Raw genomic sequence first — 57,671 nt, 5'->3', positions numbered from 1 at the left:
TTTCTCAGAAGTCTATGTATGACAAATTCATCTAGCCGACATCAGGGCCGAGGAGATACCATCACCGGCTGAGTAATCGAGCAAAAAGGAATTTTCGTTGGGAGCGTGCAGTATATCCGCGCTTAGCGGCACGTTCGCGCGAATTAGATAGAGAAATTCGACTGGCGGTCTATTCGCCAGTGTAGCTCTTATGTGGTTTCATAGATAGAACCGTCCACCTGACTTCAGACCTATCAGCAAACAGGTGGTTTGTAGAAATCCAAACGCCGAACCTCTGGCAGCTGCGGCGAGCCTGCTGTCACGAACGACAGAATCTATGCACGAGAATCAGGATGAAGATGAGTCGGGCGGCTAACCGGTCGGGGATGAGCACAGTCTCGAGTGGTCACAAACGATACAAAACGGGTCGGGGCTGCGGAACGCAGCCACGACCCACGACCTGACGATCGACTGAAAAGCACCGATTCTCTTTCTGGCGGACGGTTGCTGTTGACGAAACAGGCCGAAGAAATCCTCGATGAGACGACTGATGCGGTCGAGGTGGTCAGCCACCTCGACCTCGCCTCGTATGCTCACAACGATCCATTCCCGGACTGGCATGACTCGAAGCCGTTCAAGCCGATGTTTCGGGCGCTTCTATTGGCCGAACTCGATGACGCGTCCGATGCCGCCCTGCATCGGACGCTCGATGAGGAACCCGACGTGGCTGCCGACCTTGGATTCGATCCCGACGACGTTCCGAATCAGAGTACACTCTCGCGTGCGCGTCGCAACCGATTCGAAGCGTTTCAGACGAGAATCGAGGAAAGCGGACGGCAGATTCGGCTGCTTGCCGCCAGACGTGGAAGTCCAATCGGGACACCCTACACAGACAGCGCTTCAGAGGAGCCGACAGGCTCCTCGAAGCGCACCGTCAATCGACTCATTCGCGGGAAAACCCGCGAAATGGTCGACGAACTCACCTCTGTCGTATTTCCAGCAGTCGATTTTGATCGGCCTGATGGAGCGATCTACGACGATGAGGAGTTACTGCTGCTGGAGACGTTGCTTGGGGTCACAGGCACCGCCGCCAACGGCGGTGCCGAGACCTACGGCGATTACGTCAACCCTGATCCGGATCTCGATGATCCATTCTACGAGGACGGTCCGTCCGGAGAAACACTGTTAACGGCGATCAAAGACCTCGAACCCGATGAAATCACGGATATGGTCAACCGTGGCGCGGCCCGCGTCCTGACGCGGGCCAAGCCTCATGTGGAGTTCGAGCGGCCGGTCATGATCGCAATCGACATGACCTACATCGCTTACTACGGTGAACGTGACGAGGTAGTTCGCGTTCAGGGAGCTCCCGACGACAAATCCTACGACTGGTGCTACAAGTTCGCAACCGCGAGCGTTGTCGGTGATAACATCCAGTTTACCGCAGCAATGCTCCCGATCGGTGACGCCGATGACCACGATCCGGACGAGTACTCCGGTGAGGACAAATCCTATCGAGCCGGCGGCGTGGTCCGCCGGCTCGTGGAAACCGTCGAGGAGCGTATCAGGCTGAGTGTCCGCCGCGTCTACGCTGACAGAGAGTTCCATGCTGCAGACGTGATTGACGTACTCGAACAGCGTGATCTGTTCTACGTGATCCCGGCTAAGCGCGATGACCGCGTAAAGCGGTTCATCGCGCGTATGGACGATCAAGTCACGGTCAAAGACACGTATCCGATGTACGGTCCGGTGAAAGGCAATCCAGGATTGACCAGGGTTGAGACGACGTTGGTTGGGCTTCCTCCCGACGAAGATCGCGACAGGATCCAGACGTTCCTGACCAATCTCGCCGTCAACGACGAGATTGGTCTGGATCGGCGGCAGACACGTCGCAGAATCAACCGATACTCTCGACGAGGAGGTATCGAAACCGCCTACGGTGGGATCAAGGAATTCGCTCCGTGGACGACGTCGAAAGACTACGCCGTGCGGTTGTTTCACTTCGGATTCGCGATGTTGTTATACGATATGTGGCTGCTGGTTGACCTCCTGGTGCAACTCTCGCTTGGGGTCGTAGAATTCCGCACGAAACCGCGGGTCATCGCCCCGCGGTTTCGTGGCTTCCTCCAGAGGAGGTTGGTCACACTCCTGTAGAACCCGCTCCGGGTTTGCCCCTCAGTAGAGGCATCACTGTCTCTTCACCGTGATTTCTCCAGAAAAATTGAACAACTGCCACTCGCTACGCTGAGTGGCAGTTGCGAGTGCTCGATTCGAACCTGAAAATAGCGGTAGTTCCTGATTCAGCGGTCTTCTCGTGCATAGATTTCGGGGAATTCGCAGCAGCCAGAGGTTGAGAGTTTGGAGTGCGACAAACCACTAGCTAGGCCACATATTCTCGATCGACACCCGAACGTGACGCCCACGCCGATCGTCGGGGGCTATACTGTGAGCGCGGGGCCCGGGATCCAGGTGTTGTCGTCGAGGGCGACGAGGTCGTAGCGGGCAAGGATCTGGAGGGCGTCGACGACCGCCTCGGCGTCGTAGGCGTGCTGCATCTCCGGCGGCAGCTGGTCGACGATGACACTCCGGGTGCCACCGTCCAGCCGATGTACGGTCTCTAACAGGCGCGAGAAATCAGCCAGCACTGGCCCTAGCACTTCTTCCTCGTCCGTCGACATCTGTAACTTATCAACAACAGCGTCATATTCACCCGTAAGCTCCACCGTTATGTCGACATCTTCTTCAAATTCGTCGTTTGTTTCGCCCATATCTAGATAGATGGCATTCGAACGTACAAATATGTTTCTAAAACGCCTCATTTGTGAGTTGAATACGGGTCTTCATGTCTCTTTCGACAGCCGAAGGCAGCGGCAGGAGGGACGTCGTGCTGGACGGCCAGTGTCTGAGAGTGACCAACTCCTCGGAGTGCACGTCTCAGTGTCGTCGAGCACGGTGGCGTCCGTGGGCAGGGGTGCCACGATCTCGGTGTCGTCGGCGTCACTACCGGACGCGACTCCGTCAGTCCTCCAGTCGGCGGCGTGGTCCCGAGGTGGTGCCGTGACCGCGGCTCCCGTCGAGTCGTGTCATACCCTGCGCAACGGGGGGCGTCGAGACCAGCACCGCATCGGTCAGGCCGGCGAGTCTCCGAATCACCCAGATGCCGCGTGGACATGGTGGAGTTGTCGCATCGTAGTTTGTGACGTGAACGTGGTGGTCGCCCGACCCGGTCCTTTCCAACCATACGAGTGGTAAAGGGTTCGTGGCGGTACGTTGACTTGGAGTCGGACTGCGCTGTTTGGCCAGTGGTGCAGGCGTCGGATCTGAGCTCCCGTGCACTCACCGCTGAACGACCACCCTCTCGCTGTCAGCCGTCGGTCCTCGTATCGTGTCTCGACGTGAACGACCCGCGGGAGGTTAGGCGGTCAGTGTGTTGGCTGTGAGCCGCTCGTAGTCGGCGGACAGCGCCTCGGCGTCCTCGGGCAGGAGTGCGACCACGAGATGGGGGACATAGTCGGCGAAGTAGTCCACGAGTGCGGCAATCCGATTCGAGTCGATCGCCTCGAGGGAGTCCAACAGCATGAACGGAACCGCCTCGTAGGCTTCGTGGGCGAGGTAGCCAGCGAGGGCCACCACCAGGCCGACGACCTCGCGCTCGCTCTCGCTCAGATGTGCGACGACATCCTCGTAGACGGTGCCCGTCTCGTCTTCGCGCACCACGTTGAGGTCGAACACCGTCTCCGGCGGCCCTCGACCGCCGTCGTCGGTTTTTCGCTCGATCCAGACGCGGGCTATGTTCTCGAAGTCGAGCACGTCCAGGATCTTGTCCATATGGTCGTTGAACTGCTCGACCGCCTCCGCTTCCAGATCGGCGATACGCGTCCGCTCACGCTCGAGTTCCGTCGATAGTTCGTCGAGTTGGGCCTCGAGGTCGTCCGGAGTTGGGAGGGCTTCGATCGCGGCGATTTCCTCGTCCACCTCGTCGCGTTCTTGTGTGAGTTGGCCGCGCTCGTACTGCAGTTCGCTCAGCTGTTCGTACGTCTCAAGCAGGTCGCTCTCCCGGAGAGCCTCGGTTTCGGCTACCTCGGCTTCCAGTTCACGTATCTCCTCGCGGAGTTCGGCGGCCTCGGATTCGAGGTCGTCGAGCCGCTGCTCGCGCTGGTCGATTTTCTCCTCAGTTCGCTCGATCTTCCGGTCGAGTTCCTCTCGTCGGCGCTGCTGTTGCTCCAGTGTTTGTCGGTTGTCCTCGAGTGCCTCGATGCGCTCGGTGAGGTCGGCTCGCTCGGCTTGTTTGTCCTCGATAACGGCTCGCAAGTCATCGAGTCGGTCCGCGATGGCACCTTGTTCGACGCGGCTGCCGCACGTCCAGCAGACCACGTCCTGGGTCTCGTCCGGGGCAAGCGCCGCCGTCACGGCCTCATCGTCAGGGTCGATCCCCGGGAGGTCGTGGCCGTCCTCCGCGAGGAGGTCGTCGTTGAACTCGACGATGGTCCGGAGACTGCTGATGGTCGTCTCGAGGTGGCGCTTCTGGTCCCGGAGGGCCTCCAGTTCGGTCTCGATATCCGTTCGATCATCGGTGGTGTCGTCAGGAACCGCGTCCCGATCGGCGTGGGCCGTTTCGAGATCGTCTCGTAATGCGTCAAGTTCGGATTCGACCAATTCGATGTCATCTTCGGTGCGCTGCAATTCCTGACGCCGGGCATCGAGGTCGTCGACGAGGGCCTCGGCGTCTTCGGCGGCCTCGGCGTCGGCTTCGAAGGCCGCCACCTCGTCGCGCAGGGTATCGAGTTCCTCGTCGATAGAAGCGATCTCTTCTTGGAGGGTGTGGCGGCGTTCTTCGAGCTGGGGAAGCGTGTCACGACGCTGTTCGACACGGTCTCGTTCAGCTTCGAGCTCCTGTTTTTCCTCGCGCAGGTCGCGGATCCGTCGTTCGATCGCCTCGGTATCGACGGGGCGCATGATGACGTCGTGGAGGTCGTCACCCCGTTCGACCGCGCGCCGCGCCGGGTTATCTTCGAGCAGGGTGGCGACGGAATCGACCAGCGTTTCGGCGTCCGTGTAGGGCGTGCCGTCACGCTCGATCCCTGCCCCTGTCCGCGTAACGGTGCGGGTGAACTCGTCGTCGCCGAGTGTCAGCGTGACGTGCCCCTCGTCAGTGTCGCTTTTCAGGGTGGTGGCCGTGCCACCGAGGGCTCCGTTGAGGGCCCGTAACAGCGAGGTGCGATTGGTCGCGTTGCGACCAGTGAGGAGCGTGACGCCGGGCGAAAACTCGACGGTTGCGGTGTCGATGCCGCCGAGGTTCGTAATGGAGAGCGTGGCGTGACTGGTATCCGTGTCAGTCGTCGGTTCGGACTGTTGAGCCATTATGGAGATAGTTGAGCGCATTACTGATAATCTTCTCGCTTTCCCCTGTAGGTGCTGGACCGTATGCTGTGTGGTACCCCCACCTCGACGGGTGCTTAGTCGGTCGGGCCGTCAGACTGGTCAGCGGCCGTGCACGCACACTCACGGCGGGAGAGCAGTTGATGTGGCCGATAGGTGGTCCCACAATCGGTACAGGTTAGCTGGATCGTCACCGTGACGTCGAGTGGGCCAGTTTCCAGTACGTTCGCGTTTCGGAGTCGGGTGACCGTCTGGTCGACGATGTTTGCACATTGCGTGCGGGCCCACTCGATTGTATCACGTGCGTCGTCGGCGGTAATCGTGGCGGTCCGCTGGGTCTCGATATCCAGACACTCACGCAGATGGGTTCGGACTGTCGGGTGGGTGACCCAGTCGGCTTCGACGGCCTCCATGTCCACGCCACGCTGGGCAAGGCGGGTTTGCACTCGGGCTGTCCGTTCGGGCGGCGTATCATCACTGGCGAGTGCCTCGTAGAGTGTGGTGAGTGCGTCTTCGTCACTGACGGCGCCGTAGAGGGCATCGGTGACGTCTACGTCGGCGGCAGTGAGGGCAGCGGCCAGAACGCGCTGGTTAACGTAGTCTGCGAGGTCGCGGAGGCTCGCCCCCGCTTCCACGCGCCGGTCTCGCAATTCGGTGTTGAGGTCATCGAGATCATACTGTTCGACGTTCCGTCCGACTTTACACAAACAGGTGGGGGTCTCGTCGTGGGTCATACGATTCGGTTCCTCCGTGGGCTGTGGTTCGAATGGCGGCTTCTCATGGTGGTACTCGGGTGGTGGTTTGCGTTCGTTCCAGGCAGGTATACGTCTGTCTTTCCATCCGTACTCTTGGTAAAGGTAATGGATCTAAGTGGCGTCAGTGACGGGCGATCGCGGAGTGAGCAAAACGGGTGACAGGTTCACTACGTGCGCCGACGGCAATCCATGCCGCTAGTGGACCTGCCAGTTAATTCGTACCCACCCCGATGATGTCTTGCTTGCTGGCGTCCTCTACTTGGTCTTGAGCGTGAAACCGTGTCGTCCAAACCCAAATCTCGGCCAACCAGAATTGCTCTTTCCTACCCAGAACGAACCCATCTCGAAGCTGTCGTTCGCAAAGCAACTGCTCCTCAACGCGATGCGTTCCGTGCTCGGATCGTTCTGTTAGCTGCTCGTGGCTACAACAACACCCAAATCGCTCAGGAACTCTGCTGTACTCGCAAGACTGTGCGGAAATGGCGCAATCGCTACGCTGACTCCGGCCGGGCCGGGCTTGCTGACAAGCCTCGGCCCGGCCGCCCTCGCATCTATCCAGACTCCACGCGCGCACTCGTCACCGCAATCGCGTGTGAACTTCCAGCCAACCGCGGACTCCCGCTGTCCCGACTCAGTTCAGCCGACATTCACGACCAGGCCGTTCAAGAACTCGATCTCTGTCCCGCACGCTCAACCATCGCCGCCTGGCTCAAGCAGGCGGCGATTCGGCCATGGACGGTAGCGTCATGGGTAACTCCACGCGATCCTCAGTTCAAGCAGAAAGCCGCTCGTGTCTGTGATCTCTACACCGGAATGTGGGAAGACGAACCACTCACTGACGGCGATGTCATCATCTGTGCCGATGAGAAAACCGGGATACAAGCCCGGTCCCGGCGGAGAACACCGCCGGGACCCGGCAAATCAGTACGAATCGAGCACCAGTATGACCGCAATGGCACCACGATCTACCAAGCTGCGTTTATCGCTGGGACTGGAGGCGTGATCGGCCACTGCGTCGACCGAAACACCCGAGCGAACTTCGAGACGCTCGTCGAAGAAGTAATGGCCGACCCGATCTGCCAGAACGCAGATCGGGTCTTCTGGGTCATGGATAACGGAAGTGCTCACCATCCAGCGACGTTCAGATGGTGGCTGCAAGAGGAGTATCCCACCGCAATCGGGGTACATCTCCCGACTGGAGCGTCGTGGTTGAACCAGATCGAACTGTATTTCTCGGTGCTGACACGGAAATCACTGACTGGCGAAAGCTTTCGCTCGGTCGATGCGGTCGAAGACCGCATCTCCGGATTCGAGACGTTGTGGAACGGAGACCCGGAACCCTTCGAGTGGACCTACACGAGGGAAGATTTGACGAGACTGTTGGAGAGGCTTCCAACGGTAGAGTGAAGCTCTCTGTGTGCGTATTTCTGGAATGGATTCAATCCCCGAGTACGCCCGTCACGCTCTCGAAGACCGCTTAGAGGCCCACGCGCGCACCGCTTGGTATGAGCGGTGCGCGGGAGTCAACGTTCGGTTCCGCGGCAGATACGCTTATGTGGATGTCTTCGACAGTGATCCATCTGTGGCGTTTCGACTATTTAAAACCGGCGTGAGCCGGTAGTGACGGCCTGATGTCTGTGATCTCTAAGTCGGCAGATAGGCCGTCACCGGATGCAACGGACGCCAACAACATCAACTCTGTCGAAACTGTCGCTGATAAGTTGTACTCGCTGCTCGCCGCAGGCGACAGCGAGTCCATTGCTGAGGAGTTCGATATCGGCATCCACAACGAGACACACGACTTCGATAACCACCTCAAAGTCGCTATTCGGGAAGGACTTGATCCATCCAGTTCCCTCTCCGAACTCGCCGATAAGACCGCCGTTGATGACTCTCTTGAGAAAATGCCCGAGTCACGGTTCTCCGAACTCACGAACGACCGCGACTACCGCGCGGTCGTTCGACTCCTCTTCGCGTTACTCCATACACCACAGCTGTATCATCAGCGTGCTGTTCAGCGAAAACGTCTGGAATGGCTTACACGAGGGGTAATTGCTGTCGACGCGACGAATCTCGAACTCACCCGCTCAGTTGTCGTCTCCGACGAATTTGTCGGAGACGACGAGCACGTCTATGAAATCGACGTAGACGACGGTGGACTCGAACTGCATTGCGCCGCGCGTGTAGACGGTGAACACAAGCATCCGCTTGGGACAACCGTCACAGAAGGTGAAACCCACGAAAGTCCGCAGTTCGACCACCTCAAAGACGACGTCGAGGTCTTCGCAGATCTCGACTCGGTCATCTGGGTCTTTGACCGCGGATACACGCGCTATCGCCGGTTTTGTGAAATCAAGCACAGCGACGATGACTTTGTCACATTACTCCAGTCAAACGCCCGTCTCGACGTTCTGGACGCGCTCCAGAACGTCGAGGTCACTAACGAGGACGGAACGAGACAGATTCGTGATGAACGAATCGAACTGGCTGAGACCGGTGAACAGTTTCGTCGTATCGTTTTGGAAACGCCGGATGGAGAAGAGATTCAGTACCTGACGACGCTGGCGTCGTCAGCGTACGATCCCATTGACGTGATCAGTATCTACACCCTCCGGACAATGATCGAGATTCTGTTTCGTGAATTCAAACAATATCTGAACGTTGAGAATTTCCACTCGAAATCGCTTAACGGAGTGTTGTTTGAGTTGTTCTGTGCGTTGATTGGATACGTGCTCGTGGAGTGGCTGCGCCAACGCCACCCGATCAAGGGTGGCGTGGCGCGTGCAATCCAGAAAGTCCGGACGCACTGGAATGAGACGCTGACTTCGTTCGGCTGATCTCATCACACGGTACCAGCGACAGCCGTCGGCGGCCAGCGACGGCTGTCGCCAGAGCCGTAGTTTTCTTCGCTCTTTGGGCCTGAAACGACGTATCTCTCTGTTTTCCATCTATTTGTTCACATTCGGCTGAGCTTGCGCAGTCTACGCACCTGTTCCAGTGCTCCTCACAGCGGCCTCGCTCGCCGTGGCTTTATCAACTTAGAACGCAACAGTGATCCATGGTTCATGCCTGGGTCAACGAACGAGGAAAAAGAGCAGATCCGCCAAACCCCGGTGAAGATGTGCCGGTTAGGGTGGACTGGCGACATGGAATTATGGGACCTCGCGTTTCACAGGTACAGCGACGGCCGGTACGAGCCGTCGCTTCACTTCGACGGCTCGGGGAGGAGTTCACCCGAAGCCTGTTTTGACTGCGCCGCACAGGTTTACCTCCGGTAGCAGTGGTCTCACGGGGAGAGCTACTGGGTACGAATTAACTGACGCCGCTACTAGTGTGCTGTCAGTCGTCAATTGAAGGATATAGCCGCTTCAGTTTGATTCGGGCATCGTCGGTCGTGAACCGCCAGTCAATGTCGGTATCATCGCTGTTTCGTTCCTTCTTCCACGCAGCGACCTCCTGACGGAGCGTCGCCGCGTCGGGGATGCGTCTGTCGAGACACTGCTGCTGGAGCGTATTGAACTCGATTTCCGCCATATTGAGCCAGCTACCGTGTACTGGCGTGAAGTGAAATTCGAGCTTGTCGAGTATCCGCCGTGCTTCAGCTGGATCGAAATACTCGTAGAAGGCTGCCGGCTTGTGCGTGTTGAGGTTGTCCAGCACCACCCGGATGCACTCCGCATCCGGGTAGTGCTGATCAACGAGGTGCTGCATGAAGTGAACCCAGTCTTCAGTGGTTCGGCGATCTTTGACCCTGACCGCTCGCCAGCCGGCGAGCGGTTCGGAGGCCAGAAACAGGTTCTTGGTGCCGTTACGCTCGTACTGGTAGTCTTCGCGGGCAACCGTGCCCGGCTGAGCCGGGCGCGGTTGCTCGACCTGCTTGAGTAGCTGTTTGGGATGCTCGTCGAAACAAACGAGAGGCCGGTCTGGGTCGTATGGTTCGCGGTAGAGTGAGAGAACGTCCTCCATGTGGTAGATGAACTCGGTGTCTTGCTCTGGCGGGATCACCCATTGCTTGGATCGGTGGGGCTGGAGCTCGTTTTTTTGAGGACTTGACGCACGGTTTCGTGGGAGACTGATTCGTGATCGATCTCGTCGAGGACAACAAGTTCGTCGGAGAGAAGACGGAGCGTCCAGCGAGCGCGCCCGTCGGGCGGCTCGCTGGTAGCAAGGGCGATGAGATGAGCTTCGTCCTCACCGTCGAGTTTACGTTCGTAGGTGCGGTCAGGATTTTTGCGTTCGATGGCATCAAGCCGGTCACGTTCGTGGAACTTTTTCCGGGTTCGCCACGCTGTAGCTGGGCTACAGCCGAGTGACTCGGCGATATCCGAGTCACTCTTGCCGTCGTCTGCTTGGAGTAGGATGCGCGCACGAGTAATCTTCTGTGCTCGGTGAACGCCGTGGGATGTGATCGCGTTGAGAGTGTCGCGTTCTTCTTCGGTCAGCTCGATCGGGTACGTTGACTGGCTCATTGCCATACCGTATTGATGCGCAGTAAGATAGCATTTTCAGTTTATAGTTGACGACTCACTAGACTATCGAAGGGTGGTGCCCGAGCTCCCCGTAAACAGACAGTATTCAACGTCCGAATATACCGGATGAGATCTGTCATATGGTACTGTGCACCAAACACGGTACTCCTGCCGTTTCGGCAGACATCGTCCGTTGTACGGTTGTTTTGAGGACCATGTGTGTGCTCTAGCAGGGTTCAGTATTCCGACATACACGGATACACTATGCGGCCTTATTTCGGCAGTCAGTGTTGTATTCAGCGAGATTGCAACGGTATACCTGGGCAATCGGAGTTGTAATATATCGGGGATGCTGGGTGATGAACGCAAGCACGTCCGAATAATCCGGACAATTAAGTAGGCCGAGGTTGAAGTACGCAACCACATGTCAAAGACGATAAAAACGGCGTTCGACATCGTTGAAACGATACTCGAGTTGGAGAAAGCGGGGGTCGCGGAGTTAGCTGACGAGGTTGATAAACCAACGAGTACCGTTCACGACTATCTGCAAGGGCTCGAGGAGATCGGCTGTGTCGTCAACGAAAACGGGAGGTACCGTGTTGGATCGCGATTTCTGTCAATCGGGACACGTATGCGGAGTCAGTTGGAGCTCTATAAGGTGGCCAAACCGGAACTCCAGAACCTGGCAGCCACCACCGGTGAACACGCGAGTTTGATGATCGAAGAAAACAATCACGGTGTGGTTTTATACACAGCCACCGGGGAAGAAGCAGTGCAGGTTGATATCTATGATGGTGACGTCTCACGCCTACACACTACCGCTCCTGGAAAAGCCATACTGGCAAACATTTCTTCAGAGCGCATGGAGGAGATCATTGATCACTACGAATTAACGGCCCGAACGCCGAATACTATTACTGAGCGAAGTGAACTATTTGACGAGCTAGATGAGATCCGGGAACAAGGATATGCATTCGACCGAGAGGAACTGTTTGAAGGGATGCATGGCGTTGGCAGGCCGATCGTGGTCGGAGATGACGTTATTGGCGCAATCAGCGTCTACGGGCCAGTTGGCCGAATGATGGAATCGAAAATCACTGAAAAAATATCAGATATAGTTTTGGAGACGGCGAACGTTATTGAAGTAAGCCTAAAATATTAACTCCCAAGCAAACCGAGTTACAGCTTGATTTCGACGCTTTTCGGCACGGTCTGCTCGCCGAAGCCACCTCAGACCGCTACTAAACTAGAACGAGGGTGTCATAGAACGAGTGGCGCACCAAAGAGCAGGGTGAACGCTGAGGTGGATGAGTTCAGCGACCATCCGTGTTCGGTTAAGACGGTGAATCAAGAGACAGCGCTCGATTGACGCAGCTATCGTTGTAGACCGCGTGGGGAGAGAATGTGTTCAAGCAACTCTTCCCAACTCTCATACGACGGCGGCTCACTTCCCTGTTTCCAGCCGAACTTATCGAAGACATCGCGCGCGAGCGCGATGTCGTCCAACGCAACCGGACGATCGACATCACGATGCTCGTCTGGACGCTGATCATGGGCTTCGCCGTCGACGGCGAAGCCCGTACCATCGCCGGATTCCAGCGTGCGTACTCCGCAGCAACTAACCAAACCGTTGCCCGCTCAAGCTTCTACGATCGGTTCACACCAGCACTCGCAGCACTGTTGAGCGACCTCCTCGAAAGCGTGCTCGAGGAGGTCGCAGTTCCTCACACGGTCACGCCACAGTTCGAGCTGTTCCGAGAGGTGCTGATCGCCGATGCAACCTGAAAACGGTTGCATCGGCTTCTCGATGCGTTTCCTGCGACTCACCCGGATCAATCCGGCGCGAAACTCCACGTCGTGCAGAACGCGACCAAGCAGACGATCGAGCAGTTCCAGCTCACCGACGAACGCACCCACGAGAGCAGCCAACTCCGCACCGGGAGCTGGCTGCGAGACCGGCTGTTACTGTTCGATCTGGGCTTCTACAGCTTCCGTCGGTTCGCGCTGATTGACGAGAACGAGGGCTTCTTCCTGACTCGGCTGAAGTCGAACGCAAATCCGTTGATCGTCGGAGAGCGCCGGAAATGGCGCGGGCGCGCCATTTCCTTACCGGAGCGTCGTCTTCAGGACGTTCTGGGAGATCTTACTCGGGAGATCATCGACGTAACCGTGGAAATCGAGTTCAAGCGGCGGGCATACGCTGGGAAGCAATCGACCGATACGATGGAGTTTCGCGTCGTCGGTGTCCGCAATGAGGACACCGACGACTACCATCTGTACGTCACGAATCTGCCCGATGAGTTCACGCCAAGGCAGGTCGCGGCGTTGTACGGGTTGCGGTGGGAAGTGGAGTTGCTGTTTCGAGAGTTGAAATCGCTGTACGGTCTTGAGAAGTTCCAGACGAGCGATCCAGCAATCGTGGAGCTGCTGGTGGTGGCGGCTCTGCTGACACTGACGGTCAGCAGAGCCTTACTGGACATGTTTCAAGAGGGGTTTCCTGAGACAGTGTTTCCGCGAGAACGCTGGGCGAAGACCTTTCGGTCTGTCGTCCAGCTCATCCTCGAAGATCTGGCCCAGTCGCTCGGGTACCCGCCGCCGAACTTGGCTGAATTGATGTTCCGTGATGCCCGTCAACCAGAGAAATCACGCCTCTTACTGAGCGAACGAGTGGCTGAAGCCTTCATGAGGCCGTCTAATGCTTAACCGAACACCGATGGTTCAGCGACCCTGCAAGATGATCCTTCGGTAGAGTCGTTCTTCAATGTCGCGGAGACCGAGACGCTAGCGTTGTTTGAACACCTCTCCTTCGGGTTTCTCGAAGAGTTCGACGTGTTCGCCCCGGCAGAGACGGGGCGAACACGAGAGCACGAACCACCAGAGTTGATGCGTGGCTTCCTCCATTGCTACTACCACGACATCTACGGGATTCGTCCCGTTGAACGAGAGCTTCGTAACACGGTCGTTTGGCTGAGCTGTGGGTTCGATCGACCGCCGTCGAGAGACGCGGTCGATCGATTTCTTACCGACCTCGAACACGTTGTTGACAAAGTCTTTGGCCGACTCGTCGAGCAGGCCGCCCGGCGCGGCCTGCTCGACTTGACTTACTGTATCGATTCAACTGACGTGAGGGCGATGCCTGCCGATCAAGAACGGTGAAGACGTTCAACTGAAGCAATCGACGCTAGACGAGACGTACAATCGCCGCACAGGAGTTGAACGAACCAACGAATCAGTCAAGGACTGCGGCCTCGGGCGAACGCACGCCCGAGGCCGCGTTCACGCACGAGCGCAGGTGTTCCTCGCGCTGTGCCTTCGCCTCGTCGTCGCAATCACCAACTACGAACGTGGAGACAATCCGGGAAGCACGATCATCACGGTGTGAGAAGAGTTCTATGACACCCTCTAGAACGGATGGTCTCGCCCTATCAATGAAGGAACGCTGTCGCCGTCATTGCATAGAGGACCGATGAGTATTAGTATTGCTACACGGTATCGTATATCGAGACGACTCAATCGATCCCGAGCAACATAATGATTACACAGCGAGAATACCCTGTCCTATGAATGAACTTAGACAACTGACCGACGAACAGCGAATGATCGTGGATACAGTCGATGCAATCACTGACGACTACGGCCACGATTACTGGTATAGATGTATTGAATCGGATGCGTTCGTTACAGAACTTTGGGAGGAACTAGCCGACCTCGAGTTCCTAGGAATCATAATCCCGGAGCAATACGGGGGTGCGGGCCTGGGGATGGCCGAACTCGCGATTCTGCTCGAGCGGTTTGGCGCGCACGGTGTCCCGCTACTGTCGTTTCTCAACACGGTGACAATGGCCCCGATCCCGATGATGCATCACGGAAGCGACGAGCTAAAACAGCGATTCTTACCGGGTATCGCTTCCGGTGACCTTTATTTCGCCTTCGCAATCACCGAACCTGACGCAGGGACGAACTCGTTCCGCATCAAGACGCGGGCGTCCCGAGAGGGCGATGAATATATTGTCAACGGGCAGAAGACGTTCATAACTGGGGCTGATAGAGCTGACTACGTCCAACTTGTAACCCGGACAACGCCGTACGAAGATGTTGCAGACGGGGACAAGCGAAAGGGGGGAACGCTGCTCACGGTAGACATGGAAAGCGACGGTATCGAGTTACAGCCTCTCGACTTGGATCTTCCTGAACCGGCTAACCAGTACACTGTCCACTTTGATGATGTCCGCGTCCCGGTCGAGAATCGCATCGGAACTGAGGGGGAGGGGTTCCTCCATGTGTTCGACGCGCTCAACCCCGAACGGATAGGGACAGCGGCGTTGAGTACCGGTATGGGTGAATTCGTTCTCGAACGGGCAGTCGAGTATGCAAAGGACCGTTCAGTATTCGACGCCCCGATTGGCAGCCATCAGGGCGTCCAACACCCATTGAGTCGTGCGAAGGTCGACCTCGAACTGGCCAAGTTAGCAACAGGAGAAGCGGCCAGGGCGTTCGAGGCATCTGATTCGGCGGCAGGAGCCTATGCGAACATGGCGAAGTTCGCCGCGTCAGAAGCTGGCGATCAGGCGATGGACGCAGCGATGCAGACCTTTGGCGGGAATGCCTTTAGCACCGAGTATGATATTATCACACTCCACAATTGGACACGATTCACCCGAATTGCCCCGGTGAACAACGAGATGGTACTCAATCATATCGGTGAATCGTTACTCGGACTTCCACGGTCGTACTAATCATGGTCTACGAGACAACGTGGGATGTCCGTTTCGGCGATGTGGACTGGGCGCGTGTCCTGTATTATCCCCGATTATTCGAACACGTGAGTCGCATTGTCGAACGTCTCATGGAAGATCGAGCTAAGTCGTTTGATCGATTAATCGAAGACCGGGGCGTCGCAATGCCAGTCGTCCACGCAGAAGCCGATTATCGTTCGCCTGTTACGATCGGAGACCGAGTTCGAATCGAAGTTGAGCCCGTTCTCGGTCAGTCGTCCGTCCAGTTCAACGTAGCTGGATTCGTCGATAATCCCGTCTTCGAAGCTACCACGGTTCATGCGGTTGTTGACGCGGATACGTTCGAATCACGACCGGTTCCTGATGTCATTACGGACGATCTTGCCGATGAGTAAATCGGTGTCATATCGGGTCCGCCGAATGGCTGAACACTTTCTTGGCTCTATCGATTCCTCCCACCCCCTGTGTAGTATGATGAGAGCTCCAAAGCTGGTTTTGAACAAGACTGTTCCGCGACCGTTTCTGTGACCCACTCACAGGCTCACCGATAACTATATATATTATGGGGATGATGTGGTAGAGTGTACCCATGACAGATCCAATCAAGGGGTTAGACAGCACAACTTCCGAGATGCAGTTGAACACGACTCTCATGCTCGAACACGGTGCTAGTCGCCACCGTGATCAAGAGATCGTGACGGGGATGGGGGACGGAAGGACGCACTCGCTCACGTTCGCAGAACTCGAAGAGCGCGTCGAAACGACGGCGAACCTGCTCGAAGACCTAGGCATTGGTCCGGGGGACGTCGTGGGCCTCGCCGGGTACTCCACGTATCGATTCGTCGAACTCCTTTACGCGACCAGCGGCATTGGGGCAACGCCGTTTACCATTAATGTCGACCTCCCTGCAAAGCAGCAGAAATTCTGTCTTGACCACGTGGAGGACAACGCCCAATTCGATACCGTCTTCCTGGATCAAGAGCTCTTCAACGACGAGGGGGCCTACGAACTAGACCGGAGCGTCTTCGATGGGCGTGATTACGAGGCGGTCATCTACGGTGATGACGATACAGCCGTCGAAACTGACATCTTCGACGACGTACTGCGGTACTCCGAACTTCGGGCCGACGCAGATTCGGACTTCGAGTTCCCCCAGATCGACGAGGACACCGCAGCACTACTCATGTTCACGTCCGGTACGACCGGCAATCCAAAAGCGATAACTCACTCTCATCGGTCGATGTATCTCCATAACATCGAGATGATGGCGACGAAGGGGTTCGATCCCCAAGACTCCTTCCTGATGGTTCCACCAGTCTTCCACCTCGGTTGGAACCTGTGGGGCGTTGCCCTGATGTGTGGCGGAAAACTCGTCCTCCCGGGCTATGGATATCCAGAAAACCTCCCCGACCTCATTCTCGATGAGGAAGTAACGTTCAGTGCCGCAGTGCCGACACTCTTTGAACGAATCGCGGACGTGGTCGAGCAACGTCGCGAGGAAGATCCGAGCGTCGACCTCCAGGGGCTGGAGGCTCTTTTCGCTGGTCAGTCTCCGCCGGTCGGCCTGCTCCGCCGGCTGGAGGACCTCGGCGTTACGACGTCACAGGGGTACGGGTTCACGGAGAGTTGCGGACCGACGATGGCGTTCAACCTCCATCACCGTCTCCGAGACAAGGAACAGCAACTCTCTAAGGAGGAGTTGCTCAACTGGAAGAACCGGGTGGCGGGATACTCGGTTCCCGGTACTCGCGCAAAACTCGTCGACCCCGAGGACGGTAGCGAGGTTCCCTGGGACGGCGAGTCGGAGGGTGAGTTCGCGTTCCGCTCCCCGTGGGGGACTGCATCCTACTGGAAGATGCCTGAGAAAACAGAAGAGAAAGTTACGGACGACGGCTATCTCCGGATGGGGGACCTCGTCCGCCTGAACGAGTACGCTGACATCGAATACCGGGATCGGCTGAAGCACACGGTGAAAAGCGGTGGCGAGTGGATTCCATCGCCGCTTGTTGAGGAGCACGTCGCCGAGCACCCGGATGTCGCAGAATGTGTCATTATCGCCGCGGAACACGAGGAATGGATGGAACGGCCGCTCGCTATCGTAACGCTGGTTGAGGGTGCCAACGAACTCGACATCGACGACCTCGAAGCAGAGATGATGCAGTTCGTCGAGGAAGGAGCAATTCAGGAGTGGTGGATCCCCGACGAGGTCATCGTTGTCGATTCGATCCCTCGGACCCCCACAGAAAAGTACGACAAGAGTGCCCTGCATAAGAAGTACGGAGATATTTTCATTAGTGGCGAGACAGAGGCGGAACAAAAGAAATGAGTACGATTCAAACAGACCTTTGTGAGTTACTCGGCATCGAGTACCCGATTATCCAGGCGGCGATGGGGCCGAGCGGGACGGTCGAGCTGGCTGCATCAGTCTCCAACGCCGGCGGGCTCGGTATGGTGAGTATCGGTTCGGAGACTGCCGGAGAACGCGAAGCACGGAAATCGTTCAGTAACGCGTTTGACTTTCTCACGAAGAACACGGATGGGAACTTCGGCGTCAATATTCCGGCTGGCTCGTCGAAAATGCCGAATAACGTGGAGGAGACACTTGACGCTTACTTAGAGGAGACCCTCGTTTCGAAACTGACCGACGACAAGGTGGCCGACCAGCTCAAAGTACTGGAAACGTCGGCTGGAAATCCGGAACGCTGGATGGACAAAATCAACGAGGTGAAAGAGGAGACGGATCTCCTCCACTTCCACAAGGCCGCAAGTGTGAAACACGCGAAAAAGGCCGAAGAACTCGGCGTCGACGGCATCACTGCGTCGGGATACGAGATGGGGGGGCACACCCACAACGAAGACGATGCCGCTCATACGTTCGTACTCCTGCCAGCGGTCACCGAAACAGTTGACGTCCCCGTAGTCGCGTCGGGCGGAGTCCGAGATGGCCGAGGGCTCCTCGCCGCCCTTTCCTTGGGCGCGCAAGGAGTGTACATGGGCACGCGGTTTATCGCTACCCAAGAAGCGGATTTCAACGACGAATACAAGGAGTACCTGATTGAATCGGGTCCCGGGTCCGATATGATCATGGATGGCTTGTTCGGTCCGGCTCGTGTCCTCGAATCTCCAGGCATCGAACAGCTCAACGAGGTCAAAGACGAGATGGATATAGAGTCGTTTACCGACCTAAAGGACAAGAAACTTATTATCGCTCAACAGGGCAATATTGACGAGGGGATCGTCATCGGGGGGCAGGTCGCCGGCTACATCGACGACAAGCCGACGGTAGAGGAGTTGATGAACCGCATCATGGACGAGGCGGTCACGGCGTATGAGCAGATCCAGGTCGTAGACTGACGGTCTCCTGCTCTGGAAGCGGTTCATCCTATGGTCCGTCTTCTTCGTCAGTCGAAATGGGGAGCTACGCCAGGTTGCTCCCGCTAACGACGGGAAGCTATCGGAATTCTTTGGGACTCCCGCTTTGGGACGATCGTAGAAACCATATGAAACGATACGAAGAAGACTGCTTCAGTCGGCTAGGGCCGCCCACTGTTCTTCTCCCCGGAACGGCTCGTAAACCGAGATTCGATCCACGTGATCGTAACGGGATTCAATTTTCTTTCGGAGGTCGCCGTAGGTAGCCGCCTCCACGGAGAAGGCGTCGATCATTTCGTCGGTCACGAGATTTCCCATCTCATCCCACCGATCGTTGACCGACAGTTCGTGGAGGTCATCACATACCTCTTCCCAGCCGTGGACGCCGAAGATAGTCTTGTACGTTCGCGTTGAGCCGTAGAAGGCGATCTGTTTTCGCACTTGCTCTCGCTTCTCTGACCGCTCCTGTTCGGACTCGCCGACGATGGCGAAGACCGAAGCGGCGAGTGTAACGTCGGAGGCAGTCCGATCTCCATACTTTGCCCCCTCCGCTACGTTCGGAACAACGACTTCTTCGATGTATTCGGGCGAGTGGACCGGATGAATATGGAGGCCATCGCAGAGTTCACCGGCTATTTTCAGATTGTACGGGTTCACGCCTGCAACGTAGATGGGGACATCCGGGTCGTCGATGGGATCCGGAGTAAACTCCGGTGGACATAGATCAATGGAGTAGAACTCGCCCTGATAGTCGACGTCCGTGCCGGTCGCCCAAGCGTCCCAGATAGCTCGAAGAGAGCGGACGTAGTCCCTGAGTCTCGGGCCGGGGGAGTCCCATTCGACGCTGAAACGGTGCTCGATGTGCCCTTTCACTTGTGTCCCGAGTCCAAGGAGAACTCGCCCATCGGAGAGCGATTGAACATCCCATGCTGAATAGGCAGTCACCATCGGACTTCTGGGGAACGCGACCGCGATCGCGGTCCCGATGTCGATACTGTTCGTCTCGCTGGCCATCCGCGTCATCAGTGTATAGGGTGAGTGCGTGACCTCGGTAATCCAGGCGCACTCGAACCCATGGTCTTCTGCTACCGCCGCAATGTCTCCGACCTCCGAAAGTGACGGGGACTGTAGGTTCACATCAAACTGCATCGTGACTATCCCTTCCTGCTTCGTTGCAATGAAGATTGCGGCGGATCTCACCGGGGACAGGCCAGTCCAGTACAAGGCCTGCCGCCAGCCACCCGTTATCGTTTAAGGATTCGGCGCAATCAGCAGTGGCAACTCCCGCCCGCGTCCACGCGGAGACATGAACCAATGGCTTTACCTCATCTGTACTTGTTTACCCCCAATCGATTTCGGCACTCTCTCGTAATTGGCACCCGATCGGTTTCGTAGATCGATGCAGCAGGCGTCACAAGACTTTGGGAGGGATGGTCTCCGCGGTGGAGACCATCCCGTGCCGTCTGCTTCCGACGGAGGTTTTGGATAGTGACCTCTTCCAGCGATCCTGTAGAAGAGTTGCTTCAGCGGATCACTGCCCTCGAAAAGCGAGCTGATAAACTTGAACGAGTGAACGAAGCGCTTCGTGAAAACCACGAAGCGCTCCGTGAGGAGAACGAAGCTCTCCACGAAGAGAACGAGGAACTTCGTGAAGCAAACCAAGAGCTGCGCCACGAAAACAAACAGCTCAAAGCGAAACTTCGATGGCACGAAGGTCCGCACACACCGCCCAGCAAGGAGCAATCGAGTTCTGGGGAGTCGTCGTCCTCGGATGACGAGGACGACGACGGGGGCGCTCGTACTGACGGCGGAACACCCGGACGCAAACCTGGACACGATCCAGCCTTCCGAAACGCTCCTGATCCGGACAGGGAAGTTGAGGTCACCTGTGGCTGCTGTCCAGAGTGTGGCGAGGACTTGGACGAGTCCGAGGGCGTCAGCCCTCGACTCGTCGAAGAGATTCCCGATCCACAGCCGCCAGAAGCCACTCAGTACAACCGCCACTACTACGAATGCGACGCTTGTGGCGCTGAGACGGTTGCTTCTCACCCCGACTGTCCCGATGAGGGGCAGTTCGGGGTGAACGTCATCGCTCAAGCAACCCTCTCCAAGTACGAGCATCGGTTACCGCATCGGAAGACCGCGGATCGCTTCGAGCAACTCCACGGGCTGGAGTTCTCAGGCGCATCCGCGTGGCGCGCGACCGAGCGCGCTGCGCGCGCCGGTCGCTGCGAGTACGAGCACATTCGCACCCAGATCCAGCACGCCGACGTGGTCCACGTTGACGAAACCGGCCACAAGCTCGATGGAGAGCAAACCTGGATCTGGACGTTCCGCACCGATCAGCACACGCTGTACGCTGTCCGCGAGAGTCGCGGCAGTGACGTGCCCGAAGAAGTCCTCGGAGAGGACTTCGACGGGACCATCGTCTGTGACGGCTGGACAGCGTATCCAGCCTTCAGCAGGAATCTTCAGCGGTGCTGGGCACACATTCTACGAGAGGCTGAAGACGTGGCGGAAGATCACGACCAAGCAGAACCGATCTACCGGACGCTCAAGCAGATGTACGTCGGTCTCCAGTCGTGGCTGGAGACCGACCCATCCGAGCGTCAGCGAACGCGAATGCACGAATCGGCCCGAAAGGGGCTTGAAGAACTCGTTAACCGCTCAGTGAGCGACGGACCAGTGGCAACACTCCTCGGGAAAATCGAACGGGGACTGGATCACTGGCTACCGTTCGTCGGCGAGCCAGCCGTCTCGCCGACGAACAATGCTGCTGAAAATGCTCTGCGAGAGCCGGTGATCCTACGCAAACTCATCGGGACGCTTCGCAACGAACGTGGGATGTTCGTCCACGAGACGGCTTTGACCCTGCTGGCGACGTGGAGCCAGCAGGGTCGTAATCCCTACGAGGAACTTCAGCGGGTCGTCCGAAACAACGAGATGATCTCACCCGATCAGGCAGTTCCTGAAGTTGCGTCGGGGTAAACACATACCCTCATCTATCAGGAGCTAAACTCTCTGGTGCCTCCCCGGCCGGTGCGCGACCCGGTCTCGCCACCGGCCTCATCGAACGCCACCGCAGTATTGACGCTCCCCCGTTCCTCTGGACGTTCTTGTTCGGTACCACCCAGGATGACGGTTCCGTCAGTGCCGTCCACGACCTTTACAAGGTCTTCGCCGATGACGACGTTGCTTACTCCTCTATCTAGCAGTGAAGCACGCCCGAACTGACCGACTTCCTTATCGATCTTGTCGACTACGTCAGCGTCGAACTCGGGCGAACCGAGCCCTCGCTCGGTGGACGGTACGGTCGCTTCCGGGATGCCCTAATCTCGGATGCGACCATCTGCACGCTCTCACCGGCCTCGGTCGCTCCGGTCCTCGATTCGATCACGAGTGCTCGAACCCAGGAAACGACCTAGCTCGAGATCAGCAACTGGGTCGAAGACTCCTCGCGATGTTCGATCTCGGCTACCTCGACTACGATCGGTTAGGACGCATCGACGCCAAACGGCAGACCATCAACGTCACCGCAACAGTCGGTGCGGATCGTCCCGGTCTGCACCTTCCCTACAATTTGCGGGTCATCGGCGTTCGACACGAGGACGACGAAGACGCCCCCGTCTATCGCGACGATGTCGACGCCGACCACGAGTACCACCTCTACGCGACGAATCTCTCGGCCGAGGCGATCGCGCCGCGAGAACTCGCGGCGCTATACAGCAACCGATGGAGCGTCGAAACCGTCATCCAGGAATGCAAGGAGGTGTTCGGACTGGAGGTGATCCCGGTCCACCAGGAAGCCGCTGTCATGTGTTTTCTCTTGGCGGCACTGCTGATGCTACTGCTGAGCCGGTGTCTGTTGCGGCGGGTCCGAGCCGTGCTCATACCCGCCGCGCCGGACTCCGTCGAAGAGGCGTCGCTCTTCGGAAGCAGGTTGTTGGTCGAGTAGCGCTGTCGCTGTGAAAGCGTAGCGGGCAAGGGTGATGCGGCAGCGTCACCCGAATGCAATGTTCCCATTTGAATTGCTCACCTCAGAGGCGAGCGCCGCGAACCTGCTTCAGCAGATTCGCTGGCGCGACGCGTGGCTCTCGCCGCACCGAGGCGTCTCGAAAGACAAGCTCACGCCGTATCTCAGAGCCTTCCAACTCCGCCGTCAAATCTTACGCAAACCCGGTCAAGAAGCTCTCAAAGAGATCGTTCGAACTCTGCTCTGACTCACCAACAACGTGCTTCCCATGAGCGAGAGACGTTATCGATCGCCACAGCGACCGCCAGGAACAGTGAGTGACCGTGGCATCCGGAGCCGCCGCTCATCAGCCTCGATCTCGGTGGCGGCTCCGCGCCCTCAGCCGTATTCGGGCAGTGGTCGGTTCCAGTTGATTTGGACGACCCGAATGGCGGCCCGTATGCCACCGCGGACCGGATGCCGGTGGCGGAAGCGCTGCACCAGCAGGTAGGCGATTCACGTACTGAACAGGTCAAACAACGCGCCGTTGAGTGTCGTGCAGTGGAACTGCTGGACGTTGAGGTACTGCTTCAGCTTGCGGAACAGGATCTCGATCAGCCACCGGAGCGTGTAGATGCTCACTCTGTTGATCGGGGCGCAGTCATTGTGCCCGAGCGACGTCAAGTACGCGGTGGCCTCACCGTCAACGCCCGCGACGGTCAACCGGCGGAAGGTCGCGTCCGTCCCGGCCAACTCCACGAACTTGACGGTGACCCGTCGTGTCCCTACCTCGTCCCGAACGACGACCGCCCGCAGCCGATTGACGACGTGGTTCAGGCGTTCGCCTTCAGCACCGTCACGAAGTCCTTGCCGGCGGATTGCAGTTCGTAGAACCGCTCGTAGTCGGTGAAGCCCTCAAGAGAAGTCCGCAGGTCGTCGTACTGGGTGGTCTTGTGGGTGTCGAGACGAACACCGTAGTGAACGGGTAAGGATGTCTTCCAGCGAGGCGTCAGCGAATGCATCGACGGCGTCAGCGAGTTGTGTCACGGCTTGTGGATAGCAGTGATCATCTTCCACCGACGGGTGACTCGGTGAGAACGAGCCACAGAGATCACAGCAGTATCGCTGCACTCGCACGTCCTTGCGGCCGTACGGGTGCCGCTCGTAGGTGCCATTCTTCGCAACGTTGGCTGCACCACACTCGGGACACCGTGGTTCCGAAGGAACAGGACCGAAAGATCATCATTGCTCGGCGCGATACATCTAGTCGGTGCGTGGTTTGTCGACACACCAAATCTGCCGCACCATTCCTCCAAGAAACTGAGAGATAGCAGTGCTCACTAGCACTGCAACAGTTCAATCGTGAAGTATTATCTCACGCACACGAACGGATGACTCAGAATCACACTTCGCTTGGAAGTACGTCAACAAGGGAAACTACTAATAGATAGATGGACTAATGTGCTCGATGCTGTATGAGTAGCGATAATCCAATTGAAGTAGAATACTCTCGTGACGGGCGTGCAGCCCACATCCGTCTGAACCGGCCTGAGAAGAACAACGCCCTCGATACGGAGACTGTGAGACAGTTACGCGAAGCGGTCGAGACGATTGAGACGGACGATTCGGTCCGTGTTGCGACCATACGGGGCGCAGGCGGCAACTTCTCCGCGGGTGCCGACCTCGCCAGTCTTGAAGACTCCATCCAAGCGGGTAACCGTGAGGCAGTCGAGGAATTCCTTGCCGAGGTCCAGCACGCGCTGACTGGCCTCTCGAACCTCCCCGTGCCCGTTATCGCAATCGTCGAAGGGTTCGCACTCGCAGGCGGCATCGAAACGCTCCTAGCGTGTGACCTCGCTATCGCGAGTGACGACGCCGTCATCGGTGATCAACATGCGAACTACGGACTCATCGGTGGTGGGGGAAGTACCCAGCGACTCGCTAGGATCGTTGGTACTCGGAAAGCGAAAGAGCTCATTTTCACCGGTAGTCGCATCGATGGGGCGCAAGCGTCAGACATCGGGCTTGTGAACCGTATTGCGCCACCGGACGAGTTAGACGAGCAAGCAGAGCAGTTCGTAGACGAAATCGCGACCAAGGGCCGGCAGACGACGGAGACAGCAAAGCATCTCGTCGAAACGAGTCAGTCGACGGACCTCGAGACGGGACTCGAACTTGAACGAGCTGTCGTGTCGTCGCACCTCTTTTCGGAAGATGCACAGGAAGGACTCGCCGCATTCAAAGAGGGGCGTGAACCTGATTTCTAGTCAACCATGAATTCAACAGAATCCAACACAACTGACGTCGACGAGAGTCGCCTCGAGAAGTATTTCGACCCCGACACGCTCGATACCGAGCCGACGTTGGTCGGGAGCGAGTGTCCCGAGTGTGGGACCATCCAATTTCCCTCGCGAGAACGGTGTCCAGAGTGTTTTGAGACGATGCAGCGACGAGCGCTTAGCCGAACAGGGACACTCTATACGTATGCAACAGTCGGGATGGGTCCTTCGGGGTTCAGCCCGCCGTACACGATTGGGTACGTTGACCTGCCGGATGGAATCCGACTCTTCACGACGATCACCGACGACGAGGAACTCGAAATCGGACGTGAGATGGAAGTAACGACCGGTACCGTCTCAGTTGACGACGGTGTTGCCATCAAGGGCTATCAGTTCCGGCCCGCGGAGGGAGACGTATGAGCGACGTCTATCTCGTCGGCGCCGGAATGACGGAGTTCGGCACGTTCGAAGACAAGTCAGTCAAGGAGTTAGGTGGGGAATCGGTCTATCGGGCTCTCCAGAGTTCGGGGGTCGACAAAGAGGACGTGGAATTTGCTTCGTGTGGGAACTTCGGGTCCGCACTATTCGGCGCCCAGGGCAAGACGGTCGGACAACTATCGTTGAAAGAGGTTGGTATCACTGGTATCCCCGTCGTAAACGTCGAGAACGGCGGCGCCACGGGGGCACAGTCGTTCCAGACTGCCTGGGCCGAGATCGCATCAGGCCGCTCAGACGTCGCCATTGCGTTAGGGGTCGAGAAGATGAGTGGGATCGAAACCGACGAGATGTTGGATGTTATGGCGAACGCAGGTGACCGCGAACTCGAGGGCGGGAACGGTATTACGTGGCCGGGGCTCTTCGCGATGATCGCTCGACGTCGGATGCATGACGCCGGGACGACACGCGAACAGATGGCCCAGGTAGCGGTGAATCACCACCAGAATGCGACCGAGAACCCGTACGCCCAGCGGCCGGCAGATATCACGATGGACGACGTGTTCAACTCGCCTATCGTTGCCGATCCGCTCCGGTTGTACGAGTCCTGTCCCACCACCGACGGTGCAGCAGCCGTCATCCTTGCTAGCGAGTCCGTCGTTGAGGAGTACACTGACGACCCGGTACGCGTGGCTGCAACGACCCAGCTCTCGGGAACATATCCGGACGATCTCGACATCGCACGTGCAGAAACCGTCGGTGAGGCGGCGACTCGCGCCTACGATGAGGCGTCGATGACCCCTGACGATGTCGACGTCGTAGAAATTCACGACGCGTTCTCGGTTGAAGAGCCCATCTACCTCGAGGAACTGGGGTTCTGCGAGTTCGGCGAGGGCGACGAACTGGTCGAGAACGGGGAGACGCAACTCGACGGGCAGATTCCGTTCTGTCCGTCAGGCGGCCTGCTCGCTCGTGGCCATCCCATCGGTGCAACTGGTATCGCGCAACTGGTCGAACTGTACTGGCAGTTGCGGGGCGAAGCAGACGGCAGGCAGGTTCCCGACGCGGAGGTCGGACTCTCCCAGATTGTCGGGACGTTCGTCAACATCGACTATGGATGTGTCATTGTGAATATTCTGGAGCAGGCGTAGCGCCAGGCCAAGGAATATATCAGAAAACAACTCGGAACGTCGACCGAAGACAACCAGCATCGAAACCGCGGTCAATCCCGTCAAATCAGGGACGACTCTCGCCTTCGGCGGTCTGCACAGCCACCACGCCAGCATACCGTTCATCCGGGAGCTCATCCGCCAGGGGATCGACGGCCTGTAGCTGGCCCCGAACGTGATTGCAGGGCTCTCCGCGGCCCGCTCGTCGGGCCGGGTGCGTCGACTTACTGTACCGCTGTCACATCAGGTTCGAGCACCCCGAGTTCGAACCGAACTTCCGACGCGGCGCCGACGCGAACGAGCTCTACGCGGCGACCATCCACAGAAGGGTACGACGATGGACGGGGAAGAACACATTGGCCGGGACATCAGGATCGTAGACGAACCGACCGAGCCCTCGACCGATACCAAATTGGAATACTGTCGATCGGTCGGGCGGCGAGATCGTCAGAGAGAGTGACGTCGACTTCGCCGCGTCTATCAATATAACCTCCCATGGCTTCGATGTCTGCCGCACCCTGTAAACGAGCAAAGATGTGACCACTCGAGTCCGTGATGTTATCATTGTTTAGGAGAAACGCTGACTGAATGTCGAAGCGATACTTCGAAAATACTGGTGTATGTTGAAAACAAGCACGCTACGTAATGTACTTCGGGCGGGTGTTGCTGCGCGCAAGACATAACGTACTAGTCTGAAAGTGCTAAGACGTGGTTGGATAAGGTAGCGCGTCCGGGTGGAGTCCGAACCGGTTACACGCCGTCGGCATGAGACCAAACCGGTTTACGAACTCGTCCGACATGTGACCTCTTCCTTGCGAATACAGTGAGTCTGTCTATTTCGGACGGACACCAGTGAAGGAGCGAGGATCGAGTTCTTCGTTCGTCAGGAATTCCCGGGCACGTTCGTCGAATTCAGTGGAGTTCCAGACCGCAGCCGTCATCTCGCGGGCCATCTCCCGGTGATGCATCGCCAAGTTGGTCCAGCTCTTCATCACCGCCTTCATCATGCGGTACGCTTGTGGACTTGAGTTCTCGATGATGTCAAGCGCAAGTTTGACCGCCTTGTCGTCGGTAGTCGCATCTTCGACGACGCGGTTGACCAGTCCGAAGCGCTCGGCTTCTTCCGCGGAGAGGAGGTCGCCAGTCAACAACATCTCGCGGGCCCGTTTCTCCCCCACTATAAGAGGGAGTAACTGCAGTCCGCCACCGGCAGCAGTCGACCCGACCAAGACCTCCGGCTGACCAAATGTCGCAGACTCTCCCGCCACGATGAGATCACAGCCCATCACGAGTTCGTTCCCCCCGGCCACGCAGGTCCGTTCGACGGCGGCAATCGTCGGTTTGCCGGTATCTCGGAGGCGATCCACTGTGTCCATATACGCCGTCAACCAGCGGTTACCCTCTTCGGCGTCGAGCCCGGAAATTTCATCGAGGTCGGCTCCGGAGCAGAACACGTCTTGGGCGGTCCCAAGAATGATTGCGTCTATCGCGTCGTCCGTGTCCATCTCGTCGAGTGCGTCCTTGAGGTCAAGCAACAATTCAAGATCAATAACGTTCTGCGGCGGGTTGTCCAGTCGAACGAACGCGATTCCCGAATCTTCGTCGTGGTCGACCGCAACCTTGTCATGGTCTCGCATGAGTGCTATCTTCTCTACAGTTCCTTATAATAGCTCGGGTTCGATACAGACTCGTCCAGCGTCTGAGATGGTGAGGGTCCGTTTACACCGACGGGCACAATCCCTATTATAATTGGGTACATCTTACCAGAATATGCGTGGACTTGAGGACAAAACAGCGCTCGTGACGGGGAGCGGTCGCGGAATCGGCCGTGCCATCGCGCGTCGACTGGCCGAGGAAGGAGCAACGATTGCGGTCAACGATGTTGACGAAGCGAATGCGCAGGAAACGATAGAACTAATCGAAGCGGACGGTGGTACGGCGGTCTCAGCCATCGCCGACGTGACCGACTTCGAAGCCGTCGCGTCGATGGTTGAAACGGTGGTCGACACGGCCGGCCTTGACGTGCTGGTGAACAATGCCGGCTGGGATCGGATCGAGTGGTTTCTGGAGCAGGATCCGGCGATCTGGGACGACATCATCGACCTCAATCTCAAGGGTCAGATGTACTGTTCTCGAGCGGTCGCCGAACACTTCGTCGAGTCGGAGGCACCGGGAACGATCATCAATATCTCATCAGATGCCGCGCGCGTTGGGAGTTCCGGAGAGGCCGTCTATGCTGGTGCGAAGGGCGGTGTCGTCTCGTTCACGAAAACGCTTGCACGGGAACTGGCTCGAAACGATGTGAATTGTAATGTGGTGGCTCCTGGACCGACCGACACGCCGCTCACCCGGGAGATGCGGGAAACCGACCTAGGTGAGAAGATTCTCGGCGGCATGGCTGACCAAGTGCCGTTGGGACGAATGGCGGAACCGGACGACATCGCTGGCGTCGTCGCCTTCCTCGCAAGCGATGATGCCTCCTTCATGACCGGCCAGGTGGTGAGTGTGTCCGGTGGGTTGACGATGGTTGGGTGAACTGTGGTAGTCCGGTAATTGTACCGTTATTTTCCCGATCGCAGTTAGATAGGTGACGGCGGCGAACCCGTAGTTTCGAGGATGTTTGTGATCGGGGGCGGGTATGATTCTTGCAGTACCCGTCTGAACTATTCTGAGTTCGCCCCCGAAGGACAACCCCACGCCATTTTGCAAGAGCCGTGAGTTCCATAGTGTTAATAGGCGCCACGCGCCATGGGGGTACCATGGGACTCGACGCCTTCTCACTGGAAGACAGTGTCGCCGTCGTGCCCGGTGGCAGTCGCGGTACCGGCGAGAGAATCGCCGTCTCGATGGCGGAGGTCAAGGCGGACGTCGCACCGGTCGCCCACTCCGAAGACGCTCTCGAGGCGACAGCAGAGCGCATCGAAGCGACAGGGCAATCGGCCGCCCCGTATCCGCTCGACGTGACGGACGATGCGGCGATCGAGGCGATGTTCGATGACGTCGAAGCGACGCTCGGCGAGGTCGACGTTCTCGTGAACAACGCCGGCACCAACCCGCGTTTCGGGAACGCCCGAAAACTCGATATCGAGACGTGGCAGAGGACCATCGAGGTGAACGTCGGCGGCGTCGTCGCCCTGCCCGATTAGATGCCGTCCACGGCGTCGAAACACGCGATGGTCGGAATGACGAAAGGGCTCGCCGCCGAGTGGGCGCCCGATATCCGCGTCAACGCGTTCGCGTCGGGTTACGTCAGCACCGAGTTCACGAAGGGGGACCGGGGGAACGAGGACAGCCTCGAGACTATTCCCGTCGACCGCTTCGCCGAACCCGGGAGATCGCGGACATCGCCGTCTACCTCGCGAGCGACGCCGCCTACGTCACAGGGGACGTTCACGTCGCCGACGGTGGAATGGCAGCACAGTGAGCGAGTGACACTCGAACACCGACGACACTATCCATGACAGACGACGACTCAACCGACTACGCCTCACGCATCGTCGACGAGTCGGCGCTGGCCGACTACCTCGAATCACAACTGGGTCAGGTCGACGAGTTCGATATCGAACACCATCAGGAGGGGCACTCCAACGAGACGCTGTTCGTCACCTGGGGTGACACCGATCTCGTCATCCGACGGCCGCCTCCGGGCGAGACCGCCGAAACGGCACACGACGTCCTCCGCGAGTATCGCGTCATCGACTCACTCCAGGACACCGGCGTCTGCGTGCCCACGACAGTGTCGGCCTGTGACGACCACTCGGTGCTGGGCTGTGACTTCTACGTGATGGAACAGGCGGACGGCGATGTCATCCGCACCGAGGAACCGGAGCGGTTCGCGACCGACGCCGGACGGACGCGGATCGGCGAGGAACTCGTCGACCGCCTCGTCAAGATTCACGAGGTCGACTACTACGCGGTCGGCCTGGAAGAAGGTGATTTCGGGCGTCCCGAGGGGTTCACCCAGCGGCAGGTCGATCGCTGGTCGAAACAGATCTCGTGGGCCGCTGAGGTCACGGCCGAGGAGCGGCCGATCCCCGAACTCGACGAGGTCCAGTCGTGGTTGGCGGACAACGTGCCCGAGGAGCATCCGCATACGCTAGTCCACGGCGACTACAAACTCGACAACGTCATGTTCGGCACGGGGACACCACCGGAGATCGTGGCTATCTTCGACTGGGAGCTGGCGGCACTTGGCGACCCGTACACGGACCTCGGATGGATGCTCTCGTTCTGGTTCGACGAGAAGGACCCCGACCTGCCGTCCTCGGTCGGAGCGCTGTACAGTTCCATCACGATGCGGGAGGGATACCCGACCCGCAAGGAACTGGTCGAACGGTACGAGCAGGCGACTGGCACGAGTTTCGACGACGAGCGGTTCTACCGCACGCTCGGGGTGTACAAGCTCATCGGGCTCGGAGAGATGTTCTTCCGGCGCTATCTGGAGGGCAACTCCGACGACCCGCTCTATCCGAAGATGCGCGACGGTGTCCCCCAGCTCGCAGACAGGGCACTGCGCATTATCGAGGGCGAGGAACCGCTGTAGCGTCGGTGGCCCTGCCTGCAACTCATAGTGACTGCTGTAAGCCGTTACCGATGCGACCGTCCGACTGCGGGCGGCCGCTCCGGTAAATCGTTACAGCAATCACTATCAGGGACCGTCCGTGCCAACGCTTATGCCGATGACTGGAGACTGAATGCCTATGAACAGGACCATCAGCGACCCAGTCGACCGATTCGACGAGGTTCGTCCTCGTCCACGGTGCCTATCACGGCGCGTGGTACTGGGACGAGGTCGCACCGGTGCTCGAGGAGCGCGGCCACACCGTCGTGACGCTCGACCGTCCGGCAGACGGGACCGACACGACGCCAGTAGACGACGTCACGTCCGAGGGATACGTCGACCGAGTGTGTGGCACTCTCAACGAGTAGCCCGGTCCGGTCGTACTCGTGGGCCACAGCATGGGCGGGGTGACGATTGCGCAGGTCGCGGAACGTCGCCCGGATGCGGTCGACAGGCTCGTGCACCTGAGTACGTTCATACTTCCGGCCGGGTCGACGAGTAGACGGGGAGAGCGATACAGCCGAATCGAAAAACGAGACGCGACCCTGGAATGATACTACCCATGAACGACGTCCCACTTGACCTCATACTAAGTACCGACGACCACGAGACGATCGATTCAGCAGTCGAGCAGGCCGTACTGGCCGAGGAACTCGGCTTCAGCCATGTGACAGCCGGCGAAGTCTCGGGGTAAAACATCGTCCCGCTCCTCTCGGTCATCGCCGAGCGGACCGACGATATCGGCATCTCCGACGACGTCCTGTCGTCGTACTCGCGAACGCCGACCCTTATGGGTCAGACCTCACTGACGATGCACGACGTCACCGACGGCCGATTCCGGCTCGGCCTCGGCGCGAGTTCCCAGCCCTCGCCGAGAAGTGGCACGGGAAATCGTTCGACCGCCCGCTCCGCCGGCTCCGCGAGACCATCGATATCGTGCGGGAGGTCCACGACGGTGGCGATGTTTCCTACGAGGGTGAGATATTCCAGCTCGGCGGGCTGAAATACGATCGGACGCCGCCCGAGAACCCACCGGCTATCGACATCGCCGCGCTGGGGCCGAAGGCCACGGAGATGACGGGCCGGTTCGCCGACGGCTGGATTCCACAGTTATTCACGCCCGACAGCCTCCGGGAGCGGTTCGAGGACCTGCGGCGCGGCGCAGACCTCGGTGAAAGAGACCCCGACGACCTGCGGGTCGCACCCATCCTCCGGTGTTTCGCTCACGAGGACCGCGACCACGCCCGTAATGTGATGCGCAGGATGATCGCGTTCCTCATCGGAGCGTACGGCCCATTCTACGGCGATTCTGTCGCCGAACAGGGATACGAGGAGACGGTCACGACAGTCCGTGAGGCATGGGCGGACCGCGATATGGCCGCGATGACCGCGGAGATCGACGACGACCTGCTGGATTCAGTGGCCGCCGCAGGGACGCCCGAAGAAGTTCGCGAACGCGTTCGCGAGTTCGCCGCCATCGACGGCGTCGACGCGGTTCGGATCGGCTTCGCGGCGGACATGGACAACGAGGAGAAGCGGGGGACGATGCGATACCTTTCGCGGCAGACGTGAAAGACGTAGTGGTAGATGTCATTGGTCCAGTTGCACCCGTGACACCCTCGAATAACCGTCGCAACGTCTACGACCAGTCGGAGGTTCATCATCTTCAGATAGTAAGATAGGGGGTGCGTCGTTTCGTGTGTTCGTGTTGATAGAGCCGCCCCCATCAATTCGAGGGAAAGATATTTTCCAGTCCTTACTGATTCTCCAGTATGGCGTTCGAGCTTACCGACGAACAGCGAGCAATCCGTACGGCTGTCCGTGAATTCGCGTCCGACGAGATCGAACCCGTGGCAGCTGAACACGACGAAACGGGCGACTATCCGGAGGAACTGGTACAGAAGGCGGCCGAACTCGACTTCATCGCGCCACACATTCCCACCGAGTACGGGGGCGCAGGCATGGACACACTGTCATCGACGATTATCACTGAGGAGTTGTGGCGCGGTGATCCGGGCATCGGGAGCGCCATCGGGAGCAGGGGGTTCGGCACGACGATGATCAGGAAATTCGGTGACGAGTGGATGAAAGAGGAGTGGCTCCCGAGGGTTGCGAACGGCGATGCCGCGACGGCGAGCGCTATCAGCGAACCGGCCCACGGGTCGAACGTGGCTGGCATCGAAACGCGGGCCGAACGGGACGGCGACGGATTTGTCATCAACGGAAACAAGATGTGGATCACGAACGGAACTGTGGCCGATGTCGCTGTCGTCATGACGAAGACGAGTCCCAGCGAAGGGCATCGCGGCATCACTGCGTTCCTCGTCCCCACGGACCTGGACGGGTTTTCGGCCGAGAAGATCGACAACAAGCTCGGCATTCGTGCGTCGGATCTGGCGGAATTGATCCTCGATGACGTACGCGTGCCAGAAGAGAACGTGATCGGTGAGGTTGACGAGGGGTTCTATCAACTTATGGAGTTTTTCGCCGACGGCCGGGTCTCGGTTGCAGCCCAGGCGGTCGGCGCGGCCCAGGCGGCCCTTGACGCAGCGAAGGACTACGCAACCGACCGCGAGCAGTTCGACCAGAAGATCGCCGAGTTCCAGGGGATCAGGCACAAAATCGCGGAGATGGCCACGAACGTCGAGGCCGCCCGATCGCTCACCTATCGCGCGGCGACCAACCTGCAGCAGGGCGACGACGAGACGGCACGGAAACTGGCCAGTATGGCGAAACTCTTCGCCAGCGAACACGCCGTCGACGTGGCCGACGAAGCGATCCAGGTCCACGGGGGCGCGGGGTACGTCACCGATCACCCCGTCGAGCGCTACTACCGCGACGCCCGGATCACCAAAATCTACGAAGGCACGAGCGAGATTCAAAAGAACATCGTCGCGGACACCCTCCTCCCATGATCACGAGCGAAGACTGGTCCGACCGACAGTCGACGACGACGGTGACCGTCGACGGACACGACGTCGAGATGGCGTACTACGAGGCGACCGTCGACGCGGATGGGGCGCCCGTCGTGTTCCTCCACGGCATCCCGACCTGGTCGTTCCTCTGGCGGAACGTGCTCGACCCCGTCGCCGAGAACCACCACGTCGTCGTCCCCGACCTGATCGGCTACGGGAACTCGACGATGCGGGATGGAGTCGATCGCTCGATCCGTGCACAGGAACAGGCACTCGAGGAACTCCTTGCGACGGTAGGCGCCGATCACTCCTCCCTCGTCGCCCACGACATCGGTGGCGGCATCGCCCTCCGATACGCCGCCCATAATCCCGGGGCCGTTCAGACGGTGGTGCTCTCGAACGCCGTCTGCTATGACTCCTGGCCAGTCGAGTTCATCAACGGCATCGGCGTCCCGTCGACCCTGGAGCAATCCGACGAGGAGTTCGAGGCGGCCATCGCCGGCGCGTTCGAGCAGGGGCTGTACGGCGATCCGGACAATCACCGTGAGTTCGTCGACGGGATGATGGCTCCCTGGGAGACCGACGCGGGCAAACGGTCTCTCGTCCGGAACGCCGTGGCGACGAACACGAACCACACGTTGGAGATCGATTACGAGGCGATCGAGGCGGACACCTACCTGCTCTGGGGGACCGACGACGTGCTCCAACCCGTCTCGTACGCGGAGCAACTGGCCGAGGACGTGACCGGAGACGCGACGATGCTTCCCCTCGAAGACGCCTATCACTGGGTCATCGAAGATCGAACGGAAGCGTACCGGTCACACCTGGCCGACGTGTTCGCGTAGTTCAGGGGAGTGCGAACTCGATCGCGGCGCCCTGACCGAGTCCCACACATTCGGTGGAAATCCCGCGCTCCGCGCCCCGGCGATTCACCCCATGCACGACCGTGGCGGGACAACATTTCATTACGTCACGAACGCGATCACCGTCCATGGTGGTCACTATCGACGACGTCGAGGAGATAGCGGTCCTGGGAGCCGGCAACGTGGGCCACGGAATAACCGAGGTCGCGGCCCTGTCGGGTTACGAGGTCACGATGCGAGACATCGAGGGGGACACCGTTTCGGAGGGCTACGAAAACATCGAGTGGTCGCTCCACGGATCTGGGGAGTGGTCAGCGTCTCGTCGTACGGGATCCGCATGACCTCTCGTTCCGGTTCGATTCGGACCGGGGAGACACCCAGTTGGGAGAAAAACCCGTGGTATCGATGAACTGCTGGGCGGATTCTTTCACCTCGTCGGCGAGGTCGTCCACGGCTACCACCGTCACTCGAAGTCCCGCTCCCGCCGCTCGACGAAGGCTCTCACGCCTTCCCGGTGGTCCCGTGTCTCGAAGACTGCCGCCTACGCGTCGGCCTCGGCATCGATGGCCTCCTCGAGGCCACTGGTGAGTCCCCTTCGGACGGCCCGCTTCGGGGCGACGAGTACGACGGTCGAACCGGATGTGATGGTCCCGGTCATCGATTCGACCTCCTTCTCGAAGTCCTCGGTCGAATAGACGTGGTTGAACAGCCCGCTCTCCCCGCCTGATCGGCGCCGACCGCGTCGTTCCCGGGCGTTCTTTCGGGTCGTTCCGCGAGCGTGAACACCCGGATTGTATCAGCCATCCACCAAGATTCTTGGCGGAGGCAGATACGAACGTCGATAGACGAAACACCTACCGGTTGTCAGTCGCGGCCGGATTGGAGGGGATACTCACTCCGAGGGGGGTTCCTCGAGATTCCGCGGGACTCCCTGTGCCGTAATGGTCTCGCCGACGAGGTACGAACTCGCGTCGCTCGCGAGGAACTGGGCGACATCGGCGATCTCGTCTGCCCTGCCGATGCGGCGATCGACCTCCTCGCGATCGATGTTGGACGCCGAGACCCCCATCTGGGATTCGACGCCCGGCGTGGCCACGAACCCGGGAGCGATGCAGTTGACCCGGACGTTCTCTTCGGCCCACTCGTTCGCCAGCGTCGAGGTCAGATTAATAACTCCCGCCTTGGCCGCCGCGTAATGACTCATGTACGGTGAGCCGAGTTGACCCGCGACGCTCGCGATATTGATTATCGAACCGCCATAGTCCTCGCGCATGTACTCGCCTGCAATTTGCGTAGCGTGGAACGTGCCGTGCAGATTGATATCGACGATGGTCTTCCATCCGTTCTCGCTGAGATCTTCGAACGGCGCCATGAAACTCGCCCCGGCATTGTTGACCAGGACGTCGATCGATCCGAACTGTTCGACGGTCGTTTCGACGAGTGATTCGACGGCATCCCGCTCCGTGACGTCGCATTCGACCGCGAGCGCCTCGCCAGGGCGGTCGCTCTCTCGGATCTCCTCCGCAACGGGGTCGACGTTCTCCTGTTCACGCGAGCAGATTGTAACGTTCGCGCCGTCGGCCGCGAAGCGTTCCGCGATCGACTCGCCGATCCCGCTCGACGCTCCCGTGACGATGGCAGTCCGTCCTGTGACGCTGAATTGGTCCGTGGACATTGGTCGTGATTCCAAGTGGGGCCTCACTGAGCGGCGTGAAAAACGTTCACCTGTCTTGATACGGCGACCACGGGGTGGCGCGTCACGGCTACGCCGCTGACGCACCGTCACTCCGTGAAACAGTCCACCGGCCACACCACGGCTGGACTGAGACCAAACTGGAACACTGTCGACCAGTCGGGCAGCGGGACTGGCCGAGAGACTGACGTCGACTTCGCAGCGTCGATCAACACAACCTTCCCCGACGTCGATGTCGTCCGGACCCCTGTAAACGAGTGAAGCTGTGATCACTCGAATCCGTGAGTTTATGATTGTTTAGGAGAAGTGTTGGCTGAATGTCCAAGCGATACTTCGAAGACATTGAACTCGGTGAGACGCTCAAAATGGGAACGTACACCGTTTCGAAAGAAGAAATACTGGACTTTGCCGAACAATACGATCCGCAGCCGTTCCACGTCGACCCCGAGGCGGCAGCGCAATCGCCGTTCGGCGAACTCATCGCCAGCGGTCTCCACACGATGGCCATCACGCAGCGACTGTCAGTCGACGGGTTGTATAATGACGCGCACGGGCTCGGTTCGCCCGGCCTCGGAGAAACGGAGTTTCGCGAACCCGTCCACCCGGACGACGAACTGACGGTAACGCTTGAACCGGTCCGCAAGCGCCCACTCGAAAGCCGGCCCAACGCGGGCCTCGTCGAATTCGAGAGCCACACCCGAAATCAGGACGACGAGATCGTCCTCTCGATGGTCGCAAAGGTCTTGTTCCAGCGACAGGACTCGTCGTAACTACTCCGGCACTAGGCGCCCAACCGCAGCCTTATTGTACCGGGCGTCGATGACTGCGGTATGCGCATCGATGGGCTGCGAGTACTGGATCTCTCGCGGTTGCTCCCAGGCCCGTTCGCGACCCAGTTGCTCGCTGACGCCGGTGCCGACGTAATCAAGATAGAGGACACCGACCGCGGTGACTACGCGCGCCACATGCCGCCGTACACCGACGACGGCGTCGGAACCATATTCGACGCGGTCAACCGTGGGAAGCGGAGCGTCGCGGTCGACCTGAAGACGGAGCCGGGTCGCGAGGCGTTCATGCGCTTGGTCGAGACGGCAGACGTCGTCTTCGAACAATTCCGGCCCGGCGTCGTCGACAGGCTCGGTATCGACTACGAGTCGGTCCACGAGCACAACTCCGAGGTCGTTTACTGTTCGCTTTCGGGGTTCGGGCAGACGGGTCCACACGCCGACCGCGTCGGTCACGACCTCAACTACGTCGGGATGGCTGGGCTACTTGATTTGACCCGAGCCGACGAGGCGACTGACCCACAGATTCCGGGCTACCCCATCGGCGACATGGCCGGCGGGCTCTTCGCGGCGTTCAGTATCCTGGGCGCGCTCCTGTCACGGGAACTCGGGAACGCCGACGGCGAATACGTAGACGTGGCGATGACTGACGTCGTCGCCTCCTTCTCGCAGGCCGTTGCTCACGAGGCGCTGACCGGCGACGGTCCGCGGCCCGGTGAGACACCCCTCACTGGCGCCGCGCCGTGGTACGGCGTCTACGAGACTGCCGACGGGCGGTACGTCACGATCGCGGCGATCGAGGAGAAGTTCTGGAGGGAGTTCTGCGAGGCCGTCGATCGCGAAGACCTGCTCGACGCGCACATGACCACCGATCCGGCCGAGCGGGCGGCGCTACGGGAGGAACTAACCGACTTGTTCGCTGAGAAGACTCGGGACGAGTGGGAAGCGGAACTCGGTGACGTCGACGCGATGGTCGCCCCCGTCTGGACGCTCGGGGAGGCGCTGTCCAGCGAGCACGCGACGGCTCGCGAATTGATCGACCGCGACACGGGGGCGCCGCGCGTCGGATTCCCGGCGCAGGTCTCAGAGCCACCTGCGGAAACCGGCGGGCCCGCGCCGGAACACGGCGAACACACTGACACGGTGTTGCAGTCGGTCGGCTTCGACGCGGCCGACATCCAGTCGCTCAGCGAGGGCGGAGTCGTCCGGTGAGCACGCCGGACCCTGGCCGGTTCACGGGGCTTCACGAGCGCCCGACCCCCCCTCTAGAACGCAGCCGTGACCACGACTGGCCGCGAGCGTCTCCGTCTCTGCCCGAAGTTTCGGCGCCAAGAGCGTGACATCGGCGCAGTCGGGTTGTCGGAGGGCGGGAACTCCCTGCCCGCTGCGTCGTTGAGCGATCCACGAAGTGCCCGTCTTAGCCGCTGTGGAACGAGAAGGATGTGGCAGTCGGCGTGGGTCCGGAGCTCACAGTGTATCACCTCGCCCGTTCGTGCCGTACGTCCGTTTCATACTGCATCGCATGGAAGAGGGTCCACGTTCACCGGGCTTCAAATTCGGTACGTGCCTCTTCCGCGTACGTTTCGGGCGGGGTATCCACGACGCCTTCGTCGTGGAGCACCGTGAAGAACGGCGAGTCCGACCAGTAGTACTCGTCGAAGACCGAGCGCGCGATGACGGACATGACGGGCGGGAGCGCCGGCTCGTCGACGAGGTGTAGGACGAGATTGAACGCGTTGAGGCCGGCATCCGCGTACGCGGCGAGGACGTTCGGTAGTCCCGCCGCGAACCCCTCGACGGTCTCCCGCCCCATCTCGGCCCTGTTCGTGTCCGGTGCGACGGCGAGTACGTGCCGGTGGTGTTTCGGCGCGAACGCAGCCAGCCAGTCGACTGGGCCAGCCGTTCCGATCCAGCGGTCACCGCCTCGTTCCACGTCGACCAGGTCCGCCCAGTACGTCGACCCCTCGGCGTCTCGATACTGCCGACTCGCCGCCAGCAGTTCCCGCTGTGCGTTGGTTCCGCGGTCGTCGACGAGCGTCTGCAGGTGGGGATGGACGAGACTTGACCCGGCCGACCGGAGGAAGTTCATGTTCACCGAGGCGTGACTGACGTCCTCGTCGTGGTCGAAGACGGCGTCCACGTACTCCAGCGCCGCGGTGAGTCCGTCGGCGAACTGCGTCGCCGTGAACTGCTCCATCGGTTGGAAGTGCGTCTCGGTGAGGACGACGACGTTCGAGTAACTCCCGTACGGGTTGAGGTTCGGAAACGATGTCGCCTCCCCGTGTGATCCACGGTCGACGTCCATCCAGTCCGGGTACGTCGGCGTCGCTTCCGCGACGTTTTCCGGGCAGAAGAAGCATCCGTCGTCGTCCGAGACGACCGTGTCAATGTCGTAGCTGTCGGGCATCACGAATGCCCCGTCAACGATACGAGCGGTGCGACCAGTCAGCGGGTCCTGGCGGACCTCAACCGACTCAGTGACCTCCTCGAAGTCCGCCAGCGGACTGTTGAACGTCGCCGACTGTGAGTATGCATTGAACTCCATGTATGGCTGGGACATGGACTAGGGCTAAAATTCCTTGGGTGGGGGGCTTCTAACTTTGGCGGGCGTTGCTGCGCGTAAGACATTCCGTACCGGTGAGCGTGACCAAGGAGAATCCCGCTGAAATCTCTGGAGTGTGAAGTACGACAGGATTCACCGATGTCGATCTATGACACGTCTATCTGAAGATGGGAGCGTGACAGGCCTGGGATGCGAAGGAACAAGGGAACCGGGATGGTGGCGCCGGGTCAATGTCGTCCCGCTTCACGTATCCCGGACTCCAGAGGAACCATTACCACGACCACTGATCACTCCCTGGGCATCGATGTCACAAAACGGACGCTTACGTCACTGTCGTGGACGAGGAAGGCGAACTCGTCAAGGAGGGCCGCGTCGCCAACGCGGACCTCGACGGGCTTGCACAGAAGTCGAAGGAAGCGAAGCGGGAAGCAACCACTTCACCGTCTACGACGAGTTAGAACAGTATCCTGCGGTGACGCGCGCCAATCGGCCAAGGCCGGTTGGTCGCCACTCGACGCCAGAAGAGTGACCACCCGCTGTCGAGGAGCTCACCGTCGTCTGCCTCCCACACGAGGACCGGGACGAAGCCGTCACGGCGTTCGTCATCCCCGCGGAAGGCGCTAACGCCGACACCGAAGACTTTCGTGAGTACGCCCGCGAGCGCCTGGTCGGGTTCGAGTCACCGAAAGCCGTGGAATTCGTCGAGGAACTACAAAACGGCGACGGGGAAAATCCAGAAGTTCCAGCTAGCTGGGCGTGAAGCGGAGTACTACCGAGAGCGCGACAATCAGGCCGGAGGACAATCCGACTTCAACGCCACGTACTGGGTCGTCGCGACTTAATATAGCCAGTGACAGGAGCCCGGGCAACCACAGGGATATAAGGGTCACCGAGCGAACATACTGTAGCATGGATTTCGAAGAAGCAGAGTTCGAGCAGATGATCCGCTCGTCGGTACGCGACATCGCTGAGGATTATGACGAGGACTACTGGCGGGACGTCACCGACGAACGGCGATTCCCCGAGGAGTTCTGGCAGGACCTCGCAGACAACGGATGGGTCGGCCTCTTAATTCCCGAAGAGTACGGGGGACAAGGCCTTGGAATGCAGGAGATGGTGACAGTGATGGAGGAGATCGGCCGCGCCGGGGCTTGGTCTGCGACGCCGGCGTTCATCCTCACGCCCATCTTCGGCGGCGAGACGCTCGTCGCACACGGAACAGAGGAACAAAAGGAACGATGGCTCCCCCAAATCGCCGACGGAAGCGCCCGCTGGGCGCTGGGCGTCACCGAACCCAACGCGGGACTCAACACCAGAAACATCGAGACACGGGCTCGCAAAGAGGGCGATGAATACGTGATAAACGGACGGAAGATGTGGATTTCGGGCGTGGCCGAGGCGGACCGGATTACGATGCTAGCTCGGACGTTATCAGTCGAGGAGGCAGAGCATCCGAGTCACGGGCTGTCGGTCTTCCTGGTCGATCCGGACGATTCGAACCTCGACTACGACGAGATTCCCTTGGACGGGTTCTTCCCCGAACCGACGTACAACCTCTATCTGGACGACGTGCGGGTTCACGAGTCACAGCTCGTCGGAGAGGAGCACCAGGGGCTGTATCACGTGTTCGACACGCTCAACACCGAACGCATCGGTGGAGCAGCGACGGCCATCGCGACGGGTCACTACGCCATCGAAAAGGCCGTGGACTACGCAAACGATCGAGCCGTTTTCGACGCCCCGATCGGTTCGCACCAGGCGATTCAGCACCCGCTCGCCGACGCGTATGCCGATCTCGAAACGGCTCGATTGATGAACCATCGAGCCGCCTGGCTGTACGACAACGGCGAGGAGGCCGGCACTGCCGCTAATATCGCCAATCTCAAGTGTGGGGAGGCGGCGTGGAACGCGTGCGAGACGGCGATGACAACCTTCGGTGGAATGAGCGTTAGCAAGGAGATGGGTATCGCCAAGATGTGGGAGATGATACGCCACCTCCGCATCATCCCCATCAGCGAACAGATGCTTCGAAATTACATCGCCGAACACGAACTCGGACTCCCCCGCTCTTATTAAGGTAGTACAGCGAGCGGGAAAGTATCGACTGCGGCTTTGTGACGGAACGCCCCAAACGGTGACCGTTACATCGGAGAACTCAAGGTGGATCTCGGGTCCACTGGGACGTTCTGTCCATCGGTCGGGGCGTACTGGAGTGAGGCCGCGTCGTATGCGTCCTCGCTGTCCGCGGGATCGCGGTTCACGAGATCGTAGAGCATCGTCGGAATCGTAAACAGGTACGTCACGCCGTGGTCTTCGATCGCCTGGAGGGCCGCCTCGGGATCCCATTCCTTCAACAGTACCTGTGGACGACCCAAAGGCGTCTATTACTCGCACCGGAACATCTACCTGCACACGATGCAGTTGGCGAATTCCATCGGTCTGTCGCACGACGACGCGGTCGCTGCGATCACACCGATGTTCCACGGCCAGGGCTGGGGACTGGCCTATAGTGCGACGTACACCGGAGCGAAACTCGCGTTACCGGGACGGTATCGCGCCGAGGACCCCGAACCGCTCGTCGAACTCCTCAGTGACGAGGACATCACGGTGACGAACGGGGCACCGGCCATCTTCATGCCGATGCTCGACCACCTCCGTTCCCTCGACGACGCGCCTGACTGGGCGGGCTTACAGATGATGTCCGGCGCCACCGAGCCGCCGCTGGACATGATGCGCGGATACCGGGACCTCACCGGGGCGGAGGTCGTGCACGCCTACGGGGCCACCGAGACGACGCCGCTGGTGACGATGAACTTCGTCAAACCGTCGCTCCAGGAGAATCTCTCGGACGAGGAACAGCTCGACTTGCGCCGCAAGCAAGGCCTGACAGTGCCGGGCGTCGAGACGAAACTCGTCGATCCCGAAACCGGTGCGGAAGTCCCCCACGACGGTGAGTCGGTCGGGGAGATTCTCGTCCGAGGCCCGTGGGTGACGAGCAGTTACTACGACGACGACCGGACGGAAACGGCGTTCACTGACGACGGGTTCTGGAAGAGCGGCGACGCGGGAACGATCGACGAAGACGGCTACCTCAAGATCACCGACCGAATCAAGGACGTCATCAAGAGTGGTGGTGAATGGATTTCGTCGGTCGACATGGAGAACCTCCTCGTCGAGCACCCGAAGGTAGTCGACGCCTGCGTCGTCGGTCTCGAGCACCCAGAGTGGGAGGAACGACCGTTCGCGCTCGTCGAAGTCGAGGACGGCGCGTCTGTGGATCGGGCCGACCTCGACGAGATACTGTCCCAGCGGTTCGCGGACTGGCAACTCCCCGACGAGATCGAGTTTGTCGACGACATTCCGAAGACGAGCGTGGGAAAGAACAACAAGCAAGCCGTGCGTGACCAGTACGCGGAGGCCTACCTTGATTGAACACAGCACGATTCGACGACGATACCGGAGGGCGACCCAATGACGGGCGTTAGTTTCGACGTAGACGAGGAGACGCGGCTCATCCTCGACAGTCTCGACGAATTCATCGAGCAGGAAGTGGCTCCGCTCGAGGCCGACCTCGCAGAGGCGGTCAGGAATCCGCGACTCGGACGACGGCCGAACGGCCAACCGACCCAGGAGGTGCTCGACGCGGTGCAGGAAGTCCGGCGGAAGAGCGGTGACGCCGGGTTCTACGGAATGGTCATGCCCGAGGAGGTGGGTGGAGAGGGTGTCTCCATCCGCACCTGGTATGCTGCGAAGCGCCACGTCGCCTCGAAGGGACGCGGGCTCGCCGAACACGTACTCAAAGGCCCGGAGGGACCGAACCCACTGTTGCTACACGCAGAAGGCGAGCAAGTCGAACAGTATCTCGAACCGGTGGTGCGCGGCGAGAAGTCGACGGCGTTCGCACAGACCGAACCGGACGTGGGGTCGGACTCGCCGGCGATGCGAACTCGCGCCGAGAAGAACGGCGACGAATGGGTCCTCAACGGCCGCAAGCAGTGGATTACGAACGCAGCGTTCTGTGATTTCGCCCTCGTGCTCGCGAGAACGACGCCGATAGAGGACGTCGACCGGCGACTCGAGGGAATCACGTGTTTCATCGTCGAGCAAGACGAGTTCGAGCTCGGCTCGGTCAACAACGCCATCGGCCTGGAAGGCTGGCAAGCCGAAATTCTGCTCGACGATGTCGTCGTCCCGGAGTCACGCGTTCTCGGCCCCGTCGATGGGGCCTTCCAGGACGCAATGGCACTCCTGACGATGGGACGCCTCGAACTCGGTGCAGAAGCAGTCGGGTACTCCCAGTACTTACTCGAGCAGAGCAAAGCGTACGCCCAGGACCGAGAGGCGTTCGGACAGCCGATCGGCACGTTCCAGCAGGTGTCGTCGATGTACGCGAGGGGGCGCGCGAGGACGTACGTGGCCGACGCTGGCGGCCTCCGGTGTGCGTGGAACATGGACCAGGACCACGACGTCGTCGAAGACGTCTCGATCTTCCACTGGTTCGCCACGAACGCGTTCTGGCAGATCGCAGACGACGCGGTCCAGATTCACGGGGCCAACGGGCTCTCGGAAGACAACCCGTTCGTCGACCACCTTCACCTGGCGCGAGTGCTGCGAGTCGTCGAAGGCACCGACGAGATCCACCTCAACACGATCGCGAAGCAGAACGGACTCCTATAACCAGTCAATCTTTCCCTAGAGTTATTATTGAGGATAGCTATCATGGACCATGGGGAAAGATAACAGTATTGAACCGTGGCACGGGATGGCGAAACGCGACGTTCAAGATCTCATCGGTCAGATCCCCCATCGGATGGCCCACAACTATCCAGATCGGCCAGCCATCACGTTCCAAGGGACGACCCGTACGTTCGAGGAGTTTAATGCGGACTGTAATCGGCTGGCAAACGCATTGCTTGACGCTGGCTTTGAGAAAGGTGATCGCTTCGCCGCACTCGGAATTAACTCCTATCAATACGTCGTAATCTGGTTCGGCTGTGCGAAAGCTGGTGTCATCCACATCCCACTGAACTCGGAGCTAAAAGCAGACGAACTGGACTACTATATCAACCACGCCAAACCCCGAGGGCTCGCAGTCGACGACGAGCTATACGAGAGTGTCGCCGATAAGTTCGACGACTGGAGCCCCGTTGAGACCATCGTCACCATTGACAAGACCGACGATATCACGGGCCGGCCGCAGGCGACCCGCCTTTCGACGTTCATGGAGCAGGGGTCGGCTGACGAACCGGAGGTCGAGGATCTCGATGCTGACGATACGATCCAAATCTCCTACACTAGTGGGACGACCTCCAAGCCGAAGGGTGTGATGATGACCCATCGGACACTGTTCTCACAGTACGCGAGTTCGATCATCGACGGTGGGCTCGGTGGCGACGACACGGCTATCGCCATGATGCCGCTGTTCCACGTTGCTCAGATGCACGCCTTTACCGTGGCGGACATCTACAATGGCGCCCATCAGATCATCCTCGAGGGCTTCGATCCAGGCCGCGTCCTATCACTCATTGAGGACGAAGAAGTGACACGGCTGTTCGGCCTTCCCAACATGTATCGAGAACTCGTCAACCACGATGCGTTCGAAGAGACCGATCTTCGCTCGCTCGAACTCTGTGTCTATGCGATGGCCCCGATGCCCGGATCGGAGGTCCAAGAGATGATGGAACAGTTCGGCGCCGGGTTTGAGATCTACTTCGGCCAGACGGAGATGATGCCCGTGACGACGATCCTGCCCCCGGAACTCCACGACACGAAGGCGGGCTCCGTTGGCATCCCCGTACGGAACGTGGAAGTCGGAATCATGGACGACGACGGGAACGTACTCGGACGTGAAGAGGAAGGTGAGATTGTCTACCGGGGTGGTCAGGTGATGAAGGGTTACTACAATGACCCTGAGAAGACCGCTGAGGCCTTCGAGTATGGGTGGTTCCACTCCGGCGACATTGGCCGTCTCGATGAGGACGGCGTCCTCTGGTTCGAGGACCGGAAGAAAGACATGGTGAAGACGGGCGGCGAGAACGTCGCGTCACTCGAAGTCGAGGAAGTGCTAATGGAACACCCGGATATCGAGGAGGCAGCGATCATCGGCATTCCACACCCCAAATGGAACGAAGGCATCACCGCCGTCGTGAGTTCGTCGAAGGATGACCTGACCGAGGACGACATCCTCGACTACGTTAGTGAACGGAAAGCCGGGTTCAAGGTGCCGAAGACGGTCGTCTTCGTCGAAGAGTTCCCCCGGACGGCAACGGGGAAAATCCAGAAATATGAACTCCGTGACGCATACGCAGACATCTATCAAGAACCGAGTTAGCGGCCCTGTCTGCGAAGAATTCACCAATCCCACGCTCTGGGATATCATGCTTACTGTTGGCGAGCCGGTAGATATTACCAGCTCGTCATCTTCATGACTAGTAAAGGGTGATAGCGACGGCGTTGCTCCCGAACTCTCCGCGAGGTCGTCGGCGGCGACGACGACCTCGCGGAGACGCCGTCCGAGAACGGGTAGCAGTCCATGAGGTGGAACAGATCGGCTACCACGGGACGCTCTAGGACGTCCTTGACAGTCGCGTCCCGGCCGAAGTGCGCGTTCGGATTGTACTGGCCGTGATTGTGGTTCTTCATGGCAACGGCAGCGAATTCCTCCGCGGTCGCGCCGTACTCGTGTATATGGCGCTTGGTGAGCAGGGCGGACACACCAGAGAACGACCCCAAGGCACTCGATATGTTCCGCCTGAGGAGCGCGCATCGCGAGGGCGGGCACGACCAGTGAGTAGCCGTGCTGACGAGAGCCGTCACGTGTCCCGAACCGCGTACCCCGGTCGCGGGTCACAGCACCGCCGCGAGGTCCTCGAACAGTTCTTCCTCGCGGTCCGCGAGCGCGTGTGCGTGCTCGCTCGCGTCACTGAGACGGCCCGCTCGTTCGTCCTCGTCGTCGGTCTCGCTGACGGCCTTCAACTCCTCGCCGAGGACTGTCCAGTCGTCCGCAATGCGGTGCATACGCTCGCCGAACTGGGGGTCGAGGCCGGCGTCCGTGCCGAGGGTGTCGAGGAAGTCGGCGTAGAGCAGGCGGAACGCGCCGCCGCCCGTCCCGCGACGCTCGATGTTCTGGTACGCGAACCGTGCCATCCACTGCACGTCCTCGAACGCGGTCCACTCGGGCAGTTCGTCCGCGAACGCCCGGATTCCAGCCACGCCACCGCCGCCGAACCCGCGGTCACCCTTCAGCATCGTCTCCGTCGCCGACGTGACGGCGTCGCGGGTTGCGTCCTCGACGGCTGCCAGGTCGCCCGAATCGTCGACGGCGAGCCAGCGACGGTCGAGGGGGCCGAACCCGTACTCGGAACGCCACGCGGCGTCGAACTCGGTTCTCGTGACCACCTGGGGCTCCGGGAACTCGCTGTCCGAAATCGTCACGGTATCGGCGTCCATCCCGGTGACGACGACCGTGTGCGGACCGAAGTGCGTGTCACTCCCGAAGTACGGGAGGTAGTAGAGGTCGACGAAACACAGGACTGGCCCCGACTCGAGCCGTGTCTCGAGAGCGTTCCAGGCGGCGTCGCGAGGCTGGCCGTCCCTGTGGGTGACGGGGAGCCCGAGGTGGTCGAAGAACGCTGGTTCGAGGACTGCATTCCGGCCGATGATCATCCGCGACGTGGGCCCCTCCTCGTGGTAGCCGAAGCCGATGCCCGCCCCCAGTCCAAAACAGGCGGGTTCGTCGAACCCCCAGTCGTGGAACGCGCTAAGATTCCGGAGGGACGCGGACCCGCAATGGTCTCCCGGCGTGTGCGTGTATCCATGCATGCTCGTCGGTGCGGCAGCGACCGAAAAAACGGTATCGGTCGTCCGGGCCCGTCGACGCTCCGGTGCAGTTCGGCCGTACAGTCGAACATGGTGCGCTGGCCGGTTCGAGCGTACCACTCCGCGGTGGTACTCGACGCGAACGGGGCATGTGTTCGATGGTCGACCTCGGTCACGGTCGGGAGCGGGTCGTTGTTCGTCGCGTCGCCGTCGCGGAACAGGCAACGTCCGACGGCTGATAGCCGCCGTCAGCGCTCATTCGTCGAGTTCGTGGGGATTCAGGCCGACATCGTCCACGGCCGGTGCGCCGAACGCGAGGACGATGCCCGTTTCGTCGCCGACGTTCCGATGGCCGTGGCCGACCATCGGTTCCGCTGCCCACCACGTTCCGGGCTCGGCCTCTACCGTCTCGGTCTCGCCGGACCGGCCGAGTTTCAAACTGAACGTACCCTCCAGCACGTAGAACACCTCTTCCTGCTCGCTGTGTGCGTGGTAGCTGATTTCGTCACCCGGTTCGATGTACCATACGTTCGCCCGCACGTTCTCGAGGCCGAGGGCCTCGTCGATCGAACGGATGTCGTGGTCCGGCGGCACGTCGTCGTTCTCGGACAGGTCGACGCGCGGTACGTCGTCCATGTGGACGTACTCGTACTCCATGTACCACGGTACTGCGAACTGGCAGATAAAGCTAGTGTACCAGACACCGCCATCTACGGTGAACACCGGGGCGTACCAGTCGACACCCCTCTCACGACGATGTCGGGGAGGGAGTGAGACACGTTCCCGCGTTCACTGTCCCGACAGCAGGCCAAATCGAGGGGCCGAGATGATGCGCCCCACACCGGTCGCGCCCTCTGCCGCGAAGAACAGATGACTGTATCCGATACCACTATCATCGTTCCGAGTCGTGTACGTACACGTGCACGTCTTGACGTTCGGAAACCACGAGTTCGAGGGCCGGAATAACGCCTACTTGCTGTCCGACACAGGAACGGTCACGCTCGTCGACACCGGGATCGCGACACCACGGATCCGCGAGCAATTTGCAACCGAACTTCACGAGCGCGGCCTCGGCTTCGCGGACATCGATCAGATCGTGTTGACGCACTGGCACCCCGACCACACCGGGCTCGCCGGTGACATCCAGGCCCAGAGCGGAGCGACCGTGTACGTTCACGAGGCGGATGCGCCACTCGTCCGACGGGATCCCGACGCCCTCGACGAGCTCCACGACCGCCAGCGTGTGTACTTCGACGAGTGGGGGATTCCACCGGCTGCGCAGGACGAACTCCGATCGGCGCTCGCGGATGACCACCTCGTCGGCCAGCCACCGACCGTCCAGTCCATCGCCGAGGGCGCGACGATCGACGGTGGAGCGAGGGACCTTCGCGTGTTACACGCGCCGGGGCACGCGGCCGGCCTCTGTTGTTTCGCGTTTGACGGTGACTCTGGGCGCGAGGCGTTCGTCGGTGACGCCATCCTGCCGAAGTACACGCCGAACGTCGGCGGGGCGGACGCCCGCGTCGACGCGCCGCTTGCGACGTATCTCGACACGCTCGAGCGACTTGCGAACCAGGAGTTCGCGCGGGTCTGGCCGGGCCACCGCGACGTGATTGAGAACCCTACTGCCCGCGCTCGGGAGATCATCGCCCATCACCGCGAGCGTGCGAGCCGGATTCTCGACATCCTCCGCGAGGCGGGACCCGCCGACGCCTGGACGGTGAGCGCCCACCTGTTCGGTGAGCTGGAGGGGATCCACATCCTGCACGGACCCGGTGAAGCGTACGCGCACCTCGACCACCTCGATCGCCACGGGCTCGTCGAGCGCACAGAAGACGGCTACCGCGTGCGTCCTGAACGCCCTGCGCTTGAGGCAATCATGTAGCTGTTGGCAGCCGCAGCGGGGCCTGTCCGCAGATCGAGTGGAGCAGTGAATCGGTGTCCTTCGACGACCCATGCTATTAATGACCCCTCTGAACGATAGTACCCACAGGGAACGCAGAGGAATCCATGCATCGAATACTTTTGAAATCGAAGATCCATCGGGCGCGGGTGACCGCGACGGACAAAGCATACGAGGGAAGTATCACCGTCGATACTGAACTGCTGGCGGCCGCTGATATCGTTCCTCACGAACGCGTGCAGGTCGTGAACGTGACGACTGGTGGCCGGTTCGAGACGTACGCGATTGCCGGGGACGATGGCGAGGTCTGTCTGAACGGCGCCGCCGCACGGCTCGCCGAGCCGGGCGACATCGTTATCATCATGTCGTATGCAAGGTACGCCGAAGACGAGCGTCACGAGCCGTCGATCGTCTTCGTTGACGAGATGAATACAATCACCGAGCAGACAAACGGCGACTGAACTACGACGTATCATTGGATAGTCCCCGAGTTACGATTCATCTGCATGAGGGACCGCAGATCCGCACCGTTACGGGGGATGCGAACTCTCAAGAGTTCTCATTCGCTATCACCACGTATCGAGGATGCAGGGCGACCAGTTCACCATCGGGTTCACCACCACGGAGTTGGCTGTTACCGGTGAGGATTCAGGTCAGCCGGTACTCCGACTCTCCTTCGATGGGTCACGTGACAGCCTCCAAGAGCTGCTGAGAGAGCGACTGCGCGACGATATCAGCGAGGAGGCGGTCGATGTCTCGTTCCGCAGCCTGTCGCCGATCGACAAGATGGGCGAGGGCGTTCTCAGTCTCAGTGATCGTGTGACAGGCGCATACGTGCTCGAAATCAGAACGCAGAGGGAGCCGATTCTCGAGTTCGTACATTCGGTACGGGAGTACGCAGACCGTACCGGTCACGAAGCAGCGTATCGGATAGTGATGCAGGCGAACGCTGAGACGGTCACGGTGTTCGAGAAGACACTGTTGCTTGTGTACGACGCGAACGGAACGCTACGTCGACACGCCAGTCTTATCCCGAGTGACATTGAGCTATGATCGGTGGATTCAGATCCACTGGGGGAGCGCCTTTCACCCGGGGGTGCTGCTTCCTGTACTGGACCGTCTCACCTGAGTAACCGCTATCGTCGCTGAGACGGCTGGGTTTGAATATGGTCACGTAACGCTTCGATCGCCTCTGTTTCGGGTTTCCATCGCCGGAGTCGACAGCCCCGATTTTATGTACGTAGCGTGCGTCGGGGTACCCCATGCCACCGACAGTAGACAACATCGGAATCGCAGTTACCGATCTCGACGCGGCTGTGTCGTTTTACGAACAACTGGGATTCGAGGTCGAACGGTACTCGTCCGAGGAAGCCGCCGTCCGACCAGCCTCGGAGTCGGCGTACCTCTACGTGTTCGAGACCGACAACGAAACGACGACCCATCGCGATGCAGAACTCTTTGACAATCCCGTCGGCATCGACCACGTATCCGTGCGTGTCGATGACGTCGACCAGACCTACCGAAACCGAAAGGATGACGTCGAGTTCTTTCTGGAACCGACGACCGACGAAGACTGGGGCCTGCGCATGGCTGGCGTTCGCGACCCCAGCGGCAACGTCCTCTACTTCATCGAACACCAAAACGGGTAGTGGCTGTCCCGGCGCCTGACAGCGTCTGCGCTGCAGCCACCCATTCGTCCGCGTCAGACGTCGGGCGGTGTCCCGCCGAACTCCTCGATGAGCGGCGGGACGACGTCGAACAGATCGTCGACGATGGCGTAGTCGGCGATGTCCATGATGGGCGCGTTCGGGTCCGTGTTGATCGCGATGATCGTATCGGAGCCCTTCATCCCGGCGACGTGCTGGACCGCCCCCGAGATGCCGATGGCGATGTAGACGTCCGGCGTCACGACCTTGCCCGACTGGCCGACCTGGCGGTTCTGCGGCAGCCAGCCGCTGTCCACAATGGGCCGGGACGAGGAGAGGGTCGCGTCCGTCGCCTCCACGAGCGCCTCGATGAGCGGCAGATTCTCCTCCTCCTCGATCCCGCGGCCGATCGAGACGAGGAACTCCGCCTCGCTGATATCGACGTCACCGCTGGCAACCTCCTCGTAGCCCGTGACCGTCGTCTTGATCTGGCTCTCGTCGATGTCTGCATCGAACGCCTGGACGTCGGCGTCACCCACGCCCTCTGCCTGTGCCCACTCAGCTGGGCGGACTGTGAGCGCGAACTGGTCGGCGTCGACCGCGAGGGTGGTCTCGACCTTGGAGCCGTACAGTTCGCGGGTCACCTCGAGCGTCTCCGTGGCGTCAAGGGCAACGACATCGGTGACGAGCGGCAGCTCGAGTGCACTCGCAACGGCCGGGGCATAGTCGAGTCCGTTGACCGTGTGCGGCATCAGCAGCGCCGACACATCAATGGCCTCGCACAGCTGCTGAATGGCCTGTGTGTAGATGTCGTGGTTGAACTCCTCGCCCTCGTCGACGGTGTGGATGGCGTCGACGCCCTCGCGGGTGAGTTGATCGGCGAACCCAGCGACATCGCCACCAATAACGGCGAGATGGAGGTCATCATCGAGGGCATCTGCGAGTTCACGCCCGGCGGTGATGAGTTCGAAGGAGACGTCACGGAGGTCGCCATGACGGTGCTCGGTAATCGCGAGCACGGCCGTCATCCCTCGACCACCCCCGTGTCACGCAGGAACGCCGCCAGCTCTTCGGCAGTCTCCTCGGGCGAGCCTTCCCAGACGACGGCCTCGCTCTCGGCTTCGGGCTCATCCATCGAAGTCCTTGTGACGGCCGACTCGGTGACGGAGGCGTCGAGCCCGAGGTCGTCGAGGCTCTGTACGTCGAGGTCCTTCTGCTGAGCCTGCCGAATCCCCCGGAGGGACGCATAGCGGGGCTCGTTGATGCCGGTCTGGATGGTGAGTACGGCGGGCAGTTCGATGTCGGTGAGTTCCTCAACCCCACCTTCGAGTTCGCGGTGGACGGAGGCGACACCACCGTCGGTGTCAAGGTCAAGGGCATTGACGACAGCCCCCCACTCGAAACCGACGCGCTCGGCGAGCGCGACGCCCGTCGCGCCGTTCGCGTCGTCATCGGCCTGGACGCCGGTCAGCACGAGATCGGGGGCCTCCTGTTCGACGACGGCAGCGAGGATGTCGGCCTTGGCCGAGACGTCGAGGAACGCAGCAGTATCGAGGTTGTCATCCCAGATACGGAGGGCGCGGTCGGCGCCTTTCGCCAGGGCCATCCGGATGGTCTCTTCGGCGCGCTCGGGCCCGACAGTGACGGTGACGACGTCTACGTCGTCAGTAGCCTCCGAGATTTGGACGGCTTCTTCTATGGCGTAGTCGTCCCATTCGTTGAGATCGTACGTGAGGTAGCGGTCGTCGATGTCGAGTCCACTGATCTCGAACTCGTCCTCGACGGTGGCCACCTCCTTGACGGTGACAAGTATTTTCATACGCAATAGAGCGTGCGAGTGCGTCCGAAGTAAACGTTACCAAAGGCGTACTGTGGTGAACCCTCGCGGGGGTGGACGCTGCCGGTCTCGGAGCCGACCGGGACGCGGCGGCGAGTTCGCCCAGACTGGCGGACTACCTGAGGGGCCCCGTGGATGGAGCGGCCGGGCCGAGCGGGATGCTGCTGTGTGGCTTCTGCGACGAGCCGGCGGAACGGGGTCTAGCGACTATCAGCACCGTGCGTACCACCGACGAGCGAGCGACTGTTCGGAGCCAACTGCGTGCGCTTCTCGCCGAGGCGACGGATCGCATTCGGGGACGTATCACACTGTGTTGTGAATAGCCGTCGCCACGCGTCCTGGGTGTGGCTGCGTGGGCGCCTCGCCAGCCCTGGCGGTGACTAACTGACCCCGATCCCGATGCGTGCGGTGTCCCTGGTGACCGAACCACCATGGTCGACGCCCGGCCGGATCGGAGGGTGACCAGGGCGACACCGCTATCGTCCGAGCGGTGGTGACGGAGTCCCTGCGGTTGGCCCGCCAGTTGCGGACATTCTCGTAGAGGAGCACGAGGGGGACGGCTTCCACGTCTCATATCAGTTAGCAGATTCATCCAGACGAGGCCCGACCAATGGATGGGCCTGGGTGCCATCCGTCCCAACGCGGAAGCCGACAGCGTCGCGGTGCTCGAAATCACGTCGATTCCGACCGCTTCGGGCAGTTTCCGACCGACGGAGGAGTACCCACTCCCGACAGATAGAATCGCTGAAAACGGGTGGCATCGACCGAATTACCGTCCTCATGGAGTACTGGTGACGACGCCGGCGTCCTCGTAGTCACCCCGCTCCCGGAGGGGGCACCATCCGTACGGCATTCACACTCAGAGTATATCGGGATATCTCTCGAGTGTGAACATCTGGTTCTATATTTCTCCATTTTCCAGGTAAATATCCCGTATCAAATCACATACGAGCGCTATATTCATGTATAAGCCAGATTTAGAAATAAATAGTCGAATTTTGTACGTATATAGGACGCATATTGAGGTGAAGAGTACGATATTTGTGAAAGTGTAGATATACTCGGGTAACGTACTTGTAGATACGCAGAAGCGGTCCGTCGCTCGCCCCGCACGCAGTTGGCTGTTCTCAAATGCGATGACTGATCTCTGCTTCCGCACTCACTTCGCCCGCTCGGTGGGGAGGTAGCACCTGAAGTAGGAGAATAGCTTTATGAGGAGTACTGCATTTCACCGACCGTGCGTGAGGCTGTCCACTCACCAGCATTCTGCGGGATCCATCAGCATCGTGGCGGGCGCACCGCATGGTGGTGCGTCCAGCGCCATGCGATAACGACACCGAGGGGGCGCACTGGACGCGCATCCGTGCTGGAGACCTCCATGGCTGTCCTGCGTGCCTCCTTAGTACCGTGGTTCACTGACTATTGCATGCGTCCACTCACGGTCCTCCACACTATAGGAAGAGTCCACCTATGACAGAAGAACATCGGGTTGTGGCTGCCCTCGCCGAGCAGGCGGACGACCTGTGCCATATCCATGATCACGCCACTCGCGTCATCAAGCATCTCGACATCCCCACTGACACCTTCAGCGACTACGAGCAGTCTGGCGACGCCGACTTCCCCATCAAGGGCATCGTTAAACTGTTCCTCTACAAGGAACTCAACGCCTTCAGCCAGGCCGAAACCGCCCGCCGACTCCGCGGCGTCGCTTCCGTCTACACTCGATTCAACCTCCCCCGCCCCATCACCCAAGCCAGCATCAGCCACAACTGGCGCAACCGCCTGGTCGCGTCGGAAAATCGTTCAGAACCGTCTGGGCAGTCGCTGAAACGAAGTCGTAGCTGACTCCTCGAAGGAATGGGGACTGTTTGATGAACGTGAACGAGTCCCCGATTGAGGTTACGGTCACGATCCACTTCGTTCTGACTATTGACCCAACTGAACAGTACCCACTTGCCGCCTTCGCGGAGTTTCTGACCGAGCAGCGTCTCGAATCGACGCTGCTCGAAGCAATTATCGAGAGCCTCAACGACGTACTCGTTGAGGCGTACTGTGGCGAAAAACACGCACAGGGAAACGGAACCAACCGATTCCAACGCTCGACAACGAAGATTCGCACAGCGGTTACTACCGTCGGCGAGCACGAGTTCTCCCTTGGCTACGTCAAAGACACTGCGGCAACTGACGACGAGAATGCTCATTTCCGCCCCATCGAACAATTCGTCGATTTCAACGGAAAGAAGCGATATCAGCAGGATATCGCTGCGCGAACAGTCGATCTTGCGACGGCTCTCTCCTACCGTGACGCAGCCTCACATGCTGAGGACCTCGAAAGGACGCCCTCGAAGGACACCATCCGCGACCGCGTGACCGAGTGCGGCAGGAAACTCACAGAGTTCGTTTCCAGCCGCATTGCCGGGTCTGAAGCTGAAACCGTCATCCCTGACGGAACCAACTGCTACAGTCAGGACGAGGACCGTGAGTACCACGACGTACGAGTAACGCTCGCAGAAGACACCGAAACAGCGTCACGATCAGTGCTTGATGTCTCGGTGAACACTCCCTGGAGTGAGATTGCGGATACTCTGGATACTGCTGAGGCGATCACTGACGACGCGAAAGTCGTCAGTGACGCCGAGAAGAGCCTTGTTGGGGCCTTTCAAACAGACACACGCGATCATCAACTCGATTTGTCTCACGTTCCGCGCACACTTGGCTACAAGCTGTGGGACGACGGTGCGCTCTCATTGGAGGACCGTAACGAGATCATTTCGGAGGTCTCTGGAGAGTTGTTCCACCTGAAGAACTCCGTCGAGAAACATCGTCCGCAAGAGGAGTATTCGGCGATCCGCTCGCGGATCGCCCGAACGAAAGAGCGTATAGAGAAGACAGCATGGCAGTTAGAGCAACTCTCTTCGCCGAAAGCAGCATCGTACCTTCGTAGTGGACTGGATTCGATGGTGACGTTTGCTGAGGACGCGATAGACGGGTTCGAGGTGCCGTGGACCTCGAACCCTGTCGAACGAGCAATGGGTGAGGTAGCCAAGCGATGCAAGCGTGACTGGATGCAGTGGAGCGAAGAAGGGTTAGATACGCTGTTGCAGTTGTCCCTGACGAAATACGCCAATCCCGAATACTACCGCGAGTTCTTCGATGAGTTCCTCCAGCGGTCAACTCACGGAAAGATACGATGTAGCGTGTCGGTCAGAACGAACGGAGGTGAACTCTGAACGGTTTTCCGACGCGACCAACCGCCTCACGCGGAGCGATCGCAGCCTGATCGAGGAAGCCGCCAACCGCATCCGCAAGGTTTGCCAAGAACACGACGTGATCGACCAAGGGTACGAGCCCGCACTCGAACCCGAAGACATCCACGGCAGCGACATCGAAGAGGAGCAGATCATGGATGCCGTCAAGCGGGCCACCACCCTCGGCTTTACCGAATTCCAAGACCCACGCGCCAGCAATACGAGCTACGCCCTCCAAGCCTACTTCGAACGGCAGGGATACCTCAACCTCGCTGACGCAGGCACGACGACGAAAAGCCGCCGATTCGCCCGCCTCAGCAACCGCGACTCCGTGCCCGCCGGCTCCAGCCACAATCGGACGATGAAGAAGGTCGCCGACCCAGACCCGGAAACCGACCTCTGGGACTACATCGACGGCACGGGTCGCAGCGAGTGGCGGCTGATCCGCGACGAAGTACTCCCAGCATTCCACGCCGGCGTCGAGAACATCCTCGACGAGATCGCGGGGAGTGACCGCAGCGGCGTCCGCGAACCGGTGAACGCCGCAATTGACATCACGACGTGGCCGTACTGGGCGTCACCATTCCGCGACGAGGAGGATGTGGAGCGGTGGGAGGAACCCGTTGAAGTCGAGTATAGCGACGGCTCGACGCGGGAAGTGTATCCCCGGGAGGACTACCCGGTAATGGTCTCCGGGGTGAAGGAGAGCCACCAGCGGGCGTACAAGTTCGCCACCCTCACCATCGTCCCCGAGAACACGCCCATCGTCCTCGCCATCGAACCCGTCCGCGACAAGCGGGCGTGGGAATCCGATAGTGTGGACACGCGCACGCGAGGCGAGCTGGTCGACCGCCTGTTGGAGCAGGCCGAGCAGCACGTGGACATCAACAAGGTGTTCGCCGACCGCGAGTTCGACAGCCACGAGGTCAGACACGTCGTCAATCAGCACGACGCGTTCTACGTGGTCGGGAAGAAGAAGCAGGCGGAGGCGGACAGGGAGGCCATCGAGAAGACCATCGAGCACGACGTGGCGGACGTGAGCGTCGAGCAAGGGTGGCTCGAGTACGATGGCGAGCGGCATCCGATGTCGTTCATCTACGTGCCGAAGGACACGGCGAAGGATAACGGGGAGTACATCGAGGGCGACTACGTGATCTTCACGGTGAACGCCCACGTCTCGCCGGACAGGGGGCTCGGGTTGACTCAGCAGTACCGTCGGCGGTGGACGATCGAGAACGAGTACAAGTCGATCAAGAAGCACTTCATCCCGATGTCGGCGTCTGATGATTACCGGAACCGGTTCCTGTATTTCGT

General features: G+C 59.8%; 47 protein-coding genes and 11 pseudogenes (1 of these 58 only partly in view). 41 read left to right on the top strand and 17 right to left on the bottom strand.

Annotation, left to right across the window (positions count from 1 at the left end):
* Nucleotides 1-621: 621 nt before the first annotated feature.
* Both MUK72_RS17395 and MUK72_RS17390 read left to right on the top strand, forming a co-directional pair.
* Nucleotides 622-711: pseudogene (locus MUK72_RS17395) on the top strand (hypothetical protein); the annotation flags it as partial.
* A 234-nt stretch (nucleotides 712-945) separates the two neighbouring features.
* A complete protein-coding gene (locus tag MUK72_RS17390; RefSeq protein ID WP_241431135.1) occupies nucleotides 946-2,133 on the top strand; it encodes a transposase in 1,188 nt (395 codons plus the stop codon).
* Between the two features lie 284 nt (nucleotides 2,134-2,417).
* Here the strand turns inward: MUK72_RS17390 and MUK72_RS17385 are convergent, their stop codons facing one another.
* The 3 genes from MUK72_RS17385 to rdfA form a co-directional block, all read right to left on the bottom strand.
* Nucleotides 2,418-2,747 carry a hypothetical protein gene (locus MUK72_RS17385; protein WP_244706205.1) on the bottom strand — a complete coding sequence of 110 codons (330 nt, stop codon included), beginning with the start codon at nucleotides 2,745-2,747 and terminating at the stop codon, nucleotides 2,418-2,420.
* 646 nt (nucleotides 2,748-3,393) lie between these two features.
* Nucleotides 3,394-5,340: an archaea-specific SMC-related protein gene (locus MUK72_RS17380; protein WP_244706203.1), complete on the bottom strand. Its 1,947-nt coding sequence runs from the start codon at nucleotides 5,338-5,340 to the stop codon at nucleotides 3,394-3,396.
* Nucleotides 5,341-5,435: 95 nt separating this feature from the next.
* Entirely contained in the window at nucleotides 5,436-6,092 is a 657-nt protein-coding gene (rdfA, locus tag MUK72_RS17375) for a rod-determining factor RdfA (protein ID WP_244706201.1), read from the bottom strand.
* A 300-nt stretch (nucleotides 6,093-6,392) separates the two neighbouring features.
* Here rdfA and MUK72_RS17370 point away from each other — a divergent pair, with 300 nt between their 5' ends.
* Together MUK72_RS17370 and MUK72_RS17365 are read left to right on the top strand one after the other, a co-directional pair.
* Nucleotides 6,393-7,520: an IS630 family transposase gene (locus MUK72_RS17370; RefSeq protein ID WP_244706199.1), complete on the top strand. Its 1,128-nt coding sequence runs from the start codon at nucleotides 6,393-6,395 to the stop codon at nucleotides 7,518-7,520.
* Nucleotides 7,521-7,744: 224 nt separating this feature from the next.
* Nucleotides 7,745-8,950: an IS4 family transposase gene (locus MUK72_RS17365; protein ID WP_244706197.1), complete on the top strand. Its 1,206-nt coding sequence runs from the start codon at nucleotides 7,745-7,747 to the stop codon at nucleotides 8,948-8,950.
* A 502-nt stretch (nucleotides 8,951-9,452) separates the two neighbouring features.
* On the opposite strand, the gene MUK72_RS17360 is transcribed toward MUK72_RS17365, so the two are convergent.
* Nucleotides 9,453-10,582 (bottom strand): IS630 family transposase gene (locus MUK72_RS17360; protein ID WP_244706194.1). Its coding sequence is split into 2 segments (ribosomal slippage): nucleotides 9,453-10,156 and nucleotides 10,156-10,582, totalling 1,131 coding nucleotides; the frame shifts between segments, so codons are not numbered across the junction.
* A 424-nt stretch (nucleotides 10,583-11,006) separates the two neighbouring features.
* Here MUK72_RS17360 and MUK72_RS17355 point away from each other — a divergent pair.
* From MUK72_RS17355 to MUK72_RS17325, 7 genes and pseudogenes are all read left to right on the top strand, one after another.
* Complete coding sequence (locus MUK72_RS17355; RefSeq protein WP_244706192.1) at nucleotides 11,007-11,744, top strand: IclR family transcriptional regulator; 738 nt, start codon at nucleotides 11,007-11,009, stop codon at nucleotides 11,742-11,744.
* Between the two features lie 242 nt (nucleotides 11,745-11,986).
* Nucleotides 11,987-13,285, top strand: a pseudogene (locus MUK72_RS17350) (IS4 family transposase).
* 24 nt (nucleotides 13,286-13,309) lie between these two features.
* A pseudogene (locus MUK72_RS17345) lies at nucleotides 13,310-13,964 on the top strand (transposase).
* A gap of 178 nt (nucleotides 13,965-14,142) precedes the next feature.
* Nucleotides 14,143-15,318, top strand: a complete 1,176-nt coding sequence (locus MUK72_RS17340; protein ID WP_244706190.1) for an acyl-CoA dehydrogenase family protein — start codon at nucleotides 14,143-14,145, stop codon at nucleotides 15,316-15,318.
* Nucleotides 15,319-15,320: 2 nt separating this feature from the next.
* Nucleotides 15,321-15,713 (top strand): acyl-CoA thioesterase, encoded by a 393-nt coding sequence (locus tag MUK72_RS17335; protein WP_244706188.1) that lies wholly within the window; start codon nucleotides 15,321-15,323, stop codon nucleotides 15,711-15,713.
* A 194-nt stretch (nucleotides 15,714-15,907) separates the two neighbouring features.
* Nucleotides 15,908-17,644, top strand: a complete 1,737-nt coding sequence (locus tag MUK72_RS17330) for an AMP-binding protein (RefSeq protein ID WP_244706186.1) — start codon at nucleotides 15,908-15,910, stop codon at nucleotides 17,642-17,644.
* Nucleotides 17,641-18,672 carry an NAD(P)H-dependent flavin oxidoreductase gene (locus MUK72_RS17325; protein ID WP_244706184.1) on the top strand — a complete coding sequence of 344 codons (1,032 nt, stop codon included), beginning with the start codon at nucleotides 17,641-17,643 and terminating at the stop codon, nucleotides 18,670-18,672. Before MUK72_RS17330 ends, MUK72_RS17325 begins: the two co-directional genes overlap by 4 nt.
* A 171-nt stretch (nucleotides 18,673-18,843) precedes the next feature.
* On the opposite strand, the gene MUK72_RS17320 is transcribed toward MUK72_RS17325, so the two are convergent.
* Nucleotides 18,844-19,914 (bottom strand): TIGR03617 family F420-dependent LLM class oxidoreductase, encoded by a 1,071-nt coding sequence (locus MUK72_RS17320; protein WP_244706182.1) that lies wholly within the window; start codon nucleotides 19,912-19,914, stop codon nucleotides 18,844-18,846.
* Between the two features lie 206 nt (nucleotides 19,915-20,120).
* On the opposite strand from MUK72_RS17320, the pseudogene tnpC reads away from it, so the two are divergent.
* From tnpC to MUK72_RS17305, 3 genes and pseudogenes are all read left to right on the top strand, one after another.
* A pseudogene (gene tnpC, locus MUK72_RS17315) lies at nucleotides 20,121-21,678 on the top strand (IS66 family transposase).
* Between the two features lie 472 nt (nucleotides 21,679-22,150).
* Complete coding sequence (locus MUK72_RS17310; RefSeq protein ID WP_425311100.1) at nucleotides 22,151-22,645, top strand: transposase; 495 nt, start codon at nucleotides 22,151-22,153, stop codon at nucleotides 22,643-22,645.
* Nucleotides 22,646-22,778: 133 nt separating this feature from the next.
* A pseudogene (locus MUK72_RS17305) lies at nucleotides 22,779-22,910 on the top strand (IS1595 family transposase); the annotation flags it as partial.
* 248 nt (nucleotides 22,911-23,158) lie between these two features.
* On the opposite strand, the gene MUK72_RS17300 reads toward MUK72_RS17305, so the two are convergent.
* Both MUK72_RS17300 and MUK72_RS17295 read right to left on the bottom strand, forming a co-directional pair.
* Nucleotides 23,159-23,395, bottom strand: a complete 237-nt coding sequence (locus MUK72_RS17300; protein ID WP_244706180.1) for a transposase — start codon at nucleotides 23,393-23,395, stop codon at nucleotides 23,159-23,161.
* Nucleotides 23,396-23,475: 80 nt separating this feature from the next.
* Nucleotides 23,476-23,664: a hypothetical protein gene (locus tag MUK72_RS17295; RefSeq protein ID WP_244706178.1), complete on the bottom strand. Its 189-nt coding sequence runs from the start codon at nucleotides 23,662-23,664 to the stop codon at nucleotides 23,476-23,478.
* Nucleotides 23,665-24,117: 453 nt separating this feature from the next.
* On the opposite strand from MUK72_RS17295, the gene MUK72_RS17290 reads away from it, so the two are divergent.
* From MUK72_RS17290 to MUK72_RS17280, 3 genes are read left to right on the top strand one after another with little or no spacing between them, the layout of a single operon-like run.
* Nucleotides 24,118-24,909: an enoyl-CoA hydratase/isomerase family protein gene (locus MUK72_RS17290; protein ID WP_244706175.1), complete on the top strand. Its 792-nt coding sequence runs from the start codon at nucleotides 24,118-24,120 to the stop codon at nucleotides 24,907-24,909.
* A gap of 6 nt (nucleotides 24,910-24,915) precedes the next feature.
* On the top strand, nucleotides 24,916-25,341 hold the full coding sequence (locus MUK72_RS17285; protein WP_244706173.1) for a Zn-ribbon domain-containing OB-fold protein: 426 nt from the start codon (nucleotides 24,916-24,918) through the stop codon (nucleotides 25,339-25,341).
* Complete coding sequence (locus MUK72_RS17280; protein ID WP_244706171.1) at nucleotides 25,338-26,507, top strand: thiolase family protein; 1,170 nt, start codon at nucleotides 25,338-25,340, stop codon at nucleotides 26,505-26,507. Before MUK72_RS17285 ends, MUK72_RS17280 begins: the two co-directional genes overlap by 4 nt.
* Before the next feature lie 851 nt (nucleotides 26,508-27,358).
* Here the strand turns inward: MUK72_RS17280 and MUK72_RS17275 are convergent.
* On the bottom strand, nucleotides 27,359-28,162 hold the full coding sequence (locus tag MUK72_RS17275; protein WP_244706169.1) for an enoyl-CoA hydratase/isomerase family protein: 804 nt from the start codon (nucleotides 28,160-28,162) through the stop codon (nucleotides 27,359-27,361).
* A gap of 133 nt (nucleotides 28,163-28,295) precedes the next feature.
* Between MUK72_RS17275 and MUK72_RS17270 the strand changes: the two genes are divergently transcribed.
* From MUK72_RS17270 to MUK72_RS17235, 8 genes and pseudogenes are all read left to right on the top strand, one after another.
* Nucleotides 28,296-29,060, top strand: a complete 765-nt coding sequence (locus tag MUK72_RS17270; protein ID WP_244706167.1) for an SDR family NAD(P)-dependent oxidoreductase — start codon at nucleotides 28,296-28,298, stop codon at nucleotides 29,058-29,060.
* Nucleotides 29,061-29,284: 224 nt separating this feature from the next.
* Nucleotides 29,285-29,986, top strand: a pseudogene (locus MUK72_RS17265) (SDR family NAD(P)-dependent oxidoreductase).
* The gene (locus MUK72_RS17260) at nucleotides 29,983-31,068 is read left to right on the top strand and encodes a phosphotransferase family protein (RefSeq protein WP_244706165.1); all 1,086 of its coding nucleotides are present in this window, start codon (nucleotides 29,983-29,985) and stop codon (nucleotides 31,066-31,068) included. The pseudogene MUK72_RS17265 and the gene MUK72_RS17260 overlap by 4 nt, the downstream one beginning before the upstream one ends.
* Nucleotides 31,069-31,325: 257 nt before the next feature.
* Nucleotides 31,326-31,640 (top strand): annotated as a pseudogene (locus tag MUK72_RS20340) (alpha/beta fold hydrolase).
* 8 nt (nucleotides 31,641-31,648) lie between these two features.
* Nucleotides 31,649-31,780 (top strand): hypothetical protein, encoded by a 132-nt coding sequence (locus MUK72_RS20335; protein WP_342346245.1) that lies wholly within the window; start codon nucleotides 31,649-31,651, stop codon nucleotides 31,778-31,780.
* 3 nt (nucleotides 31,781-31,783) lie between these two features.
* Nucleotides 31,784-32,658 (top strand): annotated as a pseudogene (locus MUK72_RS17245) (TIGR04024 family LLM class F420-dependent oxidoreductase).
* A gap of 200 nt (nucleotides 32,659-32,858) precedes the next feature.
* Nucleotides 32,859-34,001: an acyl-CoA dehydrogenase family protein gene (locus tag MUK72_RS17240; protein ID WP_244706159.1), complete on the top strand. Its 1,143-nt coding sequence runs from the start codon at nucleotides 32,859-32,861 to the stop codon at nucleotides 33,999-34,001.
* On the top strand, nucleotides 33,998-34,846 hold the full coding sequence (locus MUK72_RS17235; RefSeq protein ID WP_244706157.1) for an alpha/beta fold hydrolase: 849 nt from the start codon (nucleotides 33,998-34,000) through the stop codon (nucleotides 34,844-34,846). The genes MUK72_RS17240 and MUK72_RS17235 overlap by 4 nt, the downstream gene beginning before the upstream one ends.
* Nucleotide 34,847: 1 nt before the next feature.
* Here the strand turns inward: MUK72_RS17235 and MUK72_RS20495 are convergent.
* Nucleotides 34,848-34,955: pseudogene (locus MUK72_RS20495) on the bottom strand (acetyl-CoA C-acyltransferase); the annotation flags it as partial.
* Between the two features lie 37 nt (nucleotides 34,956-34,992).
* Here MUK72_RS20495 and MUK72_RS17230 point away from each other — a divergent pair.
* Nucleotides 34,993-35,172: pseudogene (locus MUK72_RS17230) on the top strand (3-hydroxyacyl-CoA dehydrogenase NAD-binding domain-containing protein); the annotation flags it as partial.
* A 584-nt stretch (nucleotides 35,173-35,756) separates the two neighbouring features.
* Here the strand turns inward: MUK72_RS17230 and MUK72_RS17225 are convergent.
* Complete coding sequence (locus MUK72_RS17225; RefSeq protein ID WP_244706155.1) at nucleotides 35,757-36,539, bottom strand: SDR family NAD(P)-dependent oxidoreductase; 783 nt, start codon at nucleotides 36,537-36,539, stop codon at nucleotides 35,757-35,759.
* A 335-nt stretch (nucleotides 36,540-36,874) separates the two neighbouring features.
* Between MUK72_RS17225 and MUK72_RS17220 the strand changes: the two genes are divergently transcribed.
* Both MUK72_RS17220 and MUK72_RS17215 read left to right on the top strand, forming a co-directional pair.
* Complete coding sequence (locus MUK72_RS17220; RefSeq protein ID WP_244706153.1) at nucleotides 36,875-37,327, top strand: MaoC family dehydratase; 453 nt, start codon at nucleotides 36,875-36,877, stop codon at nucleotides 37,325-37,327.
* A gap of 60 nt (nucleotides 37,328-37,387) precedes the next feature.
* Nucleotides 37,388-38,554 carry a CaiB/BaiF CoA transferase family protein gene (locus tag MUK72_RS17215; RefSeq protein WP_244706151.1) on the top strand — a complete coding sequence of 389 codons (1,167 nt, stop codon included), beginning with the start codon at nucleotides 37,388-37,390 and terminating at the stop codon, nucleotides 38,552-38,554.
* A 328-nt stretch (nucleotides 38,555-38,882) separates the two neighbouring features.
* On the opposite strand, the gene MUK72_RS17210 is transcribed toward MUK72_RS17215, so the two are convergent.
* The gene (locus MUK72_RS17210) at nucleotides 38,883-39,887 is read right to left on the bottom strand and encodes a hypothetical protein (protein ID WP_244706149.1); all 1,005 of its coding nucleotides are present in this window, start codon (nucleotides 39,885-39,887) and stop codon (nucleotides 38,883-38,885) included.
* A 353-nt stretch (nucleotides 39,888-40,240) separates the two neighbouring features.
* On the opposite strand from MUK72_RS17210, the gene MUK72_RS20285 reads away from it, so the two are divergent.
* The 3 genes and pseudogenes from MUK72_RS20285 (at nucleotide 40,241) to MUK72_RS17205 (ending at nucleotide 41,981) form a co-directional block, all read left to right on the top strand.
* Nucleotides 40,241-40,363, top strand: a complete 123-nt coding sequence (locus tag MUK72_RS20285) for a hypothetical protein (protein ID WP_280518335.1) — start codon at nucleotides 40,241-40,243, stop codon at nucleotides 40,361-40,363.
* Between the two features lie 134 nt (nucleotides 40,364-40,497).
* Nucleotides 40,498-40,665 (top strand): annotated as a pseudogene (locus MUK72_RS20490) (hypothetical protein); the annotation flags it as partial.
* A gap of 149 nt (nucleotides 40,666-40,814) precedes the next feature.
* Nucleotides 40,815-41,981, top strand: coding sequence for an acyl-CoA dehydrogenase family protein (locus MUK72_RS17205; protein WP_244706147.1), 1,167 nt, complete (start codon nucleotides 40,815-40,817; stop codon nucleotides 41,979-41,981).
* Nucleotides 41,982-42,046: 65 nt separating this feature from the next.
* Here the strand turns inward: MUK72_RS17205 and MUK72_RS17200 are convergent, their stop codons facing one another.
* Nucleotides 42,047-42,280 (bottom strand): hypothetical protein, encoded by a 234-nt coding sequence (locus tag MUK72_RS17200; RefSeq protein ID WP_244706145.1) that lies wholly within the window; start codon nucleotides 42,278-42,280, stop codon nucleotides 42,047-42,049.
* Between the two features lie 40 nt (nucleotides 42,281-42,320).
* Here MUK72_RS17200 and MUK72_RS17195 point away from each other — a divergent pair, with 40 nt between their 5' ends.
* Genes MUK72_RS17195 through MUK72_RS17185 form a run of 3 tightly spaced genes read left to right on the top strand, consistent with a single transcriptional unit; the run spans nucleotide 42,321 to nucleotide 46,236 of the window.
* On the top strand, nucleotides 42,321-43,337 hold the full coding sequence (locus tag MUK72_RS17195; protein ID WP_244706143.1) for an AMP-binding protein: 1,017 nt from the start codon (nucleotides 42,321-42,323) through the stop codon (nucleotides 43,335-43,337).
* 39 nt (nucleotides 43,338-43,376) lie between these two features.
* Nucleotides 43,377-44,582, top strand: a complete 1,206-nt coding sequence (locus MUK72_RS17190; RefSeq protein WP_244706141.1) for an acyl-CoA dehydrogenase family protein — start codon at nucleotides 43,377-43,379, stop codon at nucleotides 44,580-44,582.
* A gap of 49 nt (nucleotides 44,583-44,631) precedes the next feature.
* Nucleotides 44,632-46,236 carry a long-chain-fatty-acid--CoA ligase gene (locus MUK72_RS17185; RefSeq protein ID WP_244706139.1) on the top strand — a complete coding sequence of 535 codons (1,605 nt, stop codon included), beginning with the start codon at nucleotides 44,632-44,634 and terminating at the stop codon, nucleotides 46,234-46,236.
* A 74-nt stretch (nucleotides 46,237-46,310) separates the two neighbouring features.
* On the opposite strand, the gene MUK72_RS17180 is transcribed toward MUK72_RS17185, so the two are convergent.
* From MUK72_RS17180 to MUK72_RS17170, 3 genes are all read right to left on the bottom strand, one after another.
* Nucleotides 46,311-46,619 (bottom strand): hypothetical protein, encoded by a 309-nt coding sequence (locus MUK72_RS17180; RefSeq protein ID WP_342346244.1) that lies wholly within the window; start codon nucleotides 46,617-46,619, stop codon nucleotides 46,311-46,313.
* Nucleotides 46,620-46,751: 132 nt separating this feature from the next.
* Nucleotides 46,752-47,726, bottom strand: coding sequence for a BtrH N-terminal domain-containing protein (locus MUK72_RS17175; protein WP_244706138.1), 975 nt, complete (start codon nucleotides 47,724-47,726; stop codon nucleotides 46,752-46,754).
* 252 nt (nucleotides 47,727-47,978) lie between these two features.
* A complete protein-coding gene (locus tag MUK72_RS17170) occupies nucleotides 47,979-48,380 on the bottom strand; it encodes a cupin domain-containing protein (protein ID WP_244706136.1) in 402 nt (133 codons plus the stop codon).
* A 262-nt stretch (nucleotides 48,381-48,642) separates the two neighbouring features.
* Between MUK72_RS17170 and MUK72_RS17165 the strand changes: the two genes are divergently transcribed.
* From MUK72_RS17165 to MUK72_RS17150, 4 genes are all read left to right on the top strand, one after another.
* On the top strand, nucleotides 48,643-49,608 hold the full coding sequence (locus MUK72_RS17165) for an MBL fold metallo-hydrolase (protein WP_244706134.1): 966 nt from the start codon (nucleotides 48,643-48,645) through the stop codon (nucleotides 49,606-49,608).
* A 125-nt stretch (nucleotides 49,609-49,733) separates the two neighbouring features.
* Nucleotides 49,734-50,087, top strand: a complete 354-nt coding sequence (gene panD, locus MUK72_RS17160) for an aspartate 1-decarboxylase (RefSeq protein WP_244706132.1) — start codon at nucleotides 49,734-49,736, stop codon at nucleotides 50,085-50,087.
* A gap of 124 nt (nucleotides 50,088-50,211) precedes the next feature.
* Nucleotides 50,212-50,679: a DUF5793 family protein gene (locus MUK72_RS17155; RefSeq protein WP_244706130.1), complete on the top strand. Its 468-nt coding sequence runs from the start codon at nucleotides 50,212-50,214 to the stop codon at nucleotides 50,677-50,679.
* Nucleotides 50,680-50,888: 209 nt separating this feature from the next.
* Complete coding sequence (locus MUK72_RS17150; protein ID WP_244706128.1) at nucleotides 50,889-51,275, top strand: VOC family protein; 387 nt, start codon at nucleotides 50,889-50,891, stop codon at nucleotides 51,273-51,275.
* A gap of 53 nt (nucleotides 51,276-51,328) precedes the next feature.
* Here the strand turns inward: MUK72_RS17150 and MUK72_RS17145 are convergent, their stop codons facing one another.
* Both MUK72_RS17145 and MUK72_RS17140 read right to left on the bottom strand, forming a co-directional pair.
* Complete coding sequence (locus MUK72_RS17145) at nucleotides 51,329-52,300, bottom strand: electron transfer flavoprotein subunit alpha/FixB family protein (protein WP_244706126.1); 972 nt, start codon at nucleotides 52,298-52,300, stop codon at nucleotides 51,329-51,331.
* Nucleotides 52,297-53,091, bottom strand: coding sequence for an electron transfer flavoprotein subunit beta/FixA family protein (locus tag MUK72_RS17140; protein ID WP_244706124.1), 795 nt, complete (start codon nucleotides 53,089-53,091; stop codon nucleotides 52,297-52,299). Before MUK72_RS17140 ends, MUK72_RS17145 begins: the two co-directional genes overlap by 4 nt.
* A 1,488-nt stretch (nucleotides 53,092-54,579) precedes the next feature.
* Between MUK72_RS17140 and MUK72_RS17135 the strand changes: the two genes are divergently transcribed.
* The 3 genes in view from MUK72_RS17135 to MUK72_RS17125 are tightly spaced (at most 47 nt apart) and all read left to right on the top strand, a layout consistent with a single transcriptional unit that may run on beyond the window.
* Nucleotides 54,580-54,954, top strand: a complete 375-nt coding sequence (locus tag MUK72_RS17135; protein ID WP_244706122.1) for a hypothetical protein — start codon at nucleotides 54,580-54,582, stop codon at nucleotides 54,952-54,954.
* 47 nt (nucleotides 54,955-55,001) lie between these two features.
* Nucleotides 55,002-56,339, top strand: coding sequence for an ISH6 family transposase (locus tag MUK72_RS17130; protein WP_425311108.1), 1,338 nt, complete (start codon nucleotides 55,002-55,004; stop codon nucleotides 56,337-56,339).
* A protein-coding gene (locus tag MUK72_RS17125) for a transposase (RefSeq protein WP_244706118.1) crosses the window boundary here: on the top strand, nucleotides 56,329-57,671 show its 5' portion. It continues 148 nt past the right edge of the window; 1,343 of the gene's 1,491 nt are visible here — the first part of the coding sequence; its start codon is at nucleotides 56,329-56,331; its stop codon lies off the right edge, out of view. The genes MUK72_RS17130 and MUK72_RS17125 overlap by 11 nt, the downstream gene beginning before the upstream one ends.

Source organism: Halococcus dombrowskii, from assembly GCF_022870485.1.
Taxonomy (GTDB): Archaea; Halobacteriota; Halobacteria; order Halobacteriales; family Halococcaceae; genus Halococcus; species Halococcus morrhuae.
Note: the sequence above shows the minus strand (reverse complement) of the source record. Positions and strands in the feature narration are given on the sequence as shown.

Coding starts and splice junctions, on each gene's coding strand:
- MUK72_RS17390 (WP_241431135.1), top strand. CDS start 946: ATGGTCGACGAACTCACCTCTGTCGTATTTCCAGCAGTCGATTTTGAT.
- MUK72_RS17385 (WP_244706205.1), bottom strand. CDS start 2,747: ATGGGCGAAACAAACGACGAATTTGAAGAAGATGTCGACATAACGGTG.
- MUK72_RS17380 (WP_244706203.1), bottom strand. CDS start 5,340: ATGGCTCAACAGTCCGAACCGACGACTGACACGGATACCAGTCACGCC.
- rdfA (WP_244706201.1), bottom strand. CDS start 6,092: ATGACCCACGACGAGACCCCCACCTGTTTGTGTAAAGTCGGACGGAAC.
- MUK72_RS17365 (WP_244706197.1), top strand. CDS start 7,745: ATGTCTGTGATCTCTAAGTCGGCAGATAGGCCGTCACCGGATGCAACG.
- MUK72_RS17355 (WP_244706192.1), top strand. CDS start 11,007: ATGTCAAAGACGATAAAAACGGCGTTCGACATCGTTGAAACGATACTC.
- MUK72_RS17340 (WP_244706190.1), top strand. CDS start 14,143: ATGAATGAACTTAGACAACTGACCGACGAACAGCGAATGATCGTGGAT.
- MUK72_RS17335 (WP_244706188.1), top strand. CDS start 15,321: ATGGTCTACGAGACAACGTGGGATGTCCGTTTCGGCGATGTGGACTGG.
- MUK72_RS17330 (WP_244706186.1), top strand. CDS start 15,908: ATGACAGATCCAATCAAGGGGTTAGACAGCACAACTTCCGAGATGCAG.
- MUK72_RS17325 (WP_244706184.1), top strand. CDS start 17,641: ATGAGTACGATTCAAACAGACCTTTGTGAGTTACTCGGCATCGAGTAC.
- MUK72_RS17310 (WP_425311100.1), top strand. CDS start 22,151: ATGTTCGATCTCGGCTACCTCGACTACGATCGGTTAGGACGCATCGAC.
- MUK72_RS17295 (WP_244706178.1), bottom strand. CDS start 23,664: ATGCATTCGCTGACGCCTCGCTGGAAGACATCCTTACCCGTTCACTAC.
- MUK72_RS17290 (WP_244706175.1), top strand. CDS start 24,118: ATGAGTAGCGATAATCCAATTGAAGTAGAATACTCTCGTGACGGGCGT.
- MUK72_RS17285 (WP_244706173.1), top strand. CDS start 24,916: ATGAATTCAACAGAATCCAACACAACTGACGTCGACGAGAGTCGCCTC.
- MUK72_RS17280 (WP_244706171.1), top strand. CDS start 25,338: ATGAGCGACGTCTATCTCGTCGGCGCCGGAATGACGGAGTTCGGCACG.
- MUK72_RS17275 (WP_244706169.1), bottom strand. CDS start 28,162: ATGCGAGACCATGACAAGGTTGCGGTCGACCACGACGAAGATTCGGGA.
- MUK72_RS17270 (WP_244706167.1), top strand. CDS start 28,296: ATGCGTGGACTTGAGGACAAAACAGCGCTCGTGACGGGGAGCGGTCGC.
- MUK72_RS17260 (WP_244706165.1), top strand. CDS start 29,983: ATGACAGACGACGACTCAACCGACTACGCCTCACGCATCGTCGACGAG.
- MUK72_RS20335 (WP_342346245.1), top strand. CDS start 31,649: ATGAACGACGTCCCACTTGACCTCATACTAAGTACCGACGACCACGAG.
- MUK72_RS17240 (WP_244706159.1), top strand. CDS start 32,859: ATGGCGTTCGAGCTTACCGACGAACAGCGAGCAATCCGTACGGCTGTC.
- MUK72_RS17235 (WP_244706157.1), top strand. CDS start 33,998: ATGATCACGAGCGAAGACTGGTCCGACCGACAGTCGACGACGACGGTG.
- MUK72_RS17225 (WP_244706155.1), bottom strand. CDS start 36,539: ATGTCCACGGACCAATTCAGCGTCACAGGACGGACTGCCATCGTCACG.
- MUK72_RS17220 (WP_244706153.1), top strand. CDS start 36,875: ATGTCCAAGCGATACTTCGAAGACATTGAACTCGGTGAGACGCTCAAA.
- MUK72_RS17215 (WP_244706151.1), top strand. CDS start 37,388: ATGCGCATCGATGGGCTGCGAGTACTGGATCTCTCGCGGTTGCTCCCA.
- MUK72_RS17210 (WP_244706149.1), bottom strand. CDS start 39,887: ATGGAGTTCAATGCATACTCACAGTCGGCGACGTTCAACAGTCCGCTG.
- MUK72_RS17205 (WP_244706147.1), top strand. CDS start 40,815: ATGGATTTCGAAGAAGCAGAGTTCGAGCAGATGATCCGCTCGTCGGTA.
- MUK72_RS17195 (WP_244706143.1), top strand. CDS start 42,321: ATGCAGTTGGCGAATTCCATCGGTCTGTCGCACGACGACGCGGTCGCT.
- MUK72_RS17190 (WP_244706141.1), top strand. CDS start 43,377: ATGACGGGCGTTAGTTTCGACGTAGACGAGGAGACGCGGCTCATCCTC.
- MUK72_RS17185 (WP_244706139.1), top strand. CDS start 44,632: ATGGGGAAAGATAACAGTATTGAACCGTGGCACGGGATGGCGAAACGC.
- MUK72_RS17175 (WP_244706138.1), bottom strand. CDS start 47,726: ATGCATGGATACACGCACACGCCGGGAGACCATTGCGGGTCCGCGTCC.
- MUK72_RS17170 (WP_244706136.1), bottom strand. CDS start 48,380: ATGGAGTACGAGTACGTCCACATGGACGACGTACCGCGCGTCGACCTG.
- panD (WP_244706132.1), top strand. CDS start 49,734: ATGCATCGAATACTTTTGAAATCGAAGATCCATCGGGCGCGGGTGACC.
- MUK72_RS17155 (WP_244706130.1), top strand. CDS start 50,212: ATGCAGGGCGACCAGTTCACCATCGGGTTCACCACCACGGAGTTGGCT.
- MUK72_RS17150 (WP_244706128.1), top strand. CDS start 50,889: ATGCCACCGACAGTAGACAACATCGGAATCGCAGTTACCGATCTCGAC.
- MUK72_RS17145 (WP_244706126.1), bottom strand. CDS start 52,300: ATGACGGCCGTGCTCGCGATTACCGAGCACCGTCATGGCGACCTCCGT.
- MUK72_RS17140 (WP_244706124.1), bottom strand. CDS start 53,091: ATGAAAATACTTGTCACCGTCAAGGAGGTGGCCACCGTCGAGGACGAG.
- MUK72_RS17135 (WP_244706122.1), top strand. CDS start 54,580: ATGACAGAAGAACATCGGGTTGTGGCTGCCCTCGCCGAGCAGGCGGAC.